This is a genomic window from Verticiella alkaliphila, assembly GCF_018904615.1.
GTDB classification, from domain to species: Bacteria; Pseudomonadota; Gammaproteobacteria; order Burkholderiales; family Burkholderiaceae_B; genus Verticiella; species Verticiella alkaliphila.
Window position 1 is genome coordinate 55,882 of sequence record NZ_JADCNH010000003.1, and the last position, 56,269, is coordinate 112,150.

Here is a 56,269-nt window from a genome sequence, read left to right on the forward strand (position 1 = left end):
CCATCACTGTCGCCGCCGCCCAGCTGGGCCCCATCCAACGAAACGAGGAACGCGACGTCGTCGTCGCGCGCATGGTCCGACTGCTCGAGCGAGCCCACCGAAGCGGCGCCAACGTGGTCGTGTTTCCTGAACTCGCGCTCACCACGTTCTTCCCCCGCTGGTACGTGGAGGATCTGGACGAGGCTGACGCCTGGTACGAAGAGACCCTGCCCTCGCCCGCCACCCAGCCCCTCTTCGACGCCATCCGCAAGTACAGCCTCACGTGCTACCTGGGCTACGCCGAGCTCGCCTACGAGCCGGACGAGACCGGCATCATGCGCAAGCGCCGCTTCAATACCTCCGTGATCATCGCGCCCTCGGGCGAGATCGTGCTGAAGTACCGCAAGGTGCACCTGCCCGGCGACAAGGAGTTCTCCAAGATCCGCAACGTGCAGCATCTGGAAAAGCGCTACTTCGAAGTCGGCAATCTGGGCTTTCCGGTCGTGGGCGCGCCGGTGGGCGAGGTCGAGCGCGTCAACATGGGCATGCTCATCTGCAACGACCGCCGCTGGCCCGAGGCCTGGCGCGAGCTGGGCCTGCAGCAGGTGGAACTCGTCATGCTGGGCTACAACACCCCAGCCGTGAACCAGGAGAACCGCGGCTTCGAGGCGCATCACCTGCGCAACTTCCACTCGCAGCTGTCGATCCAGGCGGGCTGCTACCAGAACGCGACCTTCGGCGTGGGCGTGGCCAAGGCAGGCAACGAAGACGGCTTCGAATTGATGGGCCATTCCATCATCGTCAATCCGCAGGGTGAGATCATGGCCATGGCCACGAGCTGGGACGACGAACTGGTGGTGGCCGACTGCAACCTCGCCATGTGCGAGCTGGGCCGCAACACGATCTTCAACTTTGCCAAGCACCGCCGCCTGGAAGCCTACACCCGTATCACCAGCCAGACGGGCAGCGCGGCCCCTGCCGTGTGGCAACCCGCGACGTCGACCACGGGAGCCGCATGATGCCGGCCACGGCGATGCGCGCAGCAGGCCTGCCCGAGACGATCGCACATGAGCTTCTGGGCGCGCTGCGCGTGCCGCGCTTTGTCGACGTGCAAGCCGCAGCGCAGGCCATTGCTCCCCACGTGCGCCGCACGCCCTTGCTGCATTCGGCGGCGTTGAGTGCACGCGCGGGTGGCGACGTCTGGCTCAAGCTCGAATGCCAGCAGCTGACGGGCTCTTTCAAGCTGCGCGGGGCCTTCAACGCCATCCTGGCGCTGGATGATGCCCAACGCGCCCGCGGCGTGGTGGCCTACTCCACGGGCAATCACGGCCAGGCGATCGCCTGGGCCGCCAGCGCCCTCGGCGTACCGGCCACCATCGTGATGCCGGTGGACGCACCCCGCAACAAGGTGCAGAAGGCGTTGGACAAGGGCGCGCGCGTCGTGCATTACGACCGGCGCACCGAGAGCCGCGAGGACATCGGCATGCGCCTCATGGCCGAGACCGGCGCGGTGCTGGTGCCGCCCGGCGATCACCCGTTGGTGCTCGCCGCGCAAGGCACCGTCGCCCTCGAAGCGGTTCAGGATCTGCCTGCCGATGCGCGGGAGCGCCTCGGCCTCTTTGCCGCGCCGTGCGGTGGCGGGGGACTGATGGCGGGCTGCTGCCTGGCATTGGACACCCTCAGCCCGGACACGCGTCGCGTTGCGGTGGAGCCTGCGGCGTTCGACGACACGGTGCGCTCGCTCGCGAGCGGGCGGCGTGAAACGAATCCGTCGTCAGCCGCCAGCATCTGCGACGCCCTGGCCGCCGTCACGCCCGCCGAGCTGCCCTACGCCATCAACGGCGCACTCCTGTCCGGCGCGGTCTCCGTGACCGACGACGAAGTCCTCGCCGCCATGCGGTTCGGGCTGGAGGAACTGCGGCTCGTGCTGGAACCGGGCGGCAGCGTTGCCCTGGCTGCCCTGCTCGCGGGCAAGCTCTCGCTCGACGGTCAGAGCGCCGTCATCGTGCTGTCGGGCGGCAACGTCGATCTTCCGCTGTTACGCTCGGCCCTCGGGTGAGCGTCACTGAATCACCACGGGCAGCGCCATGTTCCCGGCGGCTGCCCTTTCTGTCGTCATCGCCCCAATGATTGGAGCCGCCATGCAACTGCCTTCCGCCTTCCACTTCGCCTTCAACGTGACCGATCTCGACCAGGCGCGCGACTTCTATGGTCGCGTGCTGGGCTGCCAGGAGGGCCGCAGCACCGACACGTGGGTCGACTACGATTTCTTCGGCCACCAGATCTCGATGCACCTGGGTACGCCCTTCGCCACCGCCGACACGGGAAAGGTCGGCAAGCACCTGGTGCCCATGCCCCACTTCGGCATCATTCTTCTGCTGCCCGAATGGAAGGCCCTGGCCGAGCGACTCACCCAAGCCGGCATCGATTTCGTGCTGCCGCCGCAGGTCCGCTTCGAGGGCGAGCCGGGTGAGCAATGGACGATGTTCTTCCGTGACCCGTTCGGCAATCCGATCGAAGTGAAGGGGTTTCGTACCGAGGAAGCCGTTTACGCAGCGTGATGTGGGGTCGTGGCGGGGCACGGCCCTCCCGGCGTCTTTGGCTGACAGCCGGCCGCTGGTGCATCCTGCGCCAGCGAGCTCGGGCGGTCAGGCCTTCAGGAAGTGCGCATTCAAGCGCTGCAGCGTCAGCGCCAGGATCGTCTCATGGGCTTCGGCCGTGAAGCCGCCCCGGTGCGGCGTGAGCACGGTACGGTCGCTGTCGATGAGGCCAGGGCTCACCTCGGGTTCGTGCTCGAAGACATCGAGACCCGCGCCGGCGATCTCGCCACGTTCCAGCGCCTGCACCAGCGCGGCTTCATCCACGGCCGTGCCGCGGCCCACGCTGATGAGATACCCCGCCGGGCCAAGGGCCCTGAGCACGTCGGCACCGACGATATGGTGCGTGGCGGCGCCGCCCGGCAACGTCACGAATAGGTAGTCCACCTCGGCTGCCAGCGCCACGAGATCCGGGACGCGCGGCCAGGCGACCTCAGACACCGGGTTGCGCGAGAAGTACGACACCTCCACGTCAAAAGCCGCCAGGCGCTTGCCCAGGGCCTGCCCGATGGCGCCCATGCCGGCAATGCCGGCACGGCGTCCGCTGACGCGGTGCACGGGCACGGCGTCCGCCCCCCAGCGCAGCGCGCGCACGTCGCGATCGACGACGAGGATGCGGCGTGCCAGGGCGAGCATCATGCCCATGGCCAGCTCGGCCACGTCCACCGCGTTCAGCCCGGCACCGGTGAGCACCGTGATGCCGCGACGGCGCGCGGCGTCCAGGTCGATCGTCTCGGTGCCCGCCCCCAGATTCAGGATCAACTCGAGCGCGGGTAGCTGGGCCAGCACGTCGTCCGTCACCTGAAGCCCCCCGCTCGTGCAGATGAGCGCGCGCGCCTCGGCCCCATGCGCCTGTACGAGCGACAACGGATCGGCGGCAGCGTGCACGGGCACGAGCACATACGGCGCGGGGATGCGCGCCTGGACTTCGTCGGCCAGCCACGGGCCGAGATGCAGGATGGTGATGGCAGTCTGGGAAGCGGTCATGGTCAGGCGGTGCCCATGCGCTGGGCCTTGCGATGTTCGAGTCGGGCGAGGAGCCGGGTGAGCGGCCACAGTAGCGCAAGATACAGCAGCGCGGCCAGCACGATGGGCGACGGGTTGTACACGAGCGACTGCACGTCGCGCGCGGCGCGCAGCAGCTCGGGCATGCCCACCACGCTCGCGATGGCCGTGAGCTTGATGATCTCGATGCAGTTGCCCAGCAGATCCGGCAGCACGTTGCGTGTGGCCTGCGGCAGGATCACGTCGCGCAGGGCCTGCAGCTGCGTGAGGCCGGTGGAGCGGGCCGCCTCCATCTGGCCCACGGGAATCGTCTTGATGCCCGCGCGGAAGACTTCGGCGAAGTAGCTCGCGTTGTTCAGCACGAAGGCCAGTGCCACGGCGAGCAGCTTGGGCAGATCGCCGATGACGAAGGGCAGGCCGAAGTACAGGAAGATCAGGAGCACCAGCGGTGGGAACGCCCGAAAGAAATCGATGTAGACGATGATCGCGCCACGCACCCAGCGGCTCGAGGACTGCGTCTGCCCCAGGGCGAGCAGGAGGCCGGCGGCTGCGCCGAGAGGGATGACCAGAGCCGAGAGCCAGAGCGTCGTCCAGAAGCCGCTCAGCAAGTGCGGCAAGGCCTCGCGAAACACCGCGAGGTTGAAGAAGTTGTGCAGGAAGATGTCCACGGGCGGCGACTCTCGGTTCAGCGCTGCTCGGCGCGGCGTTCGAGCCAGCGCGAGAACACCACGATGGGCAGGAAGACGAGCAGGTACAGGAACGCGCCTACCGTCAGGGGCGTCGGATTGCCCGAGTTGGAGGAGGCCGCCTGCGAGACGCTCAGGATCTCGCTCAGGGCGACGACCGAGCCCAGGGCAGTGTTCTTGGTGGTGGAGATGACGCGATTGGTGAGCGGCGGCACCGCGCGGCGCAAGGCCTGGGGCAGGATCACCCAGCGCATCGCGCCCCACCACGAGAGCCCCGTGGAGCGGGCCGCCTCGGTCTGCCCGCGCGGCAGCGACGCGATCCCCGCCCAGATGCTTTCCTGGGCATAGGCGGCCAGCACCAGCGAGAGCGAGAGCCAGGTCGCCATGAACGACGACAGGTTCACCCCCAGCGTGGGCAGGCCGAAGTACAGCAGGAAGATGATCACCAGCGGCGGCAGCGAGCGCACGATGTCCGAGAAGCCGATGATGAGTCGGCGCGCCACCACCTGCTGCGTGGCGCGCACGATGGCCAGCGCCAGCCCCCAGACGAGGCCAGTGGCGACCACCGCGAGGCCAAGGCCCACCGTGATGAGCACGCCCTGCAAGATCTCGGGCGCGTACTGCGCCGCGACCTCACCGTTGAAGAAGGTGAAGAAGAACCCCGAGCCCGGCTCGCTCATCGTGCCTCCCGGCCCCGGCTGTTCATGTAGCGGCCGACGAAACTGCGCGTGCGCTCGCCCTGCGGGCGCTCGAAGATGTCGGCCGGCGTGCCGGATTCGGCCACGACGCCACCGTCCATGAAGATCACCCGATCCGCCACGGCGTGTGCGAAGGCCATCTCGTGCGTGACGACAAGCATGGTCATGCCTTCGTCGCGCAGCGAGCGCATCACGTTGAGCACTTCGTCGACGAGCTCCGGATCGAGCGCACTCGTGGGCTCGTCAAAGAGCATGACGCGCGGCTTCAAGGCGATGGCGCGCGCAATGCCCACACGCTGCTGCTGCCCGCCGGACAGCTGGCCCGGGTAGGCCGACGCCTTGTGCGCCAGCCCCACCTTGGACAGGGCCTCCTGCGCGACGGCGTCGGCCTGCGCGCGGCCCATCTTCTGCACACGCCGCAGCGCCAGCGTGATGTTGCCGAGCACGTCCAGGTGCGGATAGAGGTTGAAATGCTGGAACACCATGCCCACGCTCTGGCGCAGGCGGTTGATGTCCACGTCGAACCGCATGATGTCCTCGCCGTCGATGACGATCTGGCCACCCGTGGGCTCCTCCAGTCGGTTGCAGCACCGCAGCATGGTGCTCTTGCCGGAGCCGGAGGGGCCGATGACGCACACCAGCTCCCCCGTGCGCACCCGGATGTCCACGCCGCGCAGGACTTCCTGCTCGCCGTAGGATTTGCGCAGGCCGATCAGTTCAAGGATGGGAGCGTTCATGGTGGCGATGGCAGGTGATCAGGCGCAGGTCGGCGTGAAGGGCGTGGCATCGTAGTTCTCGGTGCCAGGCACGCCATGGCCGGGCGAGACGACGCGCTCGACGCTGTCCGCGGCGGGCTCGGCGCCATACCACTTGGTCGCAAGCTTGGCGAGCGTGCCGTCCATCTTCATGCACTTGAGCGCGTTGGACACCGCGTCGCGCCCGGCCTTGTCGTTCAGGCGGAACGGAATGGCCCACACCAGACCGGTCTTGATCGTGTAGCCCGTCTGCAGCGCCGGATTCTGCTTGGCCGCCCAGCCGGCCACGGTGCTGCCCGTGAGGTTGAAATCTGCGCGACCCGAGAGCACGGCCTGCACGGCATCGGCATTGGTGCCGTAGATGTCATAGGTGAAGCCGTACTTCTCGGCGTTGTCGCGCGCCCAGGCGTCGTAGTTCGAGCCCTTGTTGACCGTGACCTTCTTGCCCTTCAGGCCCTCCAGCGCATCGAGCGCCGGGGCGTTCTTGCGGCCGACGAAGGTGTAGTTCGTCTCGGTATAGCCTTCCGTGAAGAGCAGCGTGCGGGCGCGCTCCGGCGTCACGGTCACGGGCGCGAGCAGGAAGTCATACTTGCCGCTGTTCAGGCCGGGGATGAGGCCGGAGAATTCGGTGGCCTCGATCTCGATCTTGCGGTTGAGCCGCTTGGCAAGCTCTTCGCCCAGGTCGGCATTGAAGCCTTGCACGCCGCCCCCTAGCTTGACCATGCCTTGCGGCGCGAACGACGGGTCCAGGGCGCTCTTGAGCGGCGCCGACGATTGCGCCATGACAGCATGGCCGCTCAGACACAGCACGGTCAGTGCGGCGACACGGGAAAGGCGTGGGAGGAACGGCATGGTGTGGCTCCGGGAACGGGGTCAGCGGATAGGGGAGGACAGACCGGAAAATTATTGGTCCGCGGCCGTTTGGTGTCGCGTACCTTTTTATGGCCATGCCTTAACAATCCGTTAACAACGGCCGCGCCGAAGCCGCCCCCATGGGCAGAGCCCGCCCCGGAGCCTGCGTGTCACGTCCCCGGGTGGCGACGGGCCGTGCAACCCGGGTGCATTGCGATTACCTGGCGCGCCGCACCTGGGTGGCAGCGCACGCCAGCGCGCAACCCAACGCCAGGGCCGCGCCGGCGAGTACCCAGCCGCGCCCGCGCGTGGACAGATGCGTGTACACGCTGTGCTGGAGCACCACGCGATCCGTCGGATCGGCCTCGGCGTCATCCTCGCCGGCCTGGTGCAGCGCGTCGGCGCGCGGCGAGGCGGGCGTATCCGTGCGCTGCTGTCGGATGAGCATCGGCCCGAAGAGCCGATCCATGAGGCCCGGCATGCGGGCGCTCGCCGCCGAGATCAGCTTCGAGGCGCCGCCCACGTAGATGTCACGCTGAGGGTGCTCGGCCGCAAAGAGGATCGCGTCAGCCACCACCTCGGGCGCGTAGATCGGCGGGGGCAATTGCGGCTCCACGTCGAGCAGATTCTTCGCGTGGCGCACGAAGCCAGTCTGGATGGCGGCAGGCTTGATGAGCGTGACGGACACCGGGGCGCCGGCGTCCTGCAGTTCCATGCGCAGCGCGTCGGTGAAGCCCTTGACCGCATGCTTGGACGCCGAATAGGCGCCCTGCAGCGGCACCGCACGGTCCGACACCTCGCTGCCGAGGTTGATGAGCGCGCCGCCGGACTTGCGCAGATAGGCCGCCGCGAGGAGCGAGCCGTACACGACGCCCCAGTAATTGGTCTCGAAGAGCTTGCGCTGGTCTTCGATCGGCACGTCGGCCAGGAGGCCGAAGATGGACACCCCCGCATTGTTGACCCAGGTGTCGACCCGGCCAAAGCGCTCGAGTGCCGCGGCCAGCAGAGCGGCCTGCTCGTCGTACACGCCGACATCGGTGGTCACGGCGATGGCGTCGGCGCCGCTGCGCCGCAGCTCGGCCACCAGCGCATCCAGCGCCTCCCGGTTGCGGCAGGCCAGTGCCAGCCGCGCGCCACGCGCGGCAGCAGCCTTGGCCGTGGCCCGGCCGATGCCGCTGCTCGCCCCGGTGATGACCATCACCTGGTGGTTCAATCCCTTCAGTCTTGGCTTCACATTCGCTCTCCTGGAATCCCGCCCGTAAGGCGGCAACGCCAGCAAGCGATGCGCCTGCCGCGAGCGGTCAGCCGGGCGCCCCGTGCGAGGCCCGCGCCTCGGCGCCGGCAACGGCACCGTTCAGCCGGCCGATCAGCCACACGGCGCGCTCGAACTGGCTCGTGACGGCTAGCAGCCGGCGCAGCGTGCCGGCATCGTCACTGGCGTGTGCAAGATCGCGGCGCAGGCGTTCCAGCACCTCGCCACGATCGCTCGTGAGCCGGGCGAGCAGCACGAAATCCTCAGGGTCTCGCGGGGACTGCGCAATGGCGTCTGCCAGCAGCAGGCACAGGGTGCGCAAGGACTCGGACAAGCCAAAGACCTGTGCCGGGGGCTGCGCGCCGAAGCGATCGACGCCGGCCGCGAAGGCGGCCGTGGTGTCGTGCAGCGCATGCAGCGTGCTGAGCGAGTCCTGCAGCCGCAGCGCCAGATGCAGGTCATCGCGATGCAGGTGCTGGTCGATCAGCTCGATCAGGAAGGCTTCGGTCTCGAGCGCGACGGCGGCGTTACCCTCCAGCTGGGCCCGGCGATTGGCCGGCGAATGCCCGCTGTCATCCAGATCCGGCACCACGCGCGGCAAGAGACCGATCAGGCGATTGCGCTCGAGTTCGGCCAGGGCGAGCGCATTGGTCGGATCGGCAAGTGCAGCCTCGTGGATGAAGTGAGGTTTCGAGGCTTTCTCTTCGAGCGACGGTGGCGACACGCGGATGAGCAGTCGCTCCACGGCCGTGCGCGACACCCCGACGATGAATCCCCCGGTGAGCTGCAGCATCAGGAAGAAGACGGAGAGCATGGGTGCCACGTTATCGCCGCCCTCACCCACCAGCGTCGTCACCGACCACCCGACTCCCCGCTCTGCTGTCAGCCACGCAGCCGCCACGACCGCACTGCCCACGAGCTTGATGACGACCTGAGCGATGCACAGCTGCCGCCCGCTGCCGCTCAGGCCGCTGCCAGCGAGCAGGACCGCAAGGCCGCTGCCCACGTTCGCACCGATGACGAGCCACAGGCCGTCGTCCAGGGCGAGCATGCCCGCATGCGTGGCCGCCACGGCAAGGATCGTTGCAGCGGAGGCGGATTGGGTCAGGGTGGCAAGCACGGCGCCGAAGAGCAGGGCGGAAAACGGGTTGAGCCCTTGCGCAAGCAGCCCTCGAAGCCAGTCAGGATCGAGGTGCTCCGGCGCCCCCTTGATGAAATCGAGACCCAGAAAGAGCAGGGCGAGCCCCAAGGCCACGCCCGTCCATTCCCGGCGCCGCGGGTGGCGATCGAAGCGTAACTGATACCCGAACCCCACCAATGCCACGAGATACAACACAGCGAGGCGGAAATCGACCGAGGCCAGAAAGACCAGCGCGGCCGTGCCGACATTGGCGCCTGCGATGACGGGCAGCGCATCGCGCACCGAGATCGAGCCGCCGCGCACCAGGTTGCCGGCGATGAGCGTGACGGCATTGCTCGACTGCGTCGCGGCACCGGCACCACAGCCGGCAAAGAAGCCAGTCATGCCAGAGCGGGTAGCCCGCTGGAGCACCCGGCGCATGCGACGCCCTGTGGCCTGCTGCAGATGCTGGCTGACCAGACGCAGCCCGACGAAAAGCAGGCCGAGGCCCGCCAGGAACTCCGCGGCGGTCAGCATGAGACGGGGTGCAGGACGAGGGAGACGTCAGACATCGGCGGCAGGCGATCGGGAGGAGGTGCGACGATAACTCTTGAGCTTAGCGCATGAAGATGTCGTGCGCGTGACCGCCGGTCAGACGGCCTGGCAAGGGCGTCCGACCGATCCTGCCTTCAGGACGGACGATCGACGAAGCCTTCGTCGGTGACCCGTTTGCGCCGCATGTCGTTCTTCGAAATGGTCTGCATGTCCCGCTGCACGGCATCGGACAGGGCTTCCTTCTGCGCGGGGAAGGGCTCGCGCAGATAGGCCTCTTCCAGCCACAGGCCGACCGTCAGCAGGCGCGGATCGGCCTGGATCTGCCGCTGTTCGTCGCCTTCGCGCTCGAGCGGATGGCCGCGAAACGACGTCGTGACCTGACGCAGGATGGCAGCGTTCTCCTCGCCCGAGAGCGTTCCGGCGTTGGCGAGCTCCCAGGCCACGGCGAGCAGCAATGCCGTGGAACCGGCCACCGAGTCCTCGGGAAACCCGCGGGCCTTGAGTTCGCGCGTGGCCACCTCGCGCGCCTTGCCCGAGCGCAGGAAGCCGGCGGGATCGCGCATCGCGAAGCGCAGCGTGAAGTTGGTGGCAAGGTTGTCGGCGAGTCCGCGCTCCACCGTGCTGGTGACGGAACGCGAACGCGTGAACGGCACGCCGGCGCGCGGGTCGGCCGCCGCTGGCGGCTGCGCCTGGGTGGGCTCGGTGCCCGCAAAGGCCCCATTGAAGGCCCCCTGGAACAGCTTGCTGACATCCGGGCTCGCCTGCGCCGCAGCCAGCGGCGCACTGAGGAGCACGGATCCCGCCGCCAGCCAACGGGCGACGACGGGCAGACGATGGCATGACAGGGCCGGTGGCAATCGATGGGACATGATGGGCTCGCAGGCAGGGGTCGGCAGGAGATGCTCTCCCGACGATACCCGATGTGTGGGAGTCCACCCTGAACCGGCCCGGGCAGCGGCTCGACGATGTCCGCTCGCCCGGAGTAGCATCACCCCACCATGCTCGCCCGCCTGCCCGACGACATCACCTTTCGCAAGCTCGAAACCCTGCTCGCCTTTCTCGACGCGGGCAGTCTCGGTCGCGCAGCCGAACGCCTGGGCACGACCTCGGTGAGCGTGCATCGCGCACTGCACTCTCTGGAGCGCGGCGTGGGCTGCCCGCTGTTTCGTCTGGAAGGCCGCAACCTGCTGCCCACCGAAGCCGCGCGCGAGCTGGCAGACGCCGCGCAGGAGGTGCTGCGCACCATGCACGCCGGTATCCGCGGCGCTCGCGCCGCTGCGGGCTTCGCGGCCGATCGGCTGCGCATCGGCTCGCTGTATTCCCTGACGATCCGGGCCGTGCCGGCGCTCACCATCGGCCTGAAGGTGCGCCTGCCGCACGTGCAGACCGAACTCGTCCTGGGCTCGAACGCCGACTTGCTCGTGCGCCTTCGCAACGGCGAGATCGACGCGGCCCTGATGGGGCTGTCTGGTGAAGCAGCCGACATCGAATCCCAGGCCCTCTTCGATGACGGCATCTACTTCGCCGCCCCAGCCGGCTCGCGCTACGCCGGGCGCACCGAGATCGATCTCGCGGATTGCGCGGGCGAGCACTTCGTGAGCCTCACCGAAGGCTTCGTCACCTACACGGGATTCATGGAGGCCTTTCGGGTGGCGGGCTTCACGCCGAACGTGGTCATGCAGACGGGCGACATCTTCTCGCTCATGAATCTGGTGGGCGGCGGCGTGGGCTGCACCCTGCTGCCTGGCCGCGTGCGGGGCGCCTTCAGCCACCAGGTCGAGATGATCCCGCTGCACCCGCGCTATGAGATGCGCCAGACGATCGGCCTGTCCTTCCTGCGCACGCGGGAACGCGATCCCAACCTGCTTGCCCTGCTCGGTGTGTGCCGCAACGCCTCGGACGTGCTGGGCGGGGCCTGAGGCAACAGCGGCGCGGCGCATGGGCCCGCAACACTTACGGTGAGCGTAATCATCTGGCGCCCGGCTTGATTGATCGACGGCATCCGCCTCGGTATGGTCATCCCTGACTCAACCGCCTTTTGCCGGATCGCCCATGTCTCAAGCCGCCTGGAACCAGAAGTCGGAGAACCGCGCCGCGCGGCATGCCCGGGCCGACCGCGCGCTGGGCGCGCAACGCCACGGCCGGTGGGTTGACGCGGCCGCCACCGGCGCCCTGCTCGAAGCCGTGATCGAATCCGGTGACCGGGTCTGCCTGGAAGGCAACAACCAGAAGCAGGCAGACTTCCTGGCGCGGGCGCTGGTGAACGTGGACCCGGCGCAGGTACATGATCTGCACATGGTGCAGTCCGTGCTCGCGTTGCCGGAGCACCTGGACGTGTTCGAGAACGGGGTGGCGAGCCGGCTGGACTTCAGCTTCTCCGGCCCGCAGGGCGCGCGCTCGCCAAGCTCGCGGCAGGCGGCCAACTGAAGATCGGCGCCATCCACACGTATCTGGAGCTCTTTGCACGCTACTTCGTCGATCTGACGCCGCGCGTCGCCCTGGTGGCGGCGCATGCGGCCGACAACGAAGGCAACCTCTACACCGGCCCGAACACCGAGGACACGCCAGCCATCGTGGAGGCCACCGCCTTCTCTGGAGGCATCGTGATCGCGCAGGTCAACGAGCGGGTGCCGACAGGCACCGCGCTGCCGCGCATCGACATCCCCGCCGGCTGGGTGGACTTCGTCGTGCAGGCGCCGCGCCCCAACGTGATCGAGCCACTCTTCACGCGCGATCCGGCACAGATCAGCGAGATCCAGGTGCTCATGGCCATGATGGCCATCAAGGGGATCTACGCGGAATACGGCGTGCAGCGGTTGAACCACGGCATCGGCTTCGACACCGCTGCCATCGAGCTGTTGCTGCCCACCTATGGCGAGCAGCTGGGCCTGAAGGGCAAGATCTGTCGGCATTGGGCGCTGAATCCGCACCCGGCACTGATCCCGGCGATCGAGGCAGGCTGGGTGGAGTCCATCCACTCGTTCGGCTCCGAGCTCGGCATGGAAGACTACATCCGTGCTCGCGGCGACATCTTCTTCACGGGTGCAGACGGCTCGCTGCGCAGCAACCGCGCCTTCTGCCAGGCCGCCGGGCACTATGCGTGCGACCTCTTCATTGGCTCCACGCTGCAGATGGATCTCGATGGCAACAGCTCCACGGCCACGCTGGGGCGCATCGCCGGCTTTGGCGGCGCGCCCAACATGGGGGCCGATGCGCGCGGCCGACGCCACGTGAGCCCGGCCTGGAAGAAAGCCGGCGAGCAGGCGCGGGCAGGCCGACATGGCGCGGCCGGCACGCCGCGCGGCCAGAAATTGGTGGTACAAATGGTGGAGACCTTCCGCGAGCACATGCAGCAGGCTTTTGTCGAGACCCTCGACGCCTGGCAGCTGGCCGAGCAGGCGGGCATGGAATTGCCGCCCATCATGATCTATGGCGAGGACGTCACCCACGTCCTCACCGAGGAAGGCATCGCCAATCTGCTGCTCTGCCGCACCGACGAAGAGCGCCAGCAGGCGATTCGCGGTGTGGCGGGCTACACGGCGGTGGGCCTGGCCCGCGACGCCCGCATGGTGGAAAACCTGCGCGATCGCGGCGTCATCCAGCGCCCGCAAGACCTCGGCATCGACCCGCGCGAGGCCACGCGCCATCGGCTCGCCGCGCGCAACATGCGCGACCTCGTACGCGCCTCAGGCGGCCGGTACCAACCGCCCAAACGATTCCGGAATTGGTAGGAGCCAAGCCATGACCCTCCCAGTGGGCCTCGAGTCCCTCGATTACGCGTTCACCGGGCAGCGCCCGACCGGCCCCTTCGCCCCCGTCCTGGTGGGTGTCGTCGGCTCCGGCAATCTCGAAGTGTTGTGCGAGCCGGCCAGCGGCGACCAGTGCCGGATCCAGGTGCAGACCTCGGCGCGTGGCTTCGGCACCATCTGGCAGGCCGTACTGAACGATTTCCATGCGCGCCACCCGATCGCGGGTGTGCGCATCACGATCCATGACATGGGCGCCACGCCCGCCGTGGTCAGCCTGCGGCTGGACCAGGCCGTGGCCGAGCTGCCGGAGGTCGCATGAGCATCGCCCTCAGCTATGCGGAGTGCACGGCGCGCGAGCGCCTGACGCACATTCTGGACACCGGCAGCTTTCACGAGTGGCTCCCGCCGTCAGAGCGCCGCATGAGCCCGCACCTGGCCGCCCTGGGCGTGCCCAGTGCCTTCGATGACGGCGTGGCCATCGGCCGAGGGCAGATCGGGGGCCGCCTCGTGTTCGTGGCCGCCCAGGAGGGCGCGTTCATGGGCGGGGGCGTCGGCGAAGTCCACGGCGCCAAGCTCACCGGCTTGCTGCGCCGCGCCGCACGCGAGCGCCCGGATGCGGTGGTGATCCTGGCGGAATCCGGCGGCGTGCGTCTGCACGAAGCGAACGCCGGTCTCATCGGCGTCTCCGAAGTGATGCGTGCCCTGCTCGACGCGCGAGCCGCCGGCGTGCCGGTCGTCTTCCTGATCGGCGGGGCCAATGGCTGCTTCGGCGGCATGGGCATCGTCGCGCGTTGCGCAGATACGGTGATCATGAGCGACACCGGGCGGCTCGCCATGTCCGGCCCGGAGGTGATCGAAGCCTCGCACGGCGTGGAGGAGTTCGATGCCCGGGACCGCGCGCTCGTCTGGCGCACCACCGGCGGCAAGCATCGCTGGCTGACCGGGGATTGCGACGTGCTCGTCGAGGACGACGTGGAGGCGTTTCGCGCTGCCGCGATCGATGCCCTGACCCGGCAGCGCCCCTTGACGCTCGCCGCCTTGCAGGCCGAGCACGACCTGCTGTCGGCGCGCTGGCGCGATACCCCGCAGGTGACTGCGAGCGAGGACGAGGCCATGGCGCTGTGGCGCCAGCTCGGCGTGGCTGACCCCGCCGGCGTGCCAGATGCCGAGGTGGCCGATCTGATCCGATCCGGCGCGCGGCTCGCGCCCCATTCCGCGTGAAGGAGACCCGCATGGATTGGCAGACCCTCGCCACCACCCTGTTCGGCCCCGACCACGGCATTCATGCCGACGGCGACTTCCTGCAGGGCACGCCGAGCTTCGACGGCGCCCCCATGACCGTCATCGGCACGACGAACCATGCGCCCATCGGCGTGGCACTCGCCCTCGCCCAGGCGCGCGTCGTGCTCGACACCACCGCGCAGCATCCGGCCGGCCCGTGCTGCTGTTGATCGACACCCAGGGGCAGCAACTGCGCCGCCGGGACGAGCTGCTCGGCATCAACCGCGCCATGGCGCACCTGGGCATGAGCATCGATCTCGCGCGCCGCCAGGGCCATCGCGTCATCGGGCTGGTCTACGATCAGGCCCTGTCGGGCGGCTTCATCACATCCGGTCTCATCGCGGACGCTTGCTATGCCCTGCCCGAAGCCCAGATCCGCGTGATGCGCATCCCGGCCATGGCCCGCGTCACCAAGCTGCCCGAAGAGCAGCTCGCGGCGCTGTCAGCGACCAATCCCGTGTTCGCCCCCGGCGTCGACAACTACGTGGCGATGGGTGGCGTGCGTGCCCTGTGGCGCGACGATCTGCCCGGCGCCCTGCGCGCCGCATTGGCCGAGACGCCTACGACCGACGAGCGCGCGCACGACGGCACGGTCCGCGGCGGGCGACGCCTTGCGGCTCAGGTCATCGACGACGTGCTGCAGGCGTCGTGAGGCACGTATGCCTGCACTGCGCCGCCACCAGCTGGCTCGCCTGACGCCGCAGAGCTGGCAGGCCTTGCTGACCCGTGCCTGGGACAACGAGGCACGGGCTTGCCTGACGCATTGGGCGACGCACGGGCTGCCGCTCGTCGTCACCGTGCAAAGGGCCATCCAACCGGGTGAGGTGGCACTGGGCCTGCCGGCGCCGTGGTGCTGGGGCCGGCGGCGCATCGCGCTTCAGGTGGCCAAGGCCGCCATCGAATCCCTGGACACCTGCCCGCCATTGCACGCGCTCGCGCACACGTTCCCGGACCGGGCACCCAGCTGGCAGCCGCTCATCGCCGCGCTGGATTCGCTGCACGCGCAGGCCCACGTCTACGGCAGCCATGCCTGGCAACACCTGACCGGGCTGGACTACGTCCATGCCGAGTCCGACCTTGATCTCTGGGTGGGCGTGGCCGGCGAGGATCACGCCGATGCCGTGGCCGCGGCCCTTGGCAGCGCAAGCCCGCCCGGCCTGCGCTGCGATGGCGAGCTCGTGTTCCCCGCGGGCGCAGCCGTCAATGCGCGCGAGTGGCAGACGTGGCGAGAGGGGCGGGCCCGCAGCCTGCTGGTGCGCGAGCTCAACGGTGCGAGCCTGTGCACCGCCGCAACCTTCGCCGCCACGCCGACCACCCCGCAGGAATCCGCATGACCGCTCACGCCCGCCGCACGCCGCCTCACGCCTTTGCTGCGAAGGCTGCTGTCCATCGGCTGGACGCCCGCGCGCTTGGCCATGCCGCCGTGCTGGCGCTCTACGACGAACTGGCGCTGGCGCCCAAGCCGGGCCTCGTCTCCTTCGAGGATGCTGGCAGTCACGGCGACATGGATGCGCATACGTTCATGCGCAGTCTCTTCACCTTGCGGCACGACTTCGTGCGTCTGGCGCGGCTGGGCGAAACCGGTGCGGCGTTCGCCGAACTCAAGGCGTGCGGCATCGCCGCAGAGACCCGCATGCTCGCGGCCACGGGCGGGGTCAACACGCACCGCGGTGCGATCTTCACCCTGGGCCTGCTGTGCGCGAGCGCGGGCGCCTTGGGTCGGGCTGACATGCCTTTGCAGGCACATCGGCTGCGCGAAACCTTGCAACGGCGATGGGGGCCGGCCCTGGCGGCCAAGGCCGCGCAGACGAGCCTGCTGCCCGGCGGCCAAGCCGCGCGGCGCCACGGCTTGCGCGGGGCTGCGGCCGAAGCCGCGGCAGGGTTCCCGGTGCTGTTCGAGGTGGCAGCACCGACGCTGGCGCGCGGCCTTGCGCGTGGCGACTCGCCACAGCACGCCCGCGTGGACACGTTGTTCGCCGTGATGGCCGAGCTGGACGACAGCAACCTCGTGCATCGCGGCGGCATGGCAGCGCTGCGCGACGTGCAAGGCGCTGCCCGCGAGTTCATGGCCGCCGGCGGCGCCGCAGCGCCAGGGGGCATCGCACGCGCACGCACCCTGCACCACGCACTCATGGCTCGACGGTTGTCCCCCGGCGGCGCGGCTGACCTGCTGGCCGCCGCCTGCTGGCTGGCCCGTATCGGTGCCCTGCCCGCCCCCGCCGCGGCGATGCGACCCGAGGCGGCCAACGCCACGCTCGCCGGTGCGCCGCTCGCCACGGTGACGCCATGAGTCTGGGCCTGATGTTCTCCGGCCAGGGCGCACAACACGCCGGCATGCTTGCCTGGCTGCAGCCCGACCCGGTGCTGGACGCGCTCGCCGACGTCGTCGGCGACGATTGGCGCGAGCATCTGAACGACCCGGACTGGGCAGGCCGCAATGGCATTGCACAAGCTGTGTTGACCGCGACCGCGCTGGCCGCTTGGCGGCAACTGGCGGACGCCCTCCCCACACCTGCGGCCGTGGCTGGCTACAGCGTGGGCGAAGTCGCGGCCTTCGCGGCCGCAGGCGTCTTCGACACGGCCACCGCCCTGTGGCTGGTGCAGCGGCGGGCAGCATGGATGGAGCGCGATGCCTCGGCACACCCGGCCGTGATGGTGGGCATCACAGGCCTGACACGCGAGCGCATCGAGGCTACCTGCAAGGCCACCGATCTGGTCATCGCCATTCACAATGGCCCTGACAGCGTGGTCGCGGCAGGTCCGCTCGCGCACGTCCAGGCCGCTATTGAGCGCGTGAGCACCCAGGGCGGACGTGCCGTCCAGCTCAACGTCAACGTGGCCTCGCACACGCCCTACCTCGCAGACGCCGCGCGGGACTTCGCCGCGGACCTCGCCGCCGTCACCTTTTCTCGCCCTGGCCCCGTCCTTTTCACCAATGCCGCAGGCCGTGTGCGCCAGCCGGACGAACTGCAGGCGGCGCTGGCCCGCCAGCTCGATCACCCGGTGCAGTGGGATGCCTGCCTGGACGGCCTGGCCTCTCGCCGACTGCGCTGCGTGCTGGAGATCGGCCCTGGGCAGGCCCTGGCACGGATGTGGAATGCACGCTATCCAGACGTGCCCGCCCGTTCGGTGGACGAATTCCAGACGCGCCAGGGTATCCTCGACTGGGTGGCGCGCTGGCACGACGCGTGATGCCGCCCCGCCTCTGCTAGAGTGGCAGATCCCTGCCCTTCCCACCTCGCGCTCCCATGAACCGTGACATCGTCAAGATGGGTGACACCCGTCTCCTGCAGACCGCCGACCCGGTCACCGATTTCGATACGCCCGCGCTGCGCGCGCTCGTGACCGACATGTTCGACACCATGCGCGAGGAAGGCGGTGTGGGGCTGGCCGCGCCACAGATCGGCGTGGGGCTGCAGGTGATGGTGTTCGGGTTCGGACGCAGCGAACGCTATCCCGACGCCCTGCCCGTGCCGGAAACGGTCCTCATCAACCCGGAATTCACCGTGCTGTCCGACGTGATGGAGGACGGCTGGGAGGGTTGCCTGTCGATCCCCGGCCTGCGTGGCCTGGTGCCACGCCACGCGAGTATTCGCTATACGGGCTTCGATGCCCAGGGCGAGCGCATCGTGTGCGACGCGCACGGCTTTCATGCCCGCGTGGTGCAGCACGAACACGATCACCTCATCGGCCGGCTCTACCCATCGCGCATCGTGGACTTCGGCAAGTTCGGCTTCACGGACGTGCTGTTTCCCGAACTGGCCGGCAAGCGCTAGCGCCGGCATGGCCGTGCTGCACACCCCCGATGGCCGCTACATCGTCGTGCGCGGCCGCCTGTGGCGCGCGGCGAATCCCCATTTGCCTGAGGCCGAGCGGCAACGTCTCGTTCATGAACTCATGACAGCGCGCCGGGCAGTCAAGACGGCACGTGGCCATCATGATGCGGATGCCGAAGCACAAGCCCATGCGACGGTAGACCGCGTCAAGCATGCGCTCGGCGAGCGCGGCGCGCCGTGGTGGGACGATGGCGCGCCGGACCTCAACCGCCACATGGCCCGCAACACGCCGTATGCCGCGTGGTACGCGGCGCACGTCGACGGCCCTGCCGAGTCGGCCAAGGCCCCCTAACGATCAGCCGCCCACGCTCTGCCGCAGGGCCACGCCCAGGCGGCGGATGCCGTCTTCGATCTTGGCTTCGTCGGCCGTGGCAAAGCTCAGACGCAGGGTGCTGTTGTCCGGGTTCTCGGCAAAGAACGGCGCGCCCGGCACGAAGGCCACGCCCTGCTCGATCGCCTGGCGCGCCAGCACGGCGGCGTCGGCCAGTGCGCCGTTCGCGCCGGTCAGGCTCACCCAGAAGAAGAGACCCCCATCGGGACGCGTGAACGTGATGGCGTCGCCCAGTTCGCGGCGCAGCGCCGCATCCATGACATCGCGTCGCTTGGCGTAGACCGCGCGCACCTTGGCCAGGGTATCGGGCATGCGACCCGTGGCGAGGTAATTGGCCGCGGTCACCTGCGCAAAAGTGCTGGTGTGCGCATCGCTGAACTGCTTGCACATGACGGACTTGGCCAGCAGCTCGGCCGGGCCGATCATCCAGCCAATGCGCAGCCCCGGGCTCAGCACCTTGCTGAGCGATCCGCAGTAGACGAGATGCTCGCGGCTGCCGGGCACGTCCTTGGACAAGGCCATGATGGACGGCGGCGGAGCCTTGTCGAAATACAGGTCGCCGTACGGATCATCCTCGACGATGAGCGTGCCGTACTTCACGGCGAGCTCCAGCACGCGGCGGCGGCGCTCGGCGTTCAGCGTGGCGCCGCTCGGATTGCCGAAGGTCGGGATGAGGTACACGAGCTTGGGCTTGTGCTGGACGATCAGGCGCTCGAGCTCGTCCACGCGCACGCCTTCCCCATCGACCGGCGCGCTCACCAGATCCGCGCCATAGAGGCGGAAGCACTGGATGGTGGCGAGAAACGTCGGGCCTTCGACGATGACCTTGTCTCCCGGGGAGATGAGCGTCTTGCCGATGAGATCCAGGGCCTGCTGGCTGCCGGTGGTGACGATGAGCCCATCGGGGGCCACGTCCACGCCCTTGCCATCCATGAAGTGGGCGATCTGCGCCCGCAGGGGATCGAAGCCTTCCGTGGCGCCGTACTGCAGCGCAAGCCCGGGATTCTCTGCCAAGGCTGCCTCGGACGCCTCGCGCAGGCCGTCCACGTCGAACAGCGCGGCATCCGGAAAGCCGCCGGCAAAGCTGATGATGCCCGGCTTGCCGAGGAGCTTGAAGAGTTCCCGGATGGCGGAAGTCGAGACGTTGTCGAGACGCGAGGCGAATTGCATGACGAAGTCCTGAGAAACGAGGAGCCGCGCCGAGTCAAGGCCACCGCGCGGTAGAGCCGCCTAGTGTAAGCGCACGCTGGACCACCCTGGGGTTTTCACGGAGCCAGCGGCTCGGCGCCAGAGAGCGGAGTGCCAGATCTCAAGAAACATCTCATAAATTTTACTTGCCAGCCGGTAAGCTCATCGGCATCATGCCGAAAAAAATGCGAGCGACGCAAACGCCCGCGAAGTCTGCCCGGCGCCAATAACCGGTGATGGGCCATTTCCCCGGATGGAGACAATCCTCGATGTACAAGAAGATCCCTTCACTCGCCGCCTTGTGTCTGCTGAGCGCAGCCGCACAGGCGCAAAGCTCAGTCACGCTCTATGGTGTCGTCGATGTGGCCGTCGGGCACACGTCTGAATCGTCTGGCGTCGACGTGCCCGGCGGCACCCGCGTCCTGGCGTCGCGCCAGAGCGCCACGCGCATGGACTCCGGCGTATCAGCCGGCTCCCGTTTCGGTCTGCGCGGCGTCGAAGACCTGGGCGGCGGCCTGCAGGCGAAGTTCCAGCTCGAATCGGGCTTCAACGTGAACAACGGTGCCAGCACCCAGGGCGGCCTGCTCTTTGGCCGGATGGCGTACGTGGGCCTCGCTGGCAAGCACTGGTCGCTCACCGGCGGCCGTCAGCTCACGCCCATGAACAACGCTGCGGTGGCGTCCATGGCGCTGCCCGGCGGCTACTGGGGCGCCATCAGTGGCGCGGTGACGGGCAGCTACGAACCGGTGGGCGCCACTCCGGGCGGCGGCGCCTTCCAGACCGGCACGCGCGCCGACAACTCGGTGCTCTTCACGTACACGCTTGGCCCTGTCACGGCGAACACGATGGTCGCGGGCGGCAACCAGAATTCGCAAGGCACGGGCCGCTACGGCGCCTTCGTGCTGGGCTACGCCGATGGCCCCCTCAAGCTCAACGCCGGCGTCTCGCGCATGCGCCAGAACCGGGAGCAGGTGATCGATCCCGACCGCGCCGAATGGCAGACCACCTGGCTGCTGGGCGGCTCCTACGACTTCGGCGTGGCGACGCTCTACACCGGTTTCTCGCAGTTCAACCCCCGCAAGGACACGTCCAACCTGAGCCCGGTTGCCACGGTGGGCGCGGCCGGCGCATCGGTCAACGCCTTCACCTGGGAACGCAGCCGGATCGCCTGGGTGGGCGCGAAGATTCCGCTGGCCGGCGGCAACCTGCTTGCCCAGGTCAGCCGGCACACCTACAAGTATCAGGACAACGACGACGGCCGCTCGACCACGCTGGGCGTCGCCTACGACTACCCGCTGTCCAAGCGGACCGCGGTCTACGCAAGCTACGGCCAAGTCAGCAACAACGACCGCGCCCGCACGCCGCTCTTCTCGGCCATTCCGGCGGTGTCCCCGTTCGGCTACGGCTCAGATCTGCGCGGGGTGTCCGTCGGCATGCGCCACACGTTCTGACGCGCAGGGCCTGAACGCCAGGCGCGTCTTCGCGCGGCTGGCGTCACCCGCACGGTTCGCGGCATCATGTCGACATGCATGCCGCCTCCCACCCCGACATCTGGCTCGTCTACGACGGCGAATGCCCGGTGTGTCGCAGCTATGTCCAGCACGTGCGCTTGAAGCAGGCCGCGGGCCAACTACATCTGGTCGATGCGCGCGAGCCCAGTGCGCTGCGCGAAGAGATCCGCGCGGCAGGCTTGCAGCTCGATGAAGGCATCGTGCTCAAGATCGGCCCGCAGCTGTATCACGGCGCCGATGCCGCGCATCGGCTGTCGCTGATGACCACGACGAGCGGCGTCTTCAATCGGTTCAATGCGCGGCTCTTTGCGTCGCCGCGCGTCGCCCGTCTGGCCTACCCCGTCCTGCGGGCCGGGCGCAATGCCCTGCTTCGCCTGTTGGGGATCGGCCGTATCGATGCGGATCGCCGCGGGGATCGCTGATGCCGCCTCTCGCGACGCCCCGGCAAGCGTCAACGCGGCGTCACGCTCAGAACGTCGCCTGCGGCAGTTCCTTGGTGGTGAAAACCAGAGAGACCTTGGCGTCTTCCGGAATGGGTGGCAGCGTGGCGTCCCACGCCGACCAGGCCTCGCGCAGCTCCGCCAGGCGCTCGGGCTGACGCTCGCGCAGGTTGGCCCGCTCGCGCGGGTCCTCGGCCACATTGAAGAGATACTCGATGCCATCGACCTGCAGATACTTCCAGTCGCCACGCAACAGCGCCCGCTGGTTGCGGTGCTTCATGCGCCAGCACAGGTCGCGCTGTGGCTGCCATTGCGCATCCGCGAAGGCCGGCACCAAGCTCATGCCGTCGAGCGGGTAATCCGGGTGCGCCGCGACGCCGGCAGCATCGAGGAAGGTGGCAGCCCAGTCCATGGTGAGATTGGGCAGCTCGCTCACCGTGCCCGCCGGGATGCGGGCTGGCCAGCGCGCCACGAGCGGCACGCGGATGCCGCCCTCGAGCAGATCCATCTTCTGGCCCACGAAGGGCCAATTGTTCGAATAGCGCTCGCCGCCGTTGTCGCTCGTGAAGACGATCAGCGTGTTCTCGGTCATGCCCTGACGCTCGAGCGCATCGATCACCCAGCCGATGCCCTCGTCCATGTGGTGGATCATGCGCTGGTAGACGGCAAGCGAGCCACCGTCGATGTGCTTGCCGATACCGGCGATGCGCCGGGATTCCTCGGCGTCGTCTCGGGTGAGCCACGGCCAGTGCGGCGCACTGTAGTGCAGGCTCAACAGGAACGGCTTGTCGGCCGACTGGCGCTCGACGAAGTCCACGGCACGCCGGCTCAGGAGGTCCGTCAGGTAGCCCTCTTCCTGGTGTTCTGTCTCGTTGACCCAGAAGTCCGGCCGCCCGCGCGGATCGCAGTGCGCGAAGTAATCGGCGCCGCCCGCGTGAAAGCCATAGAACTCCTCGTAGCCGGACATGCGCGGGCCGAAGTGCGGGGGATAGCCCAGGTGCCACTTGCCCACCAGCGCCGTGGCGTAACCCGCGTCGCGCAGCAGCGAAGGCAGCGTCGGGTGGCTGGGCGGCAGCCCCAGTACCTTGTCGCCGTGCACGCTCGGGATCGGCTCTTCGGCAGCCCCGCGCAAGCGATACTGCCAACGTCCCGTGGCCAACGCGAAGCGCGTGGGCGAGCACACGGCCGAGTTCGAATATCCACGCGTGAACCGCACGCCTTGCGCCGTCATGGCATCGAGGCGCGGCGACACATCCACCGGCTGGTTGGCCGCATCCCGTGCCCCCGTGCAACCGAGGTCGGCGTAGCCGAGATCGTCGGCGAGGATGAAGATCAGGTTGGGACGCGGGTCCACTGAGGGCATGACAGTCTCCAGGCAAGGTGTCGAACAAGGCGCGCGCGAATGCAGGCCTTGCCTGCCGCACCGCGGTCGCCATCGTAACGCGGTCTTCCGCCCTGCAAGCGACATCATCCACACGTCGGTCCGCATGGAACGACCTCACCTCATGCCGTCCGCCGACACCCGGCACATCAATTGCTATAGGCCCCCGTCACATCCCCGGCGTGGGCCTGTGATAAAAGACGGAGTTCCCTGTCTGCGCGCGCCGCACCCGCGGGCTCGCGGTATCGGATTCCTGCTGCTGTCCAACCTCAAGAGACCCCCATGCAGACTGCCACTCTCCTTCGCCGCAAGTCCCTTCGCGTTGCACCGCTCTTTGCCGCGTCGCTGCTGGCCGCCGCCGCCTTTGCGGCTCCCGTGATGGCTGCCGCCCCCGATGCGGGTCAGGCGCAGTACGAGCCGCAGGTCGGCCAGGCGGGCAAGGACGTTGTCTGGGTGCCGACGCCGCAGGCCCTCGTGGACAAGATGCTCGACATGTCGCAGGCCAAGCCGGGTGATTTCGTCGTGGACCTGGGCTCTGGCGATGGCCGTACCGTGATCACCGCGGCCAAGCGCGGCATCACTGCGCATGGCGTGGAATTCAACCCGGACATGGTCGCCCTGGCCGAGCGCAATGCCAAGGCGGCTGGCGTTGCCGACAAGGCGACGTTCACCGCTGGCGATCTCTTCCAGTACGACCTGTCCAAGGCCGACGTGATCACCATGTTCCTGCTGCCCTCGATCAACGAGCGCCTGAAGCCGGAACTGCTCAAGTTGAACCCGGGCACGCGCATCGTGGCCAACTCCTTCCGCATGGGCGACTGGACGCCGGATGAAGAGGCCACCGTGGGCGACGGCTGCACCAACTGGTGCACGGCGCTGCTGTGGATCGTGCCTGCCAACGTGGCGGGTAGCTGGTCGGTCGACGGCAAGACGCTCAAGCTCGAGCAGATCAATCAGGAGCTGACCGGCACGCTCGGCGACGCGGCCATCTCGGATGCCCGCATGCTGGGCAACCAGATCTCCTTCACTGCCGATGGCAAGCGCTACACCGGCACGCTCGAAGACAAGGTGCTCAAGGGCACCGTCGAAGGCGGCGGCGCCTGGCACGCCACGCGCGCCTGACGGCGTAGCGAACGGGCGGCATGACGCCGCCCGCTTTCCCTCGCGCGCTCAGGCGCGTTCTGCCTGAGCGCTCCCGGCGCCGGCGCGCTGTCGGCAGCCTCTCCTGTCCGTCGGTGCCGCCCATGCGTCCGTCTCTCTCCCGTTTTGCGCTGACCAGTCTGGCCAGTGCCATCATCTTTCCCGCCCTCGCAAGCGCCGCCGCGGCGCCCGGCGACGCGCCCACCAGCCGTATCGATCGCATCACGCTGTCGGCCGGCGGCATGGCCGAGATCCATCGCCAGGCCCAGGTCGACGGTCCCGCGACGCTATCGATCGAGACGCCGCTGCGCCAGGTCGACGACATTCTGAAGAGTCTGCTCGTCACGGATCCCGCGGGCGGCGTGGCGGGTCTCACGCTCGACGGGCTGTCCCCCGTGGAGGAGACCTTTGCCCGACTGCCGTTCACGGCCGAGCAGATGGGATCCGTGCCGCACCTGGCCAACGCGCTGGCCGGCACCCGCGTGCGCGCCACCTCGGGCGGGCGCGCCGTCGAGGGCGTGGTGCTGGGCGTGGCCAACCCGGACGCCGAATCCCAGCCCGGCACCGACGGCAATCCACCGCCGTTGCCCGTGCTCTCCGTGCTGGCCGACAACGGTTCCATCCAGGTGTTGCGCCTGGGCGGCGACACGGTGCTCGACATCCGTGACGAGGCCATGCGCACGCGCCTGCGCGAGGCAGCGGCCGTGCGCGGGCGTGCCCGCGCCGACGACGTGCGCCGCATTGGTGTCGAGTTGCCGGGCACCACGGCGCGCACCGTGGAGCTGGCCTACGTGGTGGCCGCACCCGTGTGGAAGACCGCGTACCGTCTGCTCACCGAAGCCGACGGCAAGGTGCGTCTGCAGGCCTGGGCCGTGCTCGAGAACGCCACGGGCGAGGACTGGGACCGCGTGCACGTGACGCTGAGCTCCGGCGCACCGGTCATGCTCTCGCAGCGTCTGCACCAACGGTATTGGCACGAACGTCCAGACATTCCGGTGCAGGTCGGGGCCACGGCGCCGCCCCGCGTCGACGACACCCGTGCGCGCGGCGGCATGGGTGCCGCAGGCGCCCCGGCGCGCATGGCCCGTCCGGCGCCAGCCCCCGTCATGGCGGAAGCGGCCATGGCGCCGCCACCGCCCGCTCCCTCCGCATCCGCCCAGGCTGCAGACGCGCAGGAAGGCGATACGGTGGTGAGTTTCGCGCTGCCGCAGCCGGTGACCTTGCCCGCGGGCCAGACCTTGTCCGTGCCGTTCATCGACCAGAGCGTGCCTGGCGAGCGCCTGTCCGTGTTCCAGCCCGAGCGCGGCCGCGTGCATCCGGTGGCCGCCGTCATGCTGGAGAACGCTACCGCCACGAGCCTGCCCGCCGGCATCCTCACCGTGTACGACACCACGGGCGCCCACGCGGGCGACGCCCAGCTGGCTGGCATTCCCGCCGGCGAATCCCGTCTTGCCAGCTTTGCCGAGGACCGCAAGGTCACGATCACCACCGACACCACGCCTGAAGAACGCGTGAGCGACGTGCGCATCGCCGAGGGCGTGCTCCAGGCGAACCGGCTGCTGCGTCGCAAGACCACCTACACCATCCAGGGCGCGGCCGACGCGCCGCGGGTCGTCGTGATCGAACATCCGCGCCGCTCAGGCTGGAAGTTCGCCTCGCTGGCAGCCACCAGCGAGACACCGACGCACCATCGGCTGCGCGCCGAGGTACCGGCAGGCGGGACGGCCACGCTGGAGGCCGTGGCCGAACGCACCGAAGCCACCACCCTCGCGTTGGTCTCGGCCGAGCCCGACGTCCTGATGCGCTGGTCCGGCGCGGCGTCAGACGATGCGACGCGCAAGACGCTGACCGCACTGGCCGAGGCACGTCGCGCCCTGGCCCAGGCCCAGGCGCGCGTGGACGAGAGCGAAGCGCAACTCGACGAGGCGGCCGCCGATCAGGCCCGCGTGCGCGAGAACCTCGGTGCCGTGCCTGCCGACAGCGCGCTGGGCCAGCGCTACCTGAAGATGCTCGAGGACGAGGAGACCCGCATCGCCGAGCTGCGCGAGGCGCGCACTGGCGCTGTGGCCGAGCGCGATCGCCTGCGCAAAAGCCTGGCCGAGCAGATCCATACCCCGAGCGCGGCGCAGTAAGGCCGCTCGCGGACGTGGTTTGCGTCCGTCGCCGTCCTGGCGGCGGACGTTGTAGTGCCATAAGAATCATTCGAACAACAGTACGGAGACTGCCATGACCCGCTTGGACCGCGCGCGCCGCGCGCTCGTATTGTCCGCTTTCGTTCTGGGCGCACCTGCCTGGGCTGCCGCGCCGGACGCCGCCCCGGTCGCGTCGGCGAGCGCCACCGCGCCTCCCGGTGTCGTCGCCCCTGACCGCGTAGGCCTGTCGGCCGAGCGCCTCGCCAAGCTCGGCGCCGTGCTGCAGGCTGACGTCGACGCGGGCAAGATCCCCGGGGCCGTGATGCTGGTGGCCCGGCGCGGCGAGCTCGCGTGGTTCGAGGCATTCGGCAAGCTCGACCCCGCGCGCGATGCGCCCATGACGCGCGACGCCATCTTCCGCATCTACTCGATGACCAAGCCCATCACCAGCGTCGCCGCGATGATGCTGGTCGAAGACGGCAAGCTGCACCTGAGCGACCCGGTGTCCCGGTACATTCCGGAGTACGCCAAGCTGACCGTCGGCGTGGAGAAGGCGGGTGCCGACGGCAAGCCCGCGCTGGAGACGGTTCCCGCACGGCGCCCCATGACCGTGCAGGACTTGCTGCGCCACACCTCGGGGCTGACCTACGGCTTCTTCGGCCCGGGCCTGGTCAAGAAGGCCTATCAGGAGGCAGGACTCAATGCTGGGGACCCGGACAACGCCGAATTCGCGCGGCGGCTCGCCGCCCTGCCGCTGGCCTACCAGCCCGGCACCACCTGGGACTACAGTTATTCCACCGACGTCCTGGGTCGTGTGGTCGAGGTCGCGAGTGGCCAGACGTTAGGGGCGTTCCTGCAGGAACGCATCTTCACGCCGCTGGGCATGACCGACACAGCGTTCGTCGTCAGCGATCCCGCGCGCCAGGCACGTCTGGCCGAGCCGCTCGCCGATGATCGCAGCATCGGCGTGGGCGTGGACATCAGCGACCCGCGCCAGCCCACGCGCCTGGAGAGCGGCGGTGGCGGGCTCGTATCGACGGCGGCGGACTACGCCCGCTTCCTGCAGATGCTGATGGCTGGCGGCACGCTCGATGGCAAACGCATCCTCGGCCCGCAGACGCTGGCGTTCATGACGGCAGACCACACCGGTGAAGGCATTGCGCGCACACCGCTGTACCTGCCCGGTCCGGGCTACGGCTTCGGCCTGGGCTTTGCCGTGCGCACGGCCGCGGGCGACGCGGCGATCCCGGGCGCGGTGGGCGAATACTACTGGGGCGGTGCGGGCGGCACCTACATGTGGGTGGATCCGGCCAACGAGCTCTTTGCGATCCTGATGGTGCAGACACCCAAGCACCGGACGGCCTATCGCAGCCTCGTGCGCAACATGGTGTATGCCGCAATCGAGGACTAGCCCTCAGTCCAAGCCCTCAGGGGCCATGGCGCTCAACGCGGCATCGCCACCGAGGCGACGGCGCTCTCCCGGCCCTTGGCAGCCTGCGCTGTCTGGTGCTGGGTGGCGCGCCGACGTAATTGCCCTGCAATGCCCGCCGGGAAGAAGTACACGCTGAGCACGAAGAGCAGGCCAAACCAGAGCAACCATCGCTCAGGTGCGGCAAGCTCGGCCAGGAACGATCCTTCCGGGAACTGGCTGCCAATCATGCGCAACACATCCTGCAGGTAGTTCTGCGCCAGCAGGAACACGGCCACGCCCACCACGGACCCGTACAGCGTGCCCATGCCGCCGATCACGCACATGAGCAGGATGAACACCATGAGCTCGAAGTTGAGCGTGTTCTCCGGATTGACGTAGCGATTGAAGAGCGCGAAGAGCGCGCCCGCGACGCAAGCCAGCACGGCGGACAGGATCACCACCGCCGTGCGGTACAGCACGGTGCGATAGCCCAGCGCCTGCGCACGGAACTCGTTCTCGCGGATCGCCTGCAGCACGCGGCCAAAGGGCGAGTTGACCAGGCGCAACAGGCCCAGGAACACCACCACGGCCACCCCGAACGCCACGTAGTACATCAGCACGCGCCCGGTGATGCGCACTGTGAAGACGGCTTCCCGAGCGAGCTCGCCCAGCCCGGTACCGGAAAACAGGCCGCCCAGGAAGGTGCCCAGGCTGAAGCCGTACAGCGTGACGTCGGTCAGGCGATAGGCCGGGCCGAGCTCGCGCGGCACCTGCACGCGCAACCCGTCCTCGCCGCCCGTGACCGTATAGAGCTGGTTGACCAGGCTCAGGAAGGCAAAGGCCACCGCCAGGGTGACGAGGGCGAAGAAGATGGCCTTCACGCGCAGCGAGAGCAACCCCAGCAACAGCGAGAGCACGATGGCCAGCAGGATCGCGCAACCCAGTCCCAGGAAGATCGCGCCGAAGGTGTTGCCCTGGCTGCCGATCGCCATGGCCACGCCATAGGCACCGATACCGAAGAACATCGTATGGGCGAACGACACGATGTGGGTGTAGCCCAGCATCAGGTCGTAGGAGGCCACGACGATGATGAAGATGCAGATCATGCCCAGCATCGCGAAGGCCCGCGTGCCGTCGAAGAGAAAGGGCCCGGCCGCGAGGCAAACGAGGATGACCAGCAGCAGGGCCGTGAGCAGGCGGCTGCGGGGCAGGTCACCGGAGAGCAGCGTGTTCAGCATGGCGGTTCTACACCTTGATGACGGGAATGAGGCCTTGCGGGCGCCACATCAGCACCGCGACCATGAGCCCCACGGTGGCCACGGCCGCCAGACGCGGCTCCAGGTAGCCCACGTACAGATTGACCAGGCCGACCAGCATGGCCCCGTAGAAGCAGCCGCGGATCGAGCCCAGGCCACCCAGGATGATGACGACGATGACCGAGATCATGAGCTCGTCGCCCATGTGCGTGAAGATGATCTCTCGGTACATCGCCCACATCACCCCGCCCAGGCCCGCGAGCGCCGAACCCGCGACGAACACGCCCAGGAACAGCATGCGGATGCGATAGCCGTGGATCTCGACCATTTCCCGGCTCTCCACACCCGCGCGGATGAGGATGCCCAGGCGCGTGCGCTCGATCACCCAGATGAGGGCGGCGTACACCGCCACGCCCACCACCACGGCGGCGAGCCGGTACTTCTCCAGCGCCATGCCACCCATGATGAGCGCACCGCGCAACGCCTCGGGGCGGGGCACCGGGATCTCGCGATGTCCCCAGATCACCTCGATGAGTTCGAAGACGACGATGGAGCCGCCCACGGTGACCAGGATCTGCTTGAGGTGATCGCCATAGACCGGGCGGATCACCAGCCGCTCGAACACAAGGCCGAGCAGGCCCGCCACCATGCCCGCCAGACCGAGCGCCGCCAGTATGGCGAACGCATTCGCGGCCATCGAACTGCTGCGCGCATAATCGCCCAACCAGAACGTGAGCACCGTCATGCCAGCGAAGGCCCCCAGCGAGATGAAGGCGCCATGGGCCAGGTTGAGCACGCTCATGAGGCCAAAGGTGAGGCTCATGCCCGAGGCCATGAGAAACACCATGGCGCCCATCGCCAGCCCGCTGATGGTGAGCACGATCCAGGTGTTCAGGCTCATCATGAAGAGCGGCAGCAACATCATCACGCCGAGCAGGAAGACGTGCGGGCGCTCGGACGGCAGGCGCGTGAGCCAGTGCCAGGGCGAGCCCGTGCGGGCGGTGGTATCGGGAACGGCAGCCATGATCGCTTCCTTATTGGTGGGCGCCCAGGCCCAGGCCGAGCAGGTCGTGCTGCAAGGCCTCGTCGCGCGCGAGATCGTCCATGCGGCCGGTGTGCACGATGCGACCGTCGCTCATGACAGCCACGGATTCACCGAGCCGGCGAGAGAAATTGAAGTTCTGCTCCACGAGCAGGATCGACACGCGCTGGGCCTTCAGATGCTCGAAAGCCTCGGCCAGATCGTTGATGATCGCAGGCGCGAGCCCCTTGGTCGGCTCGTCCACGAGCAGCAGCTCGCGCGGCTCGATCACCGCCCGCGCGATGGCGAGCATCTGCTTCTGGCCACCCGACAGGTTGCCCGCCGGTCGATCCCAGAATTTCTTCAGCGGCGGGAACACCTGCGTGATCCAGTCGAGCCGATCCTTGTCCATCGCGCCACCAATGGCCGCGAGCACGAGGTTCTCGCGCACCGTGAGCAGGCTGAAGATGCCCATGTGCTCCGGCACGAACGCGATGCCACGGCGCGCGATCGACGGCGTCGAGGCACCGCGGATGCTCTGCCCGCGAAAGTGCAGCTCGCCGCGCGTGACGGTGGTGAGCCCCATGATCGTGCGCAGGGTGGTGCTCTTGCCGGCGCCATTGCGCCCGAGCAGCACGGTGAGTTCGCCCACGGGCACCGTGAGGTTCACCCCATGCAGGATGTGATACTGATCGATGTCGGCGTGCACGTCCGACAGGGTGAGAATGGCCTGGCCCGCGGCGGGGCCCGTGTTCGGGGCGGGCGTCGTCATGCCGGCGTCTCCATCGGGGTGCCCAGGTAGGCTTCCTGGACGATCGGCGAGGCAATCACCGTGGCCGGTTCGCCATCGGCCACCAACTGCCCGTTGTGCAGCACCACGATACGATCGGCCAGTGCGCGCACCACATCCATCTTGTGCTCCACGAGCAGGATCACCTTGTCCTGGCGGCGCTTGATGTCGGCGATGAGGTCCAGGATCACGGGCACCTCGTCCACGCTCATGCCCGCCGTGGGCTCATCGAACATGAAGACTTCCGGCTCCAACGCCAGCATGAGCGCGACTTCGAGCTTGCGCTGGTCGCCATGCGAGAGGCTCGCCACGGGCGTATCCGCGCGATGCGCCAGATTGACCTGGGCGAGATAGTCGGCCGCGCGGTCGATGATGTCGCGACGGCGTGCCGCAGTCTGCCAGAAGATGTGGCCGATGCGATGCCGCGAGGCCACCGCCAGGCGCACGTTCTCCAGCGCGGACAGATTGGGAAAGAGATTGGTCAGTTGAAAGGCCCGCCCCAACCCCTTGTCCGCGCGCGCCGCCGCGCCCAGTGCCGTGATGTCCTCGCCAAACACGTGCACGCTGCCGGCCGTGGCGCGCAGCTGCCCCGAGATCAGGTTGAACCAGGTCGTCTTGCCGGCGCCGTTGGGGCCGACGATCGCCGTCAGCGTCCCCGCATGGAACGCGCAGGACACATGGTCCACGGCCACGTGCCCACCGAACTGGATGGTGAGACCGCGGGTCTCGAGCACGGGCGTACCCGGCTGCGGATGGGAGGGTGCTGTCATGGCGAGTCCGATGAAGGCGAGCGGTCATCTGCGCGAAGGGCCCCGCAGGCAGGGCCCTCGCAGCGCCTCAGCGCTTGTTGCGCACCGGGATCTTCATGTCCTCGAGCGGGATCTCACGCACGAGCTCAGGCACGCCGGCCGTCACGGTGCGATCCGCGAACCAGTCCTTGCGTTCTTCACGCTTGATGCGGAAGTGGTACATGGTCTGCATGGCCTGCTGGTCTTCCGGACGGATCAGCATCTCGCCCTTGGGCGTGTTGAAGCGCAGGCCCGAGAAGGCCTTGAGCAGATCATCCGTCTCGCTCGAACCCTTGGCCTTCTCCAGCGCGGCGACGATGGCCATGGCCTGCGAGAAGCCCTGCGCCGTAAAGAAATCCGGCGCGGCCTTGAAGCGTTCGAAATGCTGCTTCACGAGCCAGTCGTTGATCTCGTTCTTGGGCGACTCGAAGTAGTAGAAGCCAGCGCCTTCCATGCCTTCCAGATCGGCGTAGGGCACGAGCGCGGGCAGGATGTTGCCGCCGGCGGCGAGCTTGATGCCGTGGCGCGATGGCTGCAGATCCTGGATCCGCGCGAGCGGGCTGGTCGCCCCGGCCCAGATCGCGAAGATGTACTTGCCCTGATCGCAATCCTTGCGGTCCTTTAACGCGCCGAACAGACGCTGCGCGGCCGCCGTGAAGTCCGTGGCGTCGGTGGGCAGGTATTCCTCGTGAACCACCTTGCCGCCCGTGGGCGTCATGGCTTCCTTGTAGGCGGCGACGCCGTCGCGGCCAAAGGCGTAGTCCTGCGCGATCGTGGCCACGCACACGCCGGGCTTGCCCAGCGCCACCGCGTTGGAAACCGCGTCCTGCGAGGAATTGCGGCCAACCCGCACCACGTAGCGGTTCCACGAGGCGCCGGTGATGGCATCGGCCACGCCCTCGGGCATGATGATGCGCTCGTACTCTTCGGCGATCGGCAGGGTGGCCAGCGCCACACCCGAGGCCACCGGGCCCACGACGATGTGCGCATCGTTCTCCGCGTAGGCCTCTTCCACCAGCGTGCGGGCGCGGGCCGGGTCACCCTGGCTGTCCTTGTCCAGGATCTCGATCTTGCGTCCGGCCACTTCCATCTTGCCCTGCGTGGCGTACTCGAAGCCCATCTTCATGCCGACGCTCAGCTGCTGGGCGTAGGCCGACAGCGGACCGGTGAAATCCGTCACGTGCGCGACACGGAAGGGCTCGGCGGCGTGAGCGGCGGAACCCAGGGCAAGGATGCTGAGGGCCAAGGCGGTCTTGGTGAGCAGGCGCTGCATGGAGTGTCTCCTTCGCGAAGGGGCGTCAGACGCCGACTCGCCGGTTGAACATGACTACCGAGTCATGTTTTTGATGCTGAGATGAATTGGAACAGATTCCATCACGCTGCGCCGCGCAAGGCCACGGGGGAAAACACCTAGGAGCGAATCGGTGAGAAATCGTTGACTTCGCCAATGCCAAGCCGTAGCTTTCTGACTACCGATTCATATTTCAAGACAGCGAGACAGCCTGCATGGCCGCTAACCCCGCCGCCCCGCTCGACGCCGAGCCCCGCCCGCGCGAAGCGCCCGGCGCCCCCAAGACGGCGCGCGGCGCCCGCACCCGCGCCCAGATCCTCAAGGCCGCCGAAGAAACCATCGGCACTCTGGGTTATCACCGCGCCGGCATCACGGACATCACCCGGGCCGCCGGCGTCGCCCAGGGCACCCTCTACTGCTACTTCTCGGGCAAGGAAGAGATCCTGCGCGAACTGGTGCGCGACATGGGCCGCGAAGTGCGCGCCCACCTGGCTGCCGAGACCCTGGATGCACGCGATCGCCTGGACGCCGAGGAAAAAGGCCTGCGCGCCTTTCTCAAGTACCTGGCCGAGCACCCCTCGCTCTACCGCGTGCTGCAGGAAGCGCAGTTCGTGGACGAATCCATCTACCGCGAGTACTACGAAGCTTTTGGCCGCGGCTACCTGCGCATGCTGGCCGACGCCACGCGCAAGGGCGAAGTGCGCTCCGGCAATGATGAGGTCCGTGTCTGGGCGCTCATGGGCATGGCCAACTTTCTCGGCCTGCGCTTCGCCATCTGGGGTCAGGACACCCCCATCGATGACGTGGTCGCGACGATGAGCGACCTGTTCCGCCATGGTCTCGCCCTGGACGGCAAGGAAAAATCATGACGATACGTGCGATCGCACCGCGCGCCGCCTGGCACGCAACCCGACCCGACGACGGCCTGACCCGCACGGGCGGCCTCACCGAACCCTTGATTCTTCGCCACGATTCTGACGGCATCGTCGAGTTGCGACTGAATCGCCCGGATCGCCACAATGCCCTGGTGCCGGCCCTGCTCGTCTCGCTGGAGGCCGCCCTCGTCGCGGTGGCGGACGACCCGCCGCGGGCACTGATCCTGTCGGCCGCGGGCCGCTCGTTCTCGAGCGGCGGCGATGTGCAGGCCTTCTATGACGTGGCTCAACATGAACGCCGCACGTACGCCAAGCGCGTGGTCGGCTCCCTCAACCGGGTCATTCTGGCGCTCCTGAACCTGCCCTGCCCGACCGTGGCAGCCGTCCACGCTCTCGTCACCGGGGGCTCTGTCGGCCTGGCGCTCGCCTGTGACATCGCCGTGGGCGGGCCGCGCACCTCGTTCGCGCCCTGGTACACCGCGGTGGGTTTCAGCCCCGACGGTGGCTGGACGGCGCTGATGCCAGACCGCATCGGCCGCGCCCGGGCCATGGAAGTGCAATTGCTCAATCAGCGGCTGGATGCCGAGGAAGCCCTGCGCCTGGGTCTTCTGCAGCAGCTCGCGCCGGACACCGAAGGCGTCGGGCCCCTGGCGCACCAGCTGGCAGCGCAGGTCGCCGCGGCCAAGCCCGGCAGTGTGCGCCATACCTTGACCCTCATGCGCCCGGACGTGGACGCCGTGGGCCGCGGCCTTGCCGCGGAACTCGCGCACTTCCTGGCCCAGATCGACACCGACGAAGCCGATCACGGCATGGCGGACTTCCTCGGCATCACCGACGCCTGACAGCGGCACCCGCCGCGATACGAGAGCCCTCACGAGGAGACTTGCCGATGCTGTGGAACACCCGATGGCGCGCGCTGCTGGCCAGCGCGCTAATCGCGCTGGGCACCCCTGCCGCCCACGCCCTGCAGACGTTCGCCGACGAAGACCGCAGCGCGGAGCTCGCCGGCCAGGTGGCGCACCAGCGCTACCAGTTCAACACGCCGACCACCGTCACCTATGACGCGGACACGCTGGCGCAAGGCTCGGCAGGCACCCGCGTGTACGTGGCCGACATGGGGAGCCACCGCATCCGCGTCCTGGATCTGGATGGCCGCGCCATCGGCATGCTCGACGACGCCGACACGATACGCGCGACCGACAGTCCCGCCGCCACCGTCCCCACCATCCGCGCGCCGCTGGGCATCGCCTTTCTCTCACGCAGCGAAGCCGACGACGATCGCCTGGCCGGCCTTTACGTGAATGACGTCGGCCTGCACCAGATCCATTTCTATCGCACGGTGGATACGGATCCGGACGCTTTTCGCTACGTGACCTCCTTCGGCACCAAGGGCTCTGGCGGCGGCAACCAGCTGCAATTGCCGCGCAATGTGGTGGTGACGCCGCAGGGCTACATGATCGTGGCCGACGAGTTCAACCACCGGGTGAAGGTGTTCCGCCTGGATCCGGACAATGCCTACCAGGCCACGCTCGTGCAGACGCTCGGCTGGCAGGACGGCAGCGGGCACTACGTGGGCGCGGGCCCCATCATCCGCGGCATCGACAAGAACTACGGCACGCCGTCCACCAACTACGACGACTATGCGAGCGCCCCGCAAAAACGCGATGGCTTTCGCATCCCGCAGGGCATCACGTACTTTCGCGCGCCCTCCGGCGCCACGTACGTGTACGTGGCCGACAACGGCAACAACCGCATCAAGATCTACACGCTCAATGCGCAGACCGGACAGCTGACGCTGCTGGACATGATCGGCCGCATCCGCGATGCGAGCGGCAACGTCGATCACCTGAAGCGGCCGCGCGGCGTGCGCACCGATGCGCAGGGCAACCTGTACGTGGCGGACACCTACAACGGGCGCATCCTGCGCCTGCCCAACCTGGCCGCCGTCACCGACCCGCAACCGGTGCGCTACCGCACGAGCGGCTCGGCGGATGCCCAGGCAACCTGGGTCTATGGCCGCCTGGGCATCCATCAGGTCGAGATGCGCGCGCCCACCACGGCCGGCACCGAAGACGCGGCCTTCCAGTTGCCCAACGATCTCGTGCCGCTGGTGCGGCCCGATGGCGACGTGCAGCGCGAGAACATCTGGGCCTGGGGCACCTTCTACACCAATGCCCGCGTGCATCTGGTGAGCGACAGCGGCAACAACCGCATCAAGAAATGCTGGACCAATTCGGCCGGCACGAGCCTCTTGCGCTGCTCGGTCTCGCAAGGCGTGGGCACCGCCACCTCGCATGAGTTCTGGGGGCATCCGCGCACGCTGGCGGGCCAACTGCACTCGGCGAGCGGCATGGCCTGGCTGCCGGGCACGAACCGACTCCTGGTGAGCGACACGCCCAACACGCGCATCAACGTGTACGACGCCAACGGCGCCTACCAGGGCCGCTTCGGCGGCACCGACATCAGCATTGGCGTGACCGGCATCGCGAGCTTTCAGGACCCGAGCTTTGGCGACGCCGTGGCCGTGCTGGTGGGGGCCGATATCACCCTGCCCTGGCCCTATACCGGCGACAGCAGCCTGCGCATCTACGACGGCGGCGGCACCCTGCGTCACACGTTCAACCTGACCTACCGGACCACCGGCCTGGCGGTGCCGGCCATCGGGCTCACCACCAGCAACTATCCGGTGGCGACGTCAGTGCGCTCGACCTCTGCCACGAGCCGCCAGCACGCCATCTACGTGACGAGTTTCGCGAGCCGGGCCTGGCGCTTCGACTACAACGCCGCGAGTGGCACCCTGACGCGGGTGTGGCATGCCGGCGGCGCCGACGCGAGCAAGGGCACCGACATCGGCAGCAGCTGGAATCTGGGCACGAACTTCTACAACCAGGGCGCGGCCACCACCTTCGACCAGATCGGCGCGGTGCAGGCGCTGGCCAACCGCATCTACGTGACGGACCGGCGCAACCAGCGCGTGCAGGCCCTCTCGCCCACCACCGGCGCGCGCCTGGGCCAGTTCGGCCTGGGTGGCGGCACCTACGACCATCCGGACGGGCTGGACCCGCAACGGCTCTTCCTGCCCGCCGGACTGGGCTATGACGCCACGCAGAATGCCTTCCTCGTCGCCGATGGCTTCAACATGGTGGCGCGCGCCTGGAACAACCCCGATGCCGTGACGCCGGGCACCGGAGGCGTCATCTCGCCCACCTATCGCGGGCACTGGATCAATCCTGACCTGGGCACCCGTCCCGGCGGCCTCTTCGACGCGGAGCTCGTCACGTCAGGCGGCAACGCCGTCTACGTGTTCTCGCTCATCAGCAACCGCGTGACGCGCTTTGACTGGAGCGAGCTGCAACCATGAACCAGTTCGACCTGACGGCGCGGCGCGCCCGCCTGGGCCCCGAGAATCTGGCGCTCGAAGATCTCGCGGACGGCACGCGCTACACCTACGGCGCCCTGGACGCGCAGGCAGCCCGCTTTGCCACGGCGGCGCGCACGCACTGGGGCCTCGCCCTGGGCGATCGCATCGCCTATCTCGGGCACAGCCGGGCCGAGTTCTTCGTGATGCTCTTCGGATGCGCCAAGGCCGGGCTGATCCTGGTGCCGCTCAACTGGCGGCTTGCCCCGCCCGAGCTCGCGGTGCTGCTGGAAGATTGCACGCCGGGCGCCTTGCTGTACGGCCCGGAGTTCGCCGAGGTGGCTGCCGGCCTCGCGCCGCATCAGGCCGGCATGGTCCGTATCGCGCTGGGGCAAGCCGAGGCGCCAGCGCGCCGCTATGCCGAGGATCTCGCCAGCGTGATTCCGGATCTCACGCCCCACCCGGATCGCGACCCGGACACGCCCTGGTATCTGCTCTATACGTCCGGCACCACCGGCAAGCCCAAGGGCGTGATCCAGACCTTCCGCATGATGTTCGCGAACTATCTGAACATCGGCCTGGCGGTGGAGCTCTCCGGGCGGGACGTGCTCCTGAATGTCCTGCCCATGTTCCACACGGCCGGCATCAACCTGTACTCCTCGGCCGTGCTGCTCCTGGGCGGCACGGTGCTCGTGCAGCGCAACTTCGATGCGGCCGCCACGCTGGACGTGCTGGCCCAACGCGCCACGATCTTCTTCGGCGTGCCCGCCGTCTATCAGGCGCTGCTCGCGCAGCCGCAGTTCGCGGGCGAACGGCTCGCGGGCGTGCGTTCCTGGGGCTGCGGCGGCGCGGCCCTGCCCGTCACCGTGTCGCAGCGCTATGCGGAGGCCGGCATTCGCGTGCGCACCGGCATGGGCATGACGGAGACCGGCCCCACCGTGTTCCTGTTGGATGAGGACCAGGTGCTCGCCAAGCCGAACGCCGTCGGCCGCCCCCAGCTCGTCACGGAAGTGCGCATCGTGGACCGAGCAGGCCGGGACGTGGCGCCCGGCGAGCCAGGCGAGCTGCTGGTGCGTGGGCCCGGCGTCACGCCCGGCTACTGGCGGCGGCCCGACGCCACCGCCGACACCTTCGTCGAGGGCGGCTGGCTGCGCACGGGCGACGTGGCGCGATGCGATGCGGATGGCGATTACTACATCGTCGATCGCTGGAAGGACATGTTCATCTCCGGCGGCGAGAACGTCTACCCGGCAGAGGTCGAGGCCGCCCTGCTGCAGCACCCTGACGTAGCCGAGGCTGCCGTCATCGGCATCGCCGACGAGCGCTGGGGCGAGGTGGGTCACGCCAGCCTGGTGGTGGTCGCCGGCGCTGCCGCCCCCGACGCCGAGGCCTTGCGCGCCTTCTGCCGTGAGCGCCTGGCCGGCTACAAGATTCCCAAGGTCTTCCAGGTCTGCACGGCACTGCCGCGCAATGCCCTGGGCAAAGTCATCAAACAGGAGCTGCGCGATGCCGCAAACGCTTGACCATGTCCGCATCGCGCAGGCCTGCACGCTGTCGCAGGCGGATTTCGATGCCTTCGCCGCCCTGAGCGGAGACCACAACCCGATTCACGTCGACCCCGGCTTCGCCGAGAGCACGCCCTTTGGGGCCACGGTGTCGCATGGCATGCTGCTCTTCACCCGACTGCGTGGCCTGATCGCGCAACACTATCCGGATCAGCCGCTCACGCATCAGACGCTGATGTTCCCCGCGCCCTCCTACGCGGAAGAAGCCCTGACGCTCGTGCTGCAACCGCAAGGGGAATCCCCCGACGGCGGCCTGGTGCTGCGTACAGAGGTGCACAAGCCGGACGGCAGGCTTGGGCTGCAAGGCCAGTGTGTGGTGGGCGGCCAGGCGCCTGCGGCGGACGAGCCCGACATGCTGGCCGCCATCGAGGCCGACCCTGCGCCGGGCCTGAACCGTTTCCTGTCGCTCGCCGCGGGCGACACCGCGCGGCTCGTGCGCCAGTTCGACGTCGCCGATGTGCGCGCCTGGAATGCGCTGGCTGGGCAACCCGCCCGGCCGGGGAGTTGCCCGAACCCCTGATCGGGGCCCTTTTCTCGTGCCTGCTCGGCGAGGACTTGCCCGGTCACGGCACGAATTACCTCAAACAGTCACTCGCCTTCGTGGCGCCCGCCCGCATCGCTGAACCCTTGACCGCGAGCGTACGCATCACGCGCCTGCGCGCCGACAAGGCCCTGGTCGATCTGCACACCCGGTGCACGGGGGCCGACGGCCGCCTGCTGTGTACCGGCAATGCCCTTGTTCTCTTTCACCAATGACTTCCCCGACGCCAGGCTGCGACGGCGCGGCCGAGACTGAACCCACGCTGGATCCGGGCCTTCGCGCCTGGCTGGACCGTGTCAATCACGCGCAGTCCGAAGGCCGTCGACGCGGCGTGCCCGACACGCCCGAGTCGGCCCGGATGGGCCTGGCCACGCTCACCCGCACGCAGGGCGGCCATGGCCCCAAGCTCGCGCACGTGCAGGACATCCATGTCGGCCCCACCGGCGTGCCAGTGCGGCTATACGACCCCCAACCCGGCGTGGCCAAAGGCGTGTGCGTGTTCCTGCATGGCGGCGGCCACATGGCCGGCAGCGTGGACGTCTACGATCCGATCTGCCGGCGGCTTGCCGCTGCCACGGAGCGCCTTGTCGCCTCGGTCGATTACCGGCTGGCGCCCGAGCACCCGTATCCCGCCGGCTTGGCCGATGCCCTGGCGGTGCTCAATCATCTGCCACAGGCCCTTGCTCTCGAAGGCCACGAGCTGACCGGACAGATGGCCCTGGCCGGAGATTCGGGCGGCGGGGCGCTGGCCGCCACGCTCGCCACGATCACGCGTCGACACCCCAGCATCGTCCTGGACCGCCTGGTGCTGATCTACCCGAGCCTCGACTACACCCTGGAGCAGCCTTCGCTGGACGAGAACGGCCGTGGCTACCTGCTCGAGACCGAGAAGATCCGCTGGTACTTCGACCACTACTTCCAGCACAACGAGGACCGTCAGCAAGCCTCCCCACTGTATCTACCGATGGACGGCCTGCCGCCCACCCTCGTCGTGACCGCAGGCCTGTGCCCGCTGCGCGACGAAGGCTTCGCCTACGTGCATCGCCTGGCCGACGCCGGCGTGCCGCACGAGCATCTGCACATGCCCGGCCTCATCCACGCCTACCTGAATCTGCACGAGCTCGTGCCGGACGCGTGCACACGCACGTATGCGGCGATCGGCGGCTTCCTGCGGCGGCGGATGGCGCGAAGCTGAACGGTCCCGGCCGGACAACCAGGGCCACCCGAACCGAGATTTTCCTTGACACCACTTCTGAGCCGTCTAAGCTCTAGGGTCCGGGCCATCCCACGGCCTCATCGCACGGCGTTCCCGCCGCGCCCCCTTGAAGGTGGTCATGCGCCCCCTCGGTTTCCAGCTCCTCCTGGGTGACTTTCTCGCACGCAGCACGCGAGGCAGGCCCTGTGCTCCGCCGGTCTGAACGCACCGGCGCGCCTTGACGCGCGCCCTTCGCGGCACATTGCTTGCCGCTTTCCGTTCATTCACCGCTTTGCACCAGGAGCCAACCATGGCCGACCTCTTCGACAACCCCATGGGCCTCATGGGCTTCGAGTTCATCGAATTCGCCTCGCCCACCCCCAACGTCATCGAACCCGTGCTCGAGAGCATGGGCTTCTCGCATGTGGCCAATCACCGCTCCAAGGCCGTCAAGCTGTATCGCCAGGGCGAGATCAACGCCATCATCAACAACGAGCCCAACAGCCCGGCCGCGTACTTTGCCGCCGAGCACGGCCCGTCGGTGTGTGGCCTGGCGTTTCGCGTGCGTGACGCCCAGAAGGCCCATGCCCGTGCGCTGGAACTCGGCGCGCAGCCGCTGGAAGTCGACGTCGGCTACATGGAGCTTCGCCTGCCTGCGATCAAGGGCATCGGCGGCGCGCCCCTGTACCTGATCGATCGCTTTCAGGAAGGCCTGTCGATCTATGACATCGACTTCGAATTCATCGAAGGCGTGGAGCGTCACCCGGCCGCGCCGGCCTGAAGGTCATCGATCACCTGACGCACAACGTCTACCGCGGCCGCATGGCGTACTGGGCGGGCTTCTACGAGAAACTCTTCAACTTCAAGGAAATCCGCTACTTCGACATCAAGGGCGAGTACACCGGCCTCACCTCCAAGGCCATGAGCGCCCCGGATGGCCTGATCCGCATCCCGCTGAACGAGGAATCGTCCAAGGGCAGCGGCCAGATCGAAGAGTTCCTGATGCAGTTCAACGGCGAAGGCATCCAGCACGTGGCCTTCCTCACCGATGACCTCGTCAAGACCTGGGATGCCCTGAAGGCCACCGGCACGGTGTTCATGACGGCGCCGCCCGCGACCTACTACGAGATGCTCGAAGGCCGGCTGCCCAACCACGGCGAGCCCACGGCCGAGCTGCAAAAGCGCGGCATCCTGCTCGATGGCGCCTCCGAGAATGGCGAGCGCCGCCTGCTCTTGCAGATCTTCTCGGGTACGGTGCTCGGCCCCGTGTTCTTCGAGTTCATCCAGCGCAAGGGCGACAGCGGCTTTGGCGAAGGCAACTTCAAGGCGCTCTTCGAATCGATCGAGCGGGATCAGATCCAGCGCGGCGTGCTGAAGGCGGAGTGAGGCGATCGTGAGCGCATCCCACGCCCCCGCACGGCCTCGTCCCCTGGCGGCCGAGGCCGTGCAGGCCTGGCTCGCCAGCCATCCGGATTGGCAGTACGACACGAATGAGCGCAGCGGCCTGCTGCGCCGTCAGTTCACGTTCGCTGACTTTCCGGCGGCCTTCGGGTTCATGGCGGAGATCGCGATCCATGCCGAACGCATGGATCATCATCCCGAATGGTTCAACGTGCATCGCCGCGTGGACGTGGTGCTCACCACGCACGACGGCCCCGGCGTCACGTCGCTCGATCTCGAACTGGCCGAGCGCATGGAACGCGCGAGCGCACGTCACGGCGCCGCCTGAGGCGGCGCGGGGCCGAGGTCAGTCGATGGCCTCGAGCTCCGTGCGGAACACGGCACTCTTGGCGGCGTAGCCCGCCGTGCCGCGTGCCATGCGCGCCACGTCCTCGTCGGTCAAGGTCCGCACGACCTTGGCCGGCGCGCCCAGGATCAGCGAGCGCTCCGGGAAGACCTTGCCTTCCGTGACGATGGCGCCCGCGCCCACCAAGCTCTCCTTGCCGATCACCGCGCCGTTGAGCACCACGGCCTGGATGCCGATCAGCGCGCCATCACCCACCGTACAGCCATGCAGCATGGCCTGGTGGCCCACCGTGACGTTCTCGCCGATGGTGAGCGGGATGCCCGGATCGGTGTGCAGCACCGCGCCTTCCTGCACGTTGCTGCGATTGCCGATACTGATGAGATCGTTGTCGCCGCGGATGACCGCGCCGGGCCACACGCTGACCTGCTCGCCAAGCCGAACGTTGCCAATGACCGTCGCCTCTCGGGCAACGAAAGCGGTCTCAGCGATCTCCGGCGTCTGGCCGGCCAGTCGGTAGCATGTCATGGTGTCTCGCAGCGTTATCAGTGAAGGTCTACTGTAGCTTGCTCACCGCGCCGGCGCACCTGCGATGCCGTTCTCGGGCGCCAGGCTCTGCAGCATCAGGTGCAGCAGGCGAGAATCATGCCCCCGCCGCCAGAGCGCGCGGACTTCCTGCGCCGCGTTCGGCACCTCCAGTGGCAGCACCGCCAACTGCCGGCGGTCGATGAGATCCTGCGCGTAGGCACGCGGCAGCAGACCGACCAGATCGCCGTCCAGCAGGAGCCTGGGCATCACCGCCACCGAGTTGGCGATCACGCCGGGCCCTTCGGGGCGCATGCCGTGTTTGTCGAACAGGGTCTGCAACGCGGCATGGATGGCCGAGCCCTCAGGCGGCAAGATCCAGGGTTGGGAGGCGAGATCCGTCCAGCGCACGCGCTTGCGCGCCACGAGCGGATGCTGTGCGCTGCAGGCCAGCACCATCGGGTCGCGCCCGAGCAGGCGCTCCTGCAGATCCCCCGGATTGCGCCCGACGCGCGTGCGCGACACCACCAGATCCAGCGCTCCCTCGCGCAGCAGGGGAAAAAGTTCGTCGGTGGTGGCTTCCTTCAACGTGAGCGCCACCCCGGGCGCGCGCTGGCGTAGCCGTGCGACACCCCGCGCAACCAGGGTGGGCATGACGGTGGCCACCGCACCCACTCGCAACGTGCCGGCCAGGCCTTCGCGCAGATCCTCGAGCTCGCGATGCGCCGCGTCCAGACTGTGCAGCACGTGCCGACCATGCCGGGCCAGCACTTCGCCTGCGGCCGTCAGCACCACGGAGCGCCCCTGGCGTTGCACCACCGGCATGCCAAGCAATCCTTCGATCTCTCCCAGCTGCTTGGAGATGGCTGGCTGCGTCACATGGAAGAGCTCTGCCACGCGGCCTACCCGCCCCACCCGCTCCAGCGCGGCGAGCACGCGCAGGTGTCCCAGCTTCAGGCCGGATCGGAAAGCGCGGTCGAGATCCAGGGCGTCGGTCACGGCATTCATTACCAAATGGTGATATGACAACGACTATATATCACTACCCCTACCTCCCATGCTGATCGATACTGCGGCCATACCCAAAACAGATCTGGTGCCGGAGACACACCATGCCCTTGCCATCGCTTCGCCGTATCGCGCTCACCGTGGCCCTCGCGGCCACTGCCGTGACCCCCGCCCACGCCGCTGAATCCGTCACACGGCTCATCGTCGGCTTTCAGGCCGGCGGCGGCCTGGACGGCGTTGCGCGCGCGCTCGCCGATGCCCTGAGCCGCGACGGCAAACGCCGCGTGATCGTCGAGAACCGCCCCGGCGCGAGCGGCATGATCGCCATCGACAACATCCGCAGCGCCAAGCCGGAGGACGGCGTGCTCATCATCCTGCCCAGCGGCAGCATCACGATGACGCCGCATACACACAGCACGTTCCGCTACGACCCCGAGCGTGACCTCACGCCAGTGGCCCGCGTCGCGACCTACGCCCTCGGCATGGCCGTGACCCCGGGCACTCAGGTGACAGACTGGGCGAGCTACCTGAAGCAGGTCCGCACGGATGCAGCGCTGCGCACCTACGGCACGGCGGGCGTGGGGCTGTCGCCGCACTACGTCGGCGTGGAAGTGGGCAAGGCCATCGGCGTGGATATCGTCCACGTGCCGTACAAAGGTGCCGGCCCGGCCATCAACGACGCCGTCGGCGGCCAGATCCCGATGGTGATCTCCACCGTCCCGTCGCTGCTCACCATGGTGCGCGATCAGCGGCTGCGCCTGATCGCGACATCGGGCGAGAAGCGCGACCCGAACACCCCGGATGTGCCCACGTTGCGCGAACTCGGCTACGACAAGCTCGCCGTCGAGGAATGGTTCGGCGTGCTCGCACCGGCGGGCCTATCGGCGGACGCTGCTCAGCAATGGAACACTGAGATTAATGCGGCGCTGCAGACCCCGGCCCTGCAGCAGGTCCTGAAAACGCAGGGCTTCGTGCCGGCGCCCGCTTCTCTCGCCGAATTCACGGGCCTCGTGCAGTCGGATTACCGCCGCTGGCAGCAGGAGCTCAAGGACACCGGCGACACCTTCGCGAACTGATGCCCATGCCACGACACAACGTCCTCATCCTGCTCTCGGACGAGCACAACGCCCAGGTGATGGGCTGCGCGGGTCACCCGCTCGTGCGCACCCCCCGCCTGGACGCGCTCGCGGCCGAGGGCACGCGCTTCACGAATGCCTACACGGCCTCGCCGATCTGCGTGCCGGCGCGCGCCAGCATCGCCACCGGGCGATACGTGCATGAGCACCATTGCTGGGACAATGCCATCGCCTACCAGGGCCAGCCTGCAAGCTGGGGGCATCGACTGCAGGCGCAGGGCGTGCCCGTGGAATCCATCGGCAAACTCCACTATCGCAACGAGACCGACAGCACGGGCTTTGACCGCCAACAGCTTGCGGCACACATCATGGATGGCATCGGCCAGGTGTGGGGTTCGGTGCGCGAGCCCCTGCCCGATCCGGCACCGACCGCACCGCTCTTCAAGCAGATCGGCGCGGGCGAGAGCAGCTACAACCGCTTCGACATGGGCGTGGCCGACCAGGCGATCGCGTGGCTGCGCGAGCGCGATGCCGGCGACGAGCGCCCCTGGGTCCTCTTCCTGGGCTTCGTCGCGCCGCACTTTCCCCTGATCGTGCCCCAGGAATACCTGGATCTCTACCCGCTGGCCGACATCCCGCTGCCCACCCAGCACCCGGATCGCGGCTACGTGCGCCACCCCTGGGTGGAGCGCCATGCGCAGTTCAGCCGTCATGACGAGCAGCTCGGCACGGACGAGCGCCGCCGCCTTGCCATCGCGTCGTACCTGGGTCTGACAACCTTCATGGATACGCAGCTCGGCCGCGTGCTCGATGCGCTCGCCGAGACAGGTCAGGCCGAGAACACCACCGTGATCTATTCCAGCGACCACGGCGACAACCTCGGCGAGCGTGGTCTCTGGAACAAATGCACGCTCTATCGGGACTCGACCGCCGTGCCGCTGATCGTGCGTGGCCCTGGCGTGCCTGCAGGCCGCGAGGTGAAGACCACCGCGTCGCTAGTCGATCTCTTTCCGACCATCCTGGCCGCCACGGGCACGCCCATGGCGCCGGCCGACGCCGATCTGCCCGGCCTTGACCTCACAGCGCTCGCCCAGGCGTCGGATGATCCCGCGCGCTATGTGCTCAGCGAATACCACGCCATTGGCTCGGAGGCCGCGGCCTATCTGCTCGCAGACGCTCAGCACACGTACCACGCCTATGTCGGCCACCCGCCCGAGCTCTTCGACATCCAGGCCGACCCGGCCGAGCGGAACGATCTCGCGCAAGATCCGGCGCACGCAGACACCCTGGCCCGGTTCGAGGCACAATTGCGGGCCATGCTCGACCCGGAGGCAGTCGATCGCCATGCCAAGGCGGATCAGCGCGCGCTGATCGAGCGCTTTGGGGGGCGCGAGGCTGCCCTCACCACCGGAACGCCCGGCGCCACCCCGGTGCCGTCAGCCTGACCGGGCGAGCGCTTGCGTAATCTCGCTTTGCTGAACACCATGACCGACGCCGCCCTGCCCCAGCCCGATCCCACCGTCGACCCGCGCTTCTGCGCTGACTGGAGCGGCCTGACACGCGGCACGCCCAGCGCGGTCTACCGGCCGCGCAACACGGAGGAAGTGAGCGCGCTGCTGCGGGATTGCCATGCCCGGGGCCAGGCCGTCACCATCCAGGGCGGACTCACCGGCCTGGCCGGGGGTGCCGTCCCCGCCGATGGCGACGTCGTGCTCAACCTGGAACGGATGAGCGCGATCGAGGCCATCGATACGCTCGAAGGCGTCATGACCGTGCAGGCCGGCGCCACGCTGGCAGCGGTGCAGGCGGCCGCCGCCGAGGCAGGCTGGTTCTTCCCGGTGGACCTGGGTGCGCGCGGCTCCTGCCAGATCGGTGGCAATGCCGCCACCAACGCCGGCGGCGAGCGCGTGGTGCGCTACGGCACGCTGCGCGACAGCGTGCTGGGCGTGGAGGCCGTGCTGGCCGATGGCACCGTGCTGTCTTCACTCACGCGGCTGGTCAAGAACAGCGCCGGTCTGGATCTGCGCTTTCTCTTCATCGGCTCCGAAGGCATGCTGGGCGTGATCACCCGGCTCACGCTCAAGCTGCAGCCCACGCCCGCCCCGGCCGTCACCGCGTTCGCGGCAGCCACCTCACCCACGGCGCTTGCCGGCCTGCTGCGCGAGCTCAAGCGCGCGCCCGGGGTCAATCTGACGGCTTTCGAGTTCATGTCCGGCGCCTTCATCGACATGGCCGCGCAGCTGTCGGGCGAAACCTGCCCGATCGCGCCGGGCCAGCCCTGGTACGTGCTGATCGAATCCGCCGAACACCCCCGTGCCGACGGCGGCAGCGCCCTGCAGGATGCGCTCGAACACGCGCTGGGCGAAGAGACCATCCTCGACGCCACGCTGGCCACCAGCCTCACCCAGGCCGAGGCCATCTGGCGGCTGCGCCAGAGCATTCCGGAAATGCTCACGCATCTGAAGCCCACCGTGAATTTCGACTGCGGCCTGCCCTGGGTGGAGATGGACGGCTTCATCGCGCGGGCGGACGCCGTCATGCGCGAACGCTTCCCCGCAGCCACGCATCTCTTCTTCGGGCACATGGGCGACAACAACATCCACCTCATGACCGGGCCGCATCGCCCAGAAGACATGCTGGCCGTGGAGACCTGCGTCTACGACGAACTGCGAGGTCGCCAGGGCACGATCAGCGCCGAGCACGGGATCGGTTTCATCAAGAAGCCGTTTCTCGCGCACACGCGCAGTCAGGCCGAGATCGACACATTGCGCACGCTGAAGACGGCGCTGGATCCCAAGGGCATCCTCAATCCGGGCCGGGTGATCGACTAATCCTGCGCCGCCGGCGAGGCGGCACGGCGCCCGTATCGACGGGCGCGGCGCTCGTCGACGCCTCGCTCGACAACCATTCGGCCACCAGCTCGGCCGCCGCCGGCAGCGGCTGTTCCTCGCGCAGACACACCGCGAAGCGCCGTTGGGCCCAGGCGTCGGCGAGCGGCACGACGGCCAGTTGCCGTGCCTCGGCGTAGGCCAGGGCCGCCTCGAGCGGCACCACGCTGATGGCAAGCCCTGCCTGCACCACCCGCAGCATCGAATCGAGATTGGACACGGTGACCCGCTGCACCAGCAGACGGCCGGCCTGGGCTGCCGCACGGCGCAGCACGGCCGTGACGGCCGCCGCCGCAGGCATGCACACGTGCTCTTCGTCGAGCGTATCCAGGAAGTGCAGCTGCGGCGCGCCTGCGAGCGGATGATCCCGGGCCGTGACGACGGCAAGCTGGTCCGACCGGTAGGGCCGCGTGGCCAACCCCTGGAAATCCGCCGCGTCCCAGCACACGCCCAGTGGCGCCATCCCTTCGCGCACGAGACGCACGACGTCGGGACTCAAGGCCTCCTCGAGTTCGATGCGGATGTGCCGATGCGCCGGATCCCGTAGAAAGCGCGCCACGTCGTCGGCCAGGCCCACGGCGATGGCCGAGGCCGTGGCTGCCACGCGGACATGGCCGCGCACCCCGGCAGCATGTTCGAGCATGTCGCGCTCGATGCCTTCGCACTGCGCGAGGATGGCATGGGCGCGCAGCAGCAGGGCCTGCCCTGCCGCCGTCACCTCCACGCCGCGCCGGCGGCGCACGAACAGGCGCTGGCCGAGAGTGTCCTCCAGGGCCGCGAGACGCTTGCTGATCGCCGAGCCCACCAGATTCGCATGCTCCGCCACGCGCGTGATGCTGCCGGCTTCGCAGACGCGCACGAAGAGCCGAAGGCTGGTCAGGTCCACATCCCTCATCCTGCGCCCCTTGATATTCCTTTCAGGAAACTCACAGGTGCCAAATTACCATCAAACGATGTATTCGGAATGCCTATAGTGGGGTATCACGCCGAGGACGCCCCCATGCCGACTGCCTTTCCCCCCTTCCAGCTGCCGGACCCCGGCACGGCCGTTCATGTCCGGGAGGTGGGCCTGCGCGACGGCCTGCAAAGCCTGGATCGCATCGTCCCCACGGCGCACAAGATCGCCTGGGTGGATGCCGCCCACGCGGCCGGCATCCGCCAGATCGAAGTGGGCTCCTTCGTGCCAGCAGATCGGGTACCCCAGATGGCGGACACCGCACAGGTGCTCGCGCATGCGCGTACGCTTTCCGGGCTGACGGCGTCGGTGCTGGTACCCAACCTGCGGGGCGCGCGTGCGGCGCTGGAACACGGCGCCCACCTGCTGCTCGTGCCCCTGTCGGCCAGCCACGCTCACAGCCTGGCGAACCTGCGCAAGACCCCGGACGACGTCGTGGCCGAAGTGGGCCGCGTCAGGGCCGAGCGTGACGCGCTCGGCTCGCCAACCCGGATCGAGGCGGGCGTGGGCACCGCGTTCGGCTGCACGCTGCAAGGCGAGGTCGCGCCCGACGAGGTGCTGCGTCTCTTGCAGGCCTTGCTCGATGCCGGCGCCGATCAGGTCAGCCTGGCCGACACCGTGGGCTTCGCCGATCCGGGCGCCGTCTCCCGGCTCTTCGAGCGCGCCCGGCGCCAGGTGGGAGACCGCCTGGTGGGCGGCCACTTCCACGACACGCGCGGCCTCGCGCTGGCCAACACGGTGGCCGCGCTGGGCCAGGGTGTGCGCGGCTTCGACAGCTCGCTGGCAGGCATCGGCGGCTGTCCCTACGCCCCCGGCGCCAGCGGCAACACGGCCACGGAAGACCTCGCCTACATGCTGCACGCCATGGGCTACGACACCGGCATTGCCCTGCCGGCGCTGCTCGAGTTGCGCAGGCAGGCTGCGCAGTGGCTCGACGGCGAGACCTTGCGCGGCGCCCTGAGCCTGGCCGGCCTGCCGCGCCTGCTGACACACTGACTGGAGCCCTCATGTCTTCGCCTTCCGAAGCCCCCCCACCCGCCCTGCCACTCGCGGGCATCCGCGTCGTCGAGTTCACCCACATGGTCATGGGGCCGACCTGCGGCATGATCCTGGCCGACATGGGCGCGGACGTCATCAAGGTCGAACCCGTGGGCGGGGACCGCACGCGACACCTGCTGGGCGCCGGCGCCGGCTTCTTCCCGATGTTCAACCGCAACAAGAAGAGCGTCGAACTCGACCTGCGCTCCGAAGGTGGCCTGGAGGCCGCGCGCCGCCTGTGCGCCAGCGCCGACATCGTCGCCGAGAACTTCAAGCCCGGGGTCATGGCCAAGTACGGCCTGGATTACGCGACGCTCAGCCAGACCCAGCCAGGCCTCATCTACGTGACCTGCAAGGGCTTCCTGCCCGGGCCCTACGAGCATCGCACCGCGCTGGACGAGGTGGTGCAGATGATGGGCGGGCTCGCCTACATGACCGGCCGGCCGGGCGACCCGCTGCGGGCAGGCACCAGCGTCAACGACATCATGGGCGGCATGTTCGGGGCCATCGGCGCCCTGGGCGCCCTCGCCCAGCGCCGGGAGACCGGCCGCGGCCAGGAGATCCAGAGCGCGCTCTTCGAGAACAACATTTTCCTCGTCGCCCAGCACATGCTGCAGTATGCGGTCACGGGCCAGCCCGCCGCGCCGCTCCCGGAGCGCATCTCGGCCTGGGCGCTGTACGACGTCTTCCAGGTGGCAGACGGGCCAATCTTCCTCGCGGCCGTGAGCGATGCGCAATGGAAGGTCTTCTGCACGATCCTCGGCTTCGAGGACCTCCTGGCCGACCCCACGCTCGCCACCAACAACGATCGGGTACGGGTGCGGGCGAGCTTGCTGCCCGTGCTGCGCGAGCGCCTCGCACATCGCACAGTGGCCGAGTTGTCCACCTTGTTCGAAAGCCACGGTCTTCCCTTCGCCCCGATCAACCGCCCCGAGTGGCTCTTCGACGACCCGCACCTGGCGGCGACCGGCGGACTGGCCCCCGTCACGCTGCCCGACGGCGAACGGGCCGGCACCGCGGTCCAGGCCGCGCTCATGCCCATCACTATGGCCAATCAACGGCTGGGGGTGCGGCTCGACCCGCCTCGCCAGGGCCAGCATACCGACGAGCTGCTGGCCGAACTCGGTTTCGACGCCGCCACGCTGCACGCATTACGACAACAAGGCGCGATCGGCTGAGCCGGCGACGCCATTCCGAGGAGACAGCCTTGACCACCCCCATCAGCCCCGTACGCCGCCGCGTGCTCACCGCCAGCGCCCTTGCCGTGGCGGCGCTCGCCATGCGCCCGCTCGTCGCCCAGACCAACGGCAGACCGATCCGCCTCATCCTGCCGATCAGCGCCGGCTCGGGCGTGGACACCATCACCCGCGCCGCCGGCCCCGCCTTGACGCGCGCGCTGGGCAACACGGTGGTGATCGAGAACATGCCGGGTGCCGGGGGCATCATCGGCACCTCGGCCATCGTGCGCGAACCGCCGGACGGCCACACGTTGGGCATGGTGTCGAACAACCACGTCATCTTCCCCAGCGTCTTCAAGAGCGTGCCTTTCGACGCGCTGGCCGACATCACCCCGATCTCGGTGATCGGCGCCACGCCCTTCGTGCTGGTGGCCCATCCCTCATTGCCCGCGAACAACGCGACGGAACTGGTCAAGCTTCTGCAGGCCAACCCCGAGGCGTACAACTACGCCTCGTCCGGCAACGGCACCACGCTGCACCTGGCGGTGGAAATGTTCCTGCAAAAAGCCGGCGTGAAGGCACGGCACATTCCGTATCGCGGCTCTGGCCCCATGACGGCAGACATCATGGGCAATCAGGTGCAGTTCGGCGTGCTGTCGCTGCCGGCCGTGGCGCCGCACATCCAGAGCGGCGCGCTCAAGGCGCTGGGCCTGTGCGGGCGCGCGCGCAGCCCCCTGATGCCCGAACTGGCCACGTTGGCCGAACAGGGCATTCCGGATTACGAGATGGAAGGCTGGTTCGCGCTCATCGGGCCCAAGGGCATGGACCCGGCCCAGGCGCAACGCCTGTACGAGGCCACGCGCAAGGCTTTCGAGGATCCGGAGACGCAACGGGCGATGGCAGCGCAAGGCAATCGCATCGCCCCACGCGACCCGGCGGCCAGCCGGGCATACTTCGAGAGCGAATTCCGCAAGTACGCCGACGTGGTCAAGGCGGCGCGAATCGAAGCGCAGTAAGGGCCGCAGGTACAGGCACGACGCCGGCCCGCACGGGAACGGGAGCCCGGCTGCCGGCTCAGCGCTCCGGCGCGTTCGCGATGATGCGCAGCATGACCGAGCGCATGAGCTCAGTCTCTTCGACCGACACGCCCTGCAGCAGCTCGGCCTCCAGCGCCAGCACTGACTTCAGCAAAGTCTGGAAGAGTCGCTTGCCCTGACGCGTGATACGGATCTGCACAGCCCGGCTGTCGGCCGTACAGGCGCGGCGCTCCACCAGGGCGCGCCCCTCCAGGACCTTGAGCGAGCGGGACAGCGTGGATTGCTCGGTCAGCGTGGCATCACCGAGCGCGCTCAACGTCAGCCCTTCATCCACGGTGGTCAGAAAGGCCAGCACGCGCCAGTGCGTGAGCGTGAGACCCTGCGGCTCGAGCACGGTCTGCAGGCGGGCGTTGATGAGCGTGGTCGTGCGGTTGATGAGGTACGGCAGGAACATCCCATGGCCGGGATACGGCGGTGCTGCGGCCATGCGGATCAGCCCTCCCCGCCTGGCAGACGCCGGCGCACGCACTGCAGCGTCGCGGCCAGCGTGAGGCCGATGAGCGAGATGAGGACGAGCGGCACGAACATGTCCACCACCTGGTAGCTGCGCGCTGCCACCATGAGCAGGTGGCCGAGTCCGTCGGTGGAAGAGATCATTTCGGCAAGAAAGACGTTGATGCAGGCAATGACGAGGCCGATCCGGCACCCGGTAAGCACGGAGGGCATCGCCGCCGGCAGGCTGACCCCCAGGATCGTAGCACCCCGCCCAGCGCCTGCCGCCTGGGCCGACCACAGCCACTTGGGTTGCACCGACCGCATGCCGTGATAGGTGGCATACAGGATGGGAAACACCACGTCCGCCACCACCAGCGCCACCTTGGAGGCATGGCCGTAGCCGAACAGCAGTACCAGGGCGGGGTACAGCGCGATCTTCGGGATCGGCGCGAGCAGGCGCACCACGGGGCCCAGCCAGCGCTCGGCGCCCAGGGCCATGGCCGCGCCCAGCAGCATGCCGGCGACCAGTGCGATCGAGAAGCCCAGTCCCAGGCGGATCAGGGTCTGGCCGACGTTGAAGAGGAAGTCGGCCTCCTGCAGGCGCGTGATCAGGCGCCCAGCGATCGCCAGGGGCGAGGGCAGCAGGTTGGCGCTGATGAGACCGGCGGCGGTCACCGCTTGCCAGGCTGCGAGCAGCGCCAGGATGGGCAGGAGGGTGACGAGAGCGCCACGCAGCCTGGACAGGATCGAGGCCATCGTCATGTCGCCTCCCCATGCAAGGTGTCGGACCAGCGCACCAGCCGCCGGCGCAGTCGCTCGAAGCCCACGTCCAGCAGCAGGCCGAGCAACGCGATCAGCAGGATCATGGCGTACACCTCGGGATAGACGGCCATGTCCAGCGCGTTGAAGAGCAGCTCGCCCGCGCCCTCCTGGCGCGCGATCATCTCCGAGCTGATCATGGTGATGAGGGCCATGGCGATGCCCACGCGGCAGCCGAGCAGCACATCCGGCAGCGACGCCGGCAGGATCACGCGCGCGAGGCGCGCCGGCCCGCGCATGCCCATCGCGCGGGCGGACCAGACGAGCTTGTCGTCCACCGCGACCGCCCCCTGGTAGCTGTGATAGAGCAGCGGCAGGCTCACGCCCAGGAAGATGACCAGGATCTTGGACAGATCCCCGATGCCGAACCACAGCATGAGGATGGGCATCAGGGCCGCCTTCGGCACCGGGTAGACCAGCGTGGTGAGCGGGTTCACGAGCCGCGCAAAGGCAGGACTGCGCCCCATGGCCAGGCCCGTGGGCACGGCAATGGCCAGCCCCAGCGCGAAGCCGGCCGCCATGCGTCCCAGCGAGGCCAGGATGCCCGCCACGTCGTCTGCATTGCCGAGAATGGTGATCAGGGCCGCGCCAATGGCGGCCAGGCCGGGCATCTCCTCCAGGTTGGCGCGACGCGCGCACACTTCCCACAGCGCGAGCAGCACCAGCACGGGCAACACGCGCGGCAGCCAGCGCCGCCAGGCAGGCTCGCCGACTGTCACAGCGCGCAGCGCGACGGCGTCGGCCTGCGGCTGCGCAGGTGCGGCGCTTCGCTGCGCCACGGCGGTCACGACCCCACCCCTGCCTGCATGGATTCGAGCCGGTGCTCCAGATGCAGCACCAGTTCCTGATAGCGCCGGTTCGCGATCAGATCGGCGCGCACCCGGGGCCGGGGCAGATCGACGTCGACGATCTCCTCGATGCCGCCTGGCCCGCCGTGCATCAGCACGATGCGATCGGACAGGAACACCGCCTCGTCCACGCCGTGCGTCACGAAAAGCACCGTCTTGCGGTCGCGTTCCCAGATGCCCAGCAGTTCGTGCTGCAGCCGCGTGCGGGTATGAGCATCGAGCGCGCCGAAGGGCTCGTCCATCAGCAGAATGCGCGGGCGGTAGGCCAGCGTGCGCGCGATGGCCACGCGCTGGCGCATGCCGCCCGATAGCTGCTTGGGGTAGAAATCCGCATAGGCGGCAAGGTGTACGAGATCGAGCAAGTCCATGGCCCGTTGGCGGGCCTCCTCGCGCGGCACCTTTTGTACCCGCAATCCGTACATGACGTTCTGCAGCACCGTTTTCCACGGGAACAGGGCGAACTCCTGGAACACCGGACCGCGATCGGGCGAGGGTCCGGTCACACGCTCACCATCGACCCGGATCTGGCCCTCGGAGGCCGCCACGAAGCCCCCGATCATGTACAGCAACGTGGACTTTCCACAACCCGAGGGCCCGAGGATGGAGACGAACTCGCCCGCCCCCACGGAAAGCTCAATGCCGGCCAGCGCCTGGTGGCGCGCCCCGCCTGGCGCGGCAAAGGATTTGCCCAGGGCAGAGATCTCGATCAGCTTGGCTGCCATGGCGGCCTCTCAGCGGATGGGCGCGGTGATGTCGTCGCGCCGGAAATCCTGCGCCTTGAGCGGGGCCTTCACCATGCCAAGCTCCGCATACAGATCGAACATGGCCTGGATCGCGGCGAAATCCGGTGCCGCATCCGGGCTGCGGGCAAAGTCGTTGTCCTTGAGCAGGTAGGTCTCGAGCACGTCGGCCGGGGCGCGTGTCGTCTTGGCCACCACCTGCACCGTCTCCTCGCGCTTGGCCAGCGCCATGGCCATCGCGGCGGTCAGGTCGCGCACGTAGTGCTGCACAGCCTGCGGGTTGGCGTCGGCGAACGCCTGGCTGCAGACCTCGATGGCATGGGCCGTATTGGGCATCACGTCCTGCAGGGAGAAGAGCTTGCGCACGCCGCCCTTGGCCTCGGCCCGCGCGGCAAAGGGCTGGACGAACACCCCCGCATCCACCCGGCCGCCCCGCAGGGCGGACTCGGAGCCCGGGAAGCCGGTCTCCACCAGTCGGATGTCGTTGGCCGCGTCCAGCCCATGCTTGCGCAGCACCGCGGCCATGCCGCCGTGCACCCCGGAGCCATACACGTTCACCCCGACGATCTTGCCTTTCAGATCCGCCACGGTCTTGATCGGGCCGTCCTCGGCCACGCCCCAATAGACCGAGAAGGACGACGGGCTCTCGCCCACGTGCTGGGCCACGACGTAGGCCTTCAACCCGCCGTTGAGCGCGCCCTGCGCGAGCGACAGCGGCGCCTGAGAGGAACAGTCCAGCGCATTGGAGAGCATGGCCTGCACCATGGGCGCCGTGCCCTGGAACTGCGTCCAGGCGATGCGGTAGTCCTTGCCCAGCCCCGGGAAGGCCTCCGGATGCTGCTGCATCCAGTACTTGGCTTCTTCACCCGGAATGGTCCAGCCCACGCGGATCAGCGGGGCCTCGGCGGCAGCGGCAGAACTCACGGCCACGCCCACGGCCAGGGCGGCCAGGCGTCTGCAGAACGGGATTGCCTTCATGGTCACTCTCCTAGCAGGGTGCGACAGCAACAGGCCCGGCCACGGATGCAAGGGCGTCGGGCAAGGGAAACAACAGTCAGGCGGGCGGGGCGGCGGGCTCCAGGCCTTGCAGCTTCAGGAGGGCGGCGAAGCGCCGCATGGACTCGGCCTGCAGGCGCGCGGCCGAATCGGCGTTCCAGGCATACAGACCCTGCCCGGTCTTCACGCCCAGCTCGCCCGCCGCCATCTTGCGGTTGACGATCTCGGGGCTGGCGTAGCGGGCGTCGCCCAGGCGGTCGGCCAGATAGCCGCTGGCATGGAACAAGGTGTCCAGTCCGCCGAAATCGATGAACTCGGCCACGCCCATGGCGGCGTACCGGAT

54 protein-coding genes and 3 pseudogenes (2 of these 57 running past the window's edge) are annotated in these 56,269 nt (G+C 68.5%); 33 read left to right on the forward strand and 24 right to left on the reverse strand.

Annotation, left to right across the window (positions count from 1 at the left end; translation table 11 throughout):
• The 3 genes from IMZ29_RS03175 to IMZ29_RS03185 all read left to right on the forward strand — a co-directional run.
• On the forward strand, nt 1–998 hold the 3' portion of the coding sequence (locus IMZ29_RS03175) for an N-carbamoyl-D-amino-acid hydrolase (protein ID WP_216180397.1). It extends 10 nt beyond the left edge of the window; only the last 998 of its 1,008 coding nucleotides appear in the window; its start codon lies beyond the left edge, outside the window; the stop codon is at nt 996–998.
• Nucleotides 995–2,038: a threonine ammonia-lyase gene (locus IMZ29_RS03180; RefSeq protein ID WP_253206741.1), complete on the forward strand. Its 1,044-nt coding sequence runs from the start codon at nt 995–997 to the stop codon at nt 2,036–2,038. The genes IMZ29_RS03175 and IMZ29_RS03180 overlap by 4 nt, the downstream gene beginning before the upstream one ends.
• Before the next feature lie 88 nt (nt 2,039–2,126).
• Nucleotides 2,127–2,540, forward strand: coding sequence for a VOC family protein (locus IMZ29_RS03185; protein WP_216180826.1), 414 nt, complete (start codon nt 2,127–2,129; stop codon nt 2,538–2,540).
• A gap of 87 nt (nt 2,541–2,627) precedes the next feature.
• Here IMZ29_RS03185 and IMZ29_RS03190 read toward each other — a convergent pair whose 3' ends face one another.
• From IMZ29_RS03190 to IMZ29_RS03225, 8 genes are all read right to left on the reverse strand, one after another.
• Nucleotides 2,628–3,563, reverse strand: coding sequence for a 2-hydroxyacid dehydrogenase (locus IMZ29_RS03190; RefSeq protein ID WP_216180400.1), 936 nt, complete (start codon nt 3,561–3,563; stop codon nt 2,628–2,630).
• A 2-nt stretch (nt 3,564–3,565) separates the two neighbouring features.
• The gene (locus IMZ29_RS03195) at nt 3,566–4,249 is read right to left on the reverse strand and encodes an amino acid ABC transporter permease (RefSeq protein ID WP_216180403.1); all 684 of its coding nucleotides are present in this window, start codon (nt 4,247–4,249) and stop codon (nt 3,566–3,568) included.
• Nucleotides 4,250–4,266: 17 nt separating this feature from the next.
• Entirely contained in the window at nt 4,267–4,947 is a 681-nt protein-coding gene (locus IMZ29_RS03200; RefSeq protein ID WP_216180406.1) for an amino acid ABC transporter permease, read from the reverse strand.
• Nucleotides 4,944–5,702, reverse strand: a complete 759-nt coding sequence (locus IMZ29_RS03205; protein ID WP_253206743.1) for an amino acid ABC transporter ATP-binding protein — start codon at nt 5,700–5,702, stop codon at nt 4,944–4,946. Before IMZ29_RS03205 ends, IMZ29_RS03200 begins: the two co-directional genes overlap by 4 nt.
• 18 nt (nt 5,703–5,720) lie before the next feature.
• Nucleotides 5,721–6,572, reverse strand: a complete 852-nt coding sequence (locus IMZ29_RS03210; protein WP_216180409.1) for a transporter substrate-binding domain-containing protein — start codon at nt 6,570–6,572, stop codon at nt 5,721–5,723.
• 217 nt (nt 6,573–6,789) lie between these two features.
• Nucleotides 6,790–7,806 (reverse strand): SDR family oxidoreductase, encoded by a 1,017-nt coding sequence (locus tag IMZ29_RS03215; protein WP_216180412.1) that lies wholly within the window; start codon nt 7,804–7,806, stop codon nt 6,790–6,792.
• 67 nt (nt 7,807–7,873) lie between these two features.
• Nucleotides 7,874–9,481, reverse strand: coding sequence for a Na/Pi cotransporter family protein (locus IMZ29_RS03220; RefSeq protein ID WP_216180414.1), 1,608 nt, complete (start codon nt 9,479–9,481; stop codon nt 7,874–7,876).
• A gap of 152 nt (nt 9,482–9,633) precedes the next feature.
• Nucleotides 9,634–10,368, reverse strand: coding sequence for a hypothetical protein (locus tag IMZ29_RS03225; RefSeq protein WP_216180416.1), 735 nt, complete (start codon nt 10,366–10,368; stop codon nt 9,634–9,636).
• 129 nt (nt 10,369–10,497) lie between these two features.
• Here IMZ29_RS03225 and IMZ29_RS03230 point away from each other — a divergent pair, with 129 nt between their 5' ends.
• The 10 genes and pseudogenes from IMZ29_RS03230 to IMZ29_RS03275 all read left to right on the forward strand — a co-directional run bounded on the left by IMZ29_RS03230 (nt 10,498) and on the right by IMZ29_RS03275 (nt 18,657).
• On the forward strand, nt 10,498–11,418 hold the full coding sequence (locus IMZ29_RS03230) for a LysR family transcriptional regulator (protein ID WP_216180418.1): 921 nt from the start codon (nt 10,498–10,500) through the stop codon (nt 11,416–11,418).
• A 133-nt stretch (nt 11,419–11,551) separates the two neighbouring features.
• Nucleotides 11,552–13,230: pseudogene (mdcA, locus tag IMZ29_RS03235) on the forward strand (malonate decarboxylase subunit alpha).
• 10 nt (nt 13,231–13,240) lie between these two features.
• The gene (mdcC, locus tag IMZ29_RS03240) at nt 13,241–13,567 is read left to right on the forward strand and encodes a malonate decarboxylase acyl carrier protein (RefSeq protein WP_216180420.1); all 327 of its coding nucleotides are present in this window, start codon (nt 13,241–13,243) and stop codon (nt 13,565–13,567) included.
• Entirely contained in the window at nt 13,564–14,469 is a 906-nt protein-coding gene (locus tag IMZ29_RS03245) for a biotin-independent malonate decarboxylase subunit beta (RefSeq protein WP_216180422.1), read from the forward strand. Before mdcC ends, IMZ29_RS03245 begins: the two co-directional genes overlap by 4 nt.
• A gap of 11 nt (nt 14,470–14,480) precedes the next feature.
• Nucleotides 14,481–15,181: pseudogene (locus IMZ29_RS03250) on the forward strand (biotin-independent malonate decarboxylase subunit gamma).
• Nucleotides 15,182–15,188: 7 nt separating this feature from the next.
• Nucleotides 15,189–15,863 (forward strand): malonate decarboxylase holo-[acyl-carrier-protein] synthase, encoded by a 675-nt coding sequence (gene mdcG / locus IMZ29_RS03255; protein WP_216180424.1) that lies wholly within the window; start codon nt 15,189–15,191, stop codon nt 15,861–15,863.
• Nucleotides 15,860–16,819 (forward strand): triphosphoribosyl-dephospho-CoA synthase MdcB, encoded by a 960-nt coding sequence (gene mdcB / locus IMZ29_RS03260; protein WP_216180427.1) that lies wholly within the window; start codon nt 15,860–15,862, stop codon nt 16,817–16,819. Before mdcG ends, mdcB begins: the two co-directional genes overlap by 4 nt.
• On the forward strand, nt 16,816–17,721 hold the full coding sequence (locus IMZ29_RS03265) for an acyltransferase domain-containing protein (protein ID WP_216180430.1): 906 nt from the start codon (nt 16,816–16,818) through the stop codon (nt 17,719–17,721). The genes mdcB and IMZ29_RS03265 overlap by 4 nt, the downstream gene beginning before the upstream one ends.
• A 56-nt stretch (nt 17,722–17,777) precedes the next feature.
• Nucleotides 17,778–18,305 (forward strand): peptide deformylase, encoded by a 528-nt coding sequence (gene def, locus IMZ29_RS03270; protein ID WP_216180433.1) that lies wholly within the window; start codon nt 17,778–17,780, stop codon nt 18,303–18,305.
• A 13-nt stretch (nt 18,306–18,318) separates the two neighbouring features.
• Complete coding sequence (locus IMZ29_RS03275; RefSeq protein ID WP_371820096.1) at nt 18,319–18,657, forward strand: hypothetical protein; 339 nt, start codon at nt 18,319–18,321, stop codon at nt 18,655–18,657.
• 3 nt (nt 18,658–18,660) lie between these two features.
• Here the strand turns inward: IMZ29_RS03275 and IMZ29_RS03280 are convergent, their stop codons facing one another.
• Entirely contained in the window at nt 18,661–19,866 is a 1,206-nt protein-coding gene (locus tag IMZ29_RS03280) for an aminotransferase-like domain-containing protein (RefSeq protein ID WP_216180439.1), read from the reverse strand.
• 287 nt (nt 19,867–20,153) lie between these two features.
• On the opposite strand from IMZ29_RS03280, the gene IMZ29_RS03285 reads away from it, so the two are divergent.
• Entirely contained in the window at nt 20,154–21,335 is a 1,182-nt protein-coding gene (locus tag IMZ29_RS03285) for a porin (protein ID WP_216180442.1), read from the forward strand.
• 74 nt (nt 21,336–21,409) lie between these two features.
• Nucleotides 21,410–21,817: a DCC1-like thiol-disulfide oxidoreductase family protein gene (locus IMZ29_RS03290; protein WP_216180446.1), complete on the forward strand. Its 408-nt coding sequence runs from the start codon at nt 21,410–21,412 to the stop codon at nt 21,815–21,817.
• A 46-nt stretch (nt 21,818–21,863) separates the two neighbouring features.
• Here the strand turns inward: IMZ29_RS03290 and IMZ29_RS03295 are convergent, their stop codons facing one another.
• Nucleotides 21,864–23,198 carry a sulfatase family protein gene (locus IMZ29_RS03295; protein WP_216180450.1) on the reverse strand — a complete coding sequence of 445 codons (1,335 nt, stop codon included), beginning with the start codon at nt 23,196–23,198 and terminating at the stop codon, nt 21,864–21,866.
• A 300-nt stretch (nt 23,199–23,498) separates the two neighbouring features.
• Here IMZ29_RS03295 and IMZ29_RS03300 point away from each other — a divergent pair, with 300 nt between their 5' ends.
• From IMZ29_RS03300 to IMZ29_RS03310, 3 genes are all read left to right on the forward strand, one after another.
• The gene (locus IMZ29_RS03300) at nt 23,499–24,338 is read left to right on the forward strand and encodes an SAM-dependent methyltransferase (RefSeq protein ID WP_216180453.1); all 840 of its coding nucleotides are present in this window, start codon (nt 23,499–23,501) and stop codon (nt 24,336–24,338) included.
• A gap of 122 nt (nt 24,339–24,460) precedes the next feature.
• On the forward strand, nt 24,461–26,488 hold the full coding sequence (locus tag IMZ29_RS03305; RefSeq protein ID WP_216180456.1) for a DUF4139 domain-containing protein: 2,028 nt from the start codon (nt 24,461–24,463) through the stop codon (nt 26,486–26,488).
• 94 nt (nt 26,489–26,582) lie between these two features.
• Nucleotides 26,583–27,899 carry a serine hydrolase domain-containing protein gene (locus tag IMZ29_RS03310; RefSeq protein WP_216180459.1) on the forward strand — a complete coding sequence of 439 codons (1,317 nt, stop codon included), beginning with the start codon at nt 26,583–26,585 and terminating at the stop codon, nt 27,897–27,899.
• Nucleotides 27,900–27,931: 32 nt separating this feature from the next.
• On the opposite strand, the gene IMZ29_RS03315 is transcribed toward IMZ29_RS03310, so the two are convergent.
• The 5 genes from IMZ29_RS03315 to IMZ29_RS03335 all read right to left on the reverse strand — a co-directional run bounded on the left by IMZ29_RS03315 (nt 27,932) and on the right by IMZ29_RS03335 (nt 33,027).
• Entirely contained in the window at nt 27,932–29,137 is a 1,206-nt protein-coding gene (locus IMZ29_RS03315; protein WP_216180462.1) for a branched-chain amino acid ABC transporter permease, read from the reverse strand.
• Between the two features lie 7 nt (nt 29,138–29,144).
• Complete coding sequence (locus tag IMZ29_RS03320; RefSeq protein WP_216180465.1) at nt 29,145–30,179, reverse strand: branched-chain amino acid ABC transporter permease; 1,035 nt, start codon at nt 30,177–30,179, stop codon at nt 29,145–29,147.
• A gap of 10 nt (nt 30,180–30,189) precedes the next feature.
• Nucleotides 30,190–30,948, reverse strand: coding sequence for an ABC transporter ATP-binding protein (locus IMZ29_RS03325; protein WP_216180468.1), 759 nt, complete (start codon nt 30,946–30,948; stop codon nt 30,190–30,192).
• Nucleotides 30,945–31,736 carry an ABC transporter ATP-binding protein gene (locus tag IMZ29_RS03330; protein WP_216180472.1) on the reverse strand — a complete coding sequence of 264 codons (792 nt, stop codon included), beginning with the start codon at nt 31,734–31,736 and terminating at the stop codon, nt 30,945–30,947. The genes IMZ29_RS03325 and IMZ29_RS03330 overlap by 4 nt, the downstream gene beginning before the upstream one ends.
• Nucleotides 31,737–31,803: 67 nt before the next feature.
• Complete coding sequence (locus IMZ29_RS03335; protein WP_216180475.1) at nt 31,804–33,027, reverse strand: substrate-binding domain-containing protein; 1,224 nt, start codon at nt 33,025–33,027, stop codon at nt 31,804–31,806.
• A 233-nt stretch (nt 33,028–33,260) separates the two neighbouring features.
• Between IMZ29_RS03335 and IMZ29_RS03340 the strand changes: the two genes are divergently transcribed.
• From IMZ29_RS03340 to IMZ29_RS03380, 9 genes and pseudogenes are all read left to right on the forward strand, one after another.
• Entirely contained in the window at nt 33,261–33,914 is a 654-nt protein-coding gene (locus IMZ29_RS03340; RefSeq protein WP_216180478.1) for a TetR/AcrR family transcriptional regulator, read from the forward strand.
• Nucleotides 33,911–34,762, forward strand: coding sequence for an enoyl-CoA hydratase/isomerase family protein (locus IMZ29_RS03345; RefSeq protein ID WP_216180481.1), 852 nt, complete (start codon nt 33,911–33,913; stop codon nt 34,760–34,762). Before IMZ29_RS03340 ends, IMZ29_RS03345 begins: the two co-directional genes overlap by 4 nt.
• Before the next feature lie 47 nt (nt 34,763–34,809).
• On the forward strand, nt 34,810–37,281 hold the full coding sequence (locus tag IMZ29_RS03350; RefSeq protein ID WP_216180484.1) for an NHL repeat-containing protein: 2,472 nt from the start codon (nt 34,810–34,812) through the stop codon (nt 37,279–37,281).
• Nucleotides 37,278–38,801 (forward strand): AMP-binding protein, encoded by a 1,524-nt coding sequence (locus tag IMZ29_RS03355; RefSeq protein ID WP_216180487.1) that lies wholly within the window; start codon nt 37,278–37,280, stop codon nt 38,799–38,801. Before IMZ29_RS03350 ends, IMZ29_RS03355 begins: the two co-directional genes overlap by 4 nt.
• Nucleotides 38,785–39,363, forward strand: coding sequence for a MaoC family dehydratase (locus IMZ29_RS03360; protein WP_253206745.1), 579 nt, complete (start codon nt 38,785–38,787; stop codon nt 39,361–39,363). Before IMZ29_RS03355 ends, IMZ29_RS03360 begins: the two co-directional genes overlap by 17 nt.
• A complete protein-coding gene (locus tag IMZ29_RS03365) occupies nt 39,348–39,599 on the forward strand; it encodes a hotdog family protein (RefSeq protein ID WP_216180490.1) in 252 nt (83 codons plus the stop codon). The genes IMZ29_RS03360 and IMZ29_RS03365 overlap by 16 nt, the downstream gene beginning before the upstream one ends.
• The gene (locus tag IMZ29_RS03370; protein ID WP_216180492.1) at nt 39,596–40,579 is read left to right on the forward strand and encodes an alpha/beta hydrolase; all 984 of its coding nucleotides are present in this window, start codon (nt 39,596–39,598) and stop codon (nt 40,577–40,579) included. The genes IMZ29_RS03365 and IMZ29_RS03370 overlap by 4 nt, the downstream gene beginning before the upstream one ends.
• A gap of 310 nt (nt 40,580–40,889) precedes the next feature.
• Nucleotides 40,890–41,965, forward strand: a pseudogene (gene hppD, locus IMZ29_RS03375) (4-hydroxyphenylpyruvate dioxygenase).
• A gap of 7 nt (nt 41,966–41,972) precedes the next feature.
• On the forward strand, nt 41,973–42,308 hold the full coding sequence (locus tag IMZ29_RS03380) for a 4a-hydroxytetrahydrobiopterin dehydratase (RefSeq protein WP_371820097.1): 336 nt from the start codon (nt 41,973–41,975) through the stop codon (nt 42,306–42,308).
• 18 nt (nt 42,309–42,326) lie between these two features.
• Here IMZ29_RS03380 and IMZ29_RS03385 read toward each other — a convergent pair whose 3' ends face one another.
• Together IMZ29_RS03385 and IMZ29_RS03390 are read right to left on the reverse strand one after the other, a co-directional pair.
• A complete protein-coding gene (locus IMZ29_RS03385) occupies nt 42,327–42,851 on the reverse strand; it encodes a gamma carbonic anhydrase family protein (protein ID WP_216180494.1) in 525 nt (174 codons plus the stop codon).
• Between the two features lie 42 nt (nt 42,852–42,893).
• Nucleotides 42,894–43,856, reverse strand: coding sequence for a LysR family transcriptional regulator (locus IMZ29_RS03390; protein ID WP_216180497.1), 963 nt, complete (start codon nt 43,854–43,856; stop codon nt 42,894–42,896).
• Nucleotides 43,857–43,960: 104 nt separating this feature from the next.
• On the opposite strand from IMZ29_RS03390, the gene IMZ29_RS03395 reads away from it, so the two are divergent.
• From IMZ29_RS03395 to IMZ29_RS03405, 3 genes are read left to right on the forward strand one after another with little or no spacing between them, the layout of a single operon-like run.
• Entirely contained in the window at nt 43,961–44,932 is a 972-nt protein-coding gene (locus IMZ29_RS03395; protein WP_216180498.1) for a tripartite tricarboxylate transporter substrate-binding protein, read from the forward strand.
• Nucleotides 44,932–46,377, forward strand: a complete 1,446-nt coding sequence (locus IMZ29_RS03400) for a sulfatase-like hydrolase/transferase (protein ID WP_253206747.1) — start codon at nt 44,932–44,934, stop codon at nt 46,375–46,377. Before IMZ29_RS03395 ends, IMZ29_RS03400 begins: the two co-directional genes overlap by 1 nt.
• A 39-nt stretch (nt 46,378–46,416) precedes the next feature.
• A complete protein-coding gene (locus IMZ29_RS03405) occupies nt 46,417–47,763 on the forward strand; it encodes an FAD-binding oxidoreductase (protein WP_216180501.1) in 1,347 nt (448 codons plus the stop codon).
• On the opposite strand, the gene IMZ29_RS03410 is transcribed toward IMZ29_RS03405, so the two are convergent.
• Nucleotides 47,738–48,715 (reverse strand): LysR family transcriptional regulator, encoded by a 978-nt coding sequence (locus tag IMZ29_RS03410; protein WP_216180503.1) that lies wholly within the window; start codon nt 48,713–48,715, stop codon nt 47,738–47,740. The two genes, IMZ29_RS03405 and IMZ29_RS03410, sit on opposite strands and share 26 nt — an antisense overlap.
• A gap of 105 nt (nt 48,716–48,820) precedes the next feature.
• On the opposite strand from IMZ29_RS03410, the gene IMZ29_RS03415 reads away from it, so the two are divergent.
• From IMZ29_RS03415 to IMZ29_RS03425, 3 genes are read left to right on the forward strand one after another with little or no spacing between them, the layout of a single operon-like run.
• Complete coding sequence (locus IMZ29_RS03415; RefSeq protein WP_216180506.1) at nt 48,821–49,771, forward strand: hydroxymethylglutaryl-CoA lyase; 951 nt, start codon at nt 48,821–48,823, stop codon at nt 49,769–49,771.
• A gap of 11 nt (nt 49,772–49,782) precedes the next feature.
• Nucleotides 49,783–50,991, forward strand: coding sequence for a CaiB/BaiF CoA transferase family protein (locus IMZ29_RS03420; RefSeq protein ID WP_216180509.1), 1,209 nt, complete (start codon nt 49,783–49,785; stop codon nt 50,989–50,991).
• Between the two features lie 29 nt (nt 50,992–51,020).
• Entirely contained in the window at nt 51,021–52,007 is a 987-nt protein-coding gene (locus IMZ29_RS03425; RefSeq protein WP_253206749.1) for a Bug family tripartite tricarboxylate transporter substrate binding protein, read from the forward strand.
• A gap of 58 nt (nt 52,008–52,065) precedes the next feature.
• Here IMZ29_RS03425 and IMZ29_RS03430 read toward each other — a convergent pair whose 3' ends face one another.
• From IMZ29_RS03430 to IMZ29_RS03455, 6 genes are all read right to left on the reverse strand, one after another.
• Nucleotides 52,066–52,515: a MarR family winged helix-turn-helix transcriptional regulator gene (locus IMZ29_RS03430; RefSeq protein ID WP_216180512.1), complete on the reverse strand. Its 450-nt coding sequence runs from the start codon at nt 52,513–52,515 to the stop codon at nt 52,066–52,068.
• Between the two features lie 5 nt (nt 52,516–52,520).
• Nucleotides 52,521–53,285, reverse strand: coding sequence for an ABC transporter permease (locus IMZ29_RS03435; protein ID WP_216180515.1), 765 nt, complete (start codon nt 53,283–53,285; stop codon nt 52,521–52,523).
• Nucleotides 53,282–54,121, reverse strand: a complete 840-nt coding sequence (locus IMZ29_RS03440) for an ABC transporter permease (RefSeq protein ID WP_371820098.1) — start codon at nt 54,119–54,121, stop codon at nt 53,282–53,284. The genes IMZ29_RS03435 and IMZ29_RS03440 overlap by 4 nt, the downstream gene beginning before the upstream one ends.
• Before the next feature lie 5 nt (nt 54,122–54,126).
• Nucleotides 54,127–54,912, reverse strand: a complete 786-nt coding sequence (locus IMZ29_RS03445; RefSeq protein WP_253206751.1) for an ABC transporter ATP-binding protein — start codon at nt 54,910–54,912, stop codon at nt 54,127–54,129.
• A 9-nt stretch (nt 54,913–54,921) separates the two neighbouring features.
• A complete protein-coding gene (locus IMZ29_RS03450; RefSeq protein WP_216180518.1) occupies nt 54,922–55,908 on the reverse strand; it encodes an ABC transporter substrate-binding protein in 987 nt (328 codons plus the stop codon).
• A gap of 76 nt (nt 55,909–55,984) precedes the next feature.
• Nucleotides 55,985–56,269, reverse strand: the 3' portion of a protein-coding gene (locus IMZ29_RS03455) for a 3-hydroxyacyl-CoA dehydrogenase NAD-binding domain-containing protein (protein ID WP_216180520.1). It continues 708 nt past the right edge of the window; 285 of the gene's 993 nt are visible here — the last part of the coding sequence; its start codon lies beyond the right edge, outside the window; its stop codon occupies nt 55,985–55,987.

Coding starts and splice junctions, on each gene's coding strand:
- IMZ29_RS03225 (WP_216180416.1), bottom strand. CDS start 10,368: ATGTCCCATCGATTGCCACCGGCCCTGTCATGCCATCGTCTGCCCGTC.
- IMZ29_RS03410 (WP_216180503.1), bottom strand. CDS start 48,715: ATGAGGGATGTGGACCTGACCAGCCTTCGGCTCTTCGTGCGCGTCTGC.
- IMZ29_RS03300 (WP_216180453.1), top strand. CDS start 23,499: ATGCAGACTGCCACTCTCCTTCGCCGCAAGTCCCTTCGCGTTGCACCG.
- IMZ29_RS03230 (WP_216180418.1), top strand. CDS start 10,498: ATGCTCGCCCGCCTGCCCGACGACATCACCTTTCGCAAGCTCGAAACC.
- IMZ29_RS03415 (WP_216180506.1), top strand. CDS start 48,821: ATGCCGACTGCCTTTCCCCCCTTCCAGCTGCCGGACCCCGGCACGGCC.
- IMZ29_RS03190 (WP_216180400.1), bottom strand. CDS start 3,563: ATGACCGCTTCCCAGACTGCCATCACCATCCTGCATCTCGGCCCGTGG.
- mdcB (WP_216180427.1), top strand. CDS start 15,860: ATGACCGCTCACGCCCGCCGCACGCCGCCTCACGCCTTTGCTGCGAAG.
- IMZ29_RS03370 (WP_216180492.1), top strand. CDS start 39,596: ATGACTTCCCCGACGCCAGGCTGCGACGGCGCGGCCGAGACTGAACCC.
- IMZ29_RS03385 (WP_216180494.1), bottom strand. CDS start 42,851: ATGACATGCTACCGACTGGCCGGCCAGACGCCGGAGATCGCTGAGACC.
- IMZ29_RS03210 (WP_216180409.1), bottom strand. CDS start 6,572: ATGCCGTTCCTCCCACGCCTTTCCCGTGTCGCCGCACTGACCGTGCTG.
- IMZ29_RS03265 (WP_216180430.1), top strand. CDS start 16,816: ATGAGTCTGGGCCTGATGTTCTCCGGCCAGGGCGCACAACACGCCGGC.
- IMZ29_RS03350 (WP_216180484.1), top strand. CDS start 34,810: ATGCTGTGGAACACCCGATGGCGCGCGCTGCTGGCCAGCGCGCTAATC.
- IMZ29_RS03220 (WP_216180414.1), bottom strand. CDS start 9,481: ATGCTGACCGCCGCGGAGTTCCTGGCGGGCCTCGGCCTGCTTTTCGTC.
- IMZ29_RS03325 (WP_216180468.1), bottom strand. CDS start 30,948: ATGACGACGCCCGCCCCGAACACGGGCCCCGCCGCGGGCCAGGCCATT.
- IMZ29_RS03280 (WP_216180439.1), bottom strand. CDS start 19,866: ATGCAATTCGCCTCGCGTCTCGACAACGTCTCGACTTCCGCCATCCGG.
- IMZ29_RS03405 (WP_216180501.1), top strand. CDS start 46,417: ATGACCGACGCCGCCCTGCCCCAGCCCGATCCCACCGTCGACCCGCGC.
- IMZ29_RS03180 (WP_253206741.1), top strand. CDS start 995: ATGATGCCGGCCACGGCGATGCGCGCAGCAGGCCTGCCCGAGACGATC.
- IMZ29_RS03310 (WP_216180459.1), top strand. CDS start 26,583: ATGACCCGCTTGGACCGCGCGCGCCGCGCGCTCGTATTGTCCGCTTTC.
- IMZ29_RS03360 (WP_253206745.1), top strand. CDS start 38,785: ATGCCGCAAACGCTTGACCATGTCCGCATCGCGCAGGCCTGCACGCTG.
- IMZ29_RS03450 (WP_216180518.1), bottom strand. CDS start 55,908: ATGAAGGCAATCCCGTTCTGCAGACGCCTGGCCGCCCTGGCCGTGGGC.
- IMZ29_RS03340 (WP_216180478.1), top strand. CDS start 33,261: ATGGCCGCTAACCCCGCCGCCCCGCTCGACGCCGAGCCCCGCCCGCGC.
- IMZ29_RS03430 (WP_216180512.1), bottom strand. CDS start 52,515: ATGGCCGCAGCACCGCCGTATCCCGGCCATGGGATGTTCCTGCCGTAC.
- IMZ29_RS03205 (WP_253206743.1), bottom strand. CDS start 5,702: ATGAACGCTCCCATCCTTGAACTGATCGGCCTGCGCAAATCCTACGGC.
- IMZ29_RS03435 (WP_216180515.1), bottom strand. CDS start 53,285: ATGACGATGGCCTCGATCCTGTCCAGGCTGCGTGGCGCTCTCGTCACC.
- IMZ29_RS03305 (WP_216180456.1), top strand. CDS start 24,461: ATGCGTCCGTCTCTCTCCCGTTTTGCGCTGACCAGTCTGGCCAGTGCC.
- IMZ29_RS03445 (WP_253206751.1), bottom strand. CDS start 54,912: ATGGCAGCCAAGCTGATCGAGATCTCTGCCCTGGGCAAATCCTTTGCC.
- IMZ29_RS03320 (WP_216180465.1), bottom strand. CDS start 30,179: ATGGCTGCCGTTCCCGATACCACCGCCCGCACGGGCTCGCCCTGGCAC.
- IMZ29_RS03330 (WP_216180472.1), bottom strand. CDS start 31,736: ATGACAGCACCCTCCCATCCGCAGCCGGGTACGCCCGTGCTCGAGACC.
- IMZ29_RS03420 (WP_216180509.1), top strand. CDS start 49,783: ATGTCTTCGCCTTCCGAAGCCCCCCCACCCGCCCTGCCACTCGCGGGC.
- IMZ29_RS03285 (WP_216180442.1), top strand. CDS start 20,154: ATGTACAAGAAGATCCCTTCACTCGCCGCCTTGTGTCTGCTGAGCGCA.
- IMZ29_RS03295 (WP_216180450.1), bottom strand. CDS start 23,198: ATGCCCTCAGTGGACCCGCGTCCCAACCTGATCTTCATCCTCGCCGAC.
- IMZ29_RS03390 (WP_216180497.1), bottom strand. CDS start 43,856: ATGAATGCCGTGACCGACGCCCTGGATCTCGACCGCGCTTTCCGATCC.
- IMZ29_RS03200 (WP_216180406.1), bottom strand. CDS start 4,947: ATGAGCGAGCCGGGCTCGGGGTTCTTCTTCACCTTCTTCAACGGTGAG.
- IMZ29_RS03315 (WP_216180462.1), bottom strand. CDS start 29,137: ATGCTGAACACGCTGCTCTCCGGTGACCTGCCCCGCAGCCGCCTGCTC.
- def (WP_216180433.1), top strand. CDS start 17,778: ATGAACCGTGACATCGTCAAGATGGGTGACACCCGTCTCCTGCAGACC.
- IMZ29_RS03245 (WP_216180422.1), top strand. CDS start 13,564: ATGAGCATCGCCCTCAGCTATGCGGAGTGCACGGCGCGCGAGCGCCTG.
- IMZ29_RS03335 (WP_216180475.1), bottom strand. CDS start 33,027: ATGCAGCGCCTGCTCACCAAGACCGCCTTGGCCCTCAGCATCCTTGCC.
- IMZ29_RS03400 (WP_253206747.1), top strand. CDS start 44,932: ATGCCCATGCCACGACACAACGTCCTCATCCTGCTCTCGGACGAGCAC.
- mdcC (WP_216180420.1), top strand. CDS start 13,241: ATGACCCTCCCAGTGGGCCTCGAGTCCCTCGATTACGCGTTCACCGGG.
- mdcG (WP_216180424.1), top strand. CDS start 15,189: ATGCCTGCACTGCGCCGCCACCAGCTGGCTCGCCTGACGCCGCAGAGC.
- IMZ29_RS03395 (WP_216180498.1), top strand. CDS start 43,961: ATGCCCTTGCCATCGCTTCGCCGTATCGCGCTCACCGTGGCCCTCGCG.
- IMZ29_RS03290 (WP_216180446.1), top strand. CDS start 21,410: ATGCATGCCGCCTCCCACCCCGACATCTGGCTCGTCTACGACGGCGAA.
- IMZ29_RS03355 (WP_216180487.1), top strand. CDS start 37,278: ATGAACCAGTTCGACCTGACGGCGCGGCGCGCCCGCCTGGGCCCCGAG.
- IMZ29_RS03345 (WP_216180481.1), top strand. CDS start 33,911: ATGACGATACGTGCGATCGCACCGCGCGCCGCCTGGCACGCAACCCGA.